A 42,543-nucleotide genomic window follows, 5' to 3' on the forward strand; every position below is an offset into this window, starting at 1 on the left:
CGGCAACGACTACTCCTATGACGAGGTGTTCGCCCGCCAGGTCCTCGCCGCCGGGCGCCCCGGCGACGTGGTGGTCGGCCTGACGACATCGGGCAACTCGCCCAACGTCGTTCGTGCGCTCGAGGTCGCCGGCCAGGCGGGGATGACGACCGTCACGCTCACCGGCGCGCACGGCGGCGAGGTGGCCGACGTCGCCAAGATCTGCATCCGGGTGCCCAGCCACGACACCGGGCGAATCCAGGAAGCATGCCTGCACCTGGGCCACTCCATCTGCGAAATGGTCGAGGCGGCATTGTTTCCCAGGCCCTCCTGACTCCGACGATGGCCGCACCCGATCTGAGCAACGTGCGCACCGTCTTTCTGGACCGGGACGGCACCATCAATGTCAAGGCCGCCGACGGCGAGTACATCCGATCGCCGGACGAGTTGGTGCTGCTGCCGGGCGCGGCCAAGGCGGTGGCCGCCCTGAACGCCGCCGGTCTGCGGACGGTGCTGGTGACCAACCAGCGGTGGCTCTCGGAAACGCCCGCCGAGCCAGGGTGTTTCACGACCATCCAGCAGCGGCTGCACCAACTGCTGGCGAACGACGGCGCCCGGCTCGATGCCGTCTACCACTGTCCGCACGCGGCGAACAGCTGTGAGTGCCGCAAGCCCCTCGCCGGGATGTTGGTGCGCGCGGCGCAAGAGCACGGCTTCGAGCTGGCCGAGTCGGTCATGATCGGCGACGGCGACACCGACATGATGGCGGGCCGGACGGCGGGAACGGCGACCATCCTGCTGCGCACGGGTGGCCACCGGACCGTCGATGCGGACTTCGTGGTCGACGACCTGGCCGGCGCGGTGCAACTGGTCTTGAGCGCCCGAGCGTCGCTTTAGGTCGGTTCAAGAACACGCCGCGCATCCTTGCCGCCGCCGCCACCGGCTCATAACCTGGGCAACATCCGACCGCAGCCGGGTTCCTCGGGCCGGCGCGGTAGACGACGGCAAGCAGGCGGGCAGGTCATGGCATCACCGCGACGCACCCAGTGGTGTCGCGGTGCTGCGGGCGGCGGTCCGTAGCGGTGGCCGGACTGACCGGCGCCCGGGTGGACGAGCTGGCGACGATGGACATCTTCCAGGGATGTTCCGCCGAAGACCTCGCCCCGCTGGCGGGCCGCCTGCAGCCCCTGCGCGCCGCGCCCGGCCAGGTGCTGATGCGCCAGGGCGAGCAGGCCGTCTCCTTTTTGCTGATCTCCTCGGGTACCGCCGAGATCAAACACGTCGGCGACGACGGTGTCGTGATCGTCGAGCACGCGTCCCCGGGCATGATCGTCGGCGAGATCGCCCTGCTGCGCGACATCCCCCGCACCGCGACGGTGATAACCGCCGAACCGCTGACCGGTTGGATCGGTGACACCAGAGCCTTCGCCAGCTTGGCGCACATCCCCGGCATCACGCCGCGGCTGCTGCGCACCGTGCGCCAGCGTCTCGCCGCGTTCATCACGCCGATCCCGATCCGCGTTCGGGACGGCACGCTGCTCCTGCTGCGCCCGGTGTTGCCCGGCGACAGCGAGCGCACCGTGCACGGCCACATCTACTTCTCCAGCGACACGCTGTATCGGCGCTTCATGACCCCGCGATTGCCGACCCCGGCTTTGATGCACTACCTGTCGGAGGTCGACTATGTCGATCACTTCGTGTGGGTGGTCACCGACGGCAGCGACCCGGTGGCCGATGCGCGCTTCGTGCGCGACGCCAACGACCCGACGGTCGCCGAGATCGCCTTCACCGTCGCCGACGCCTACCAGGGCCGCGGCATCGGCACCTATTTGATCAGCGCGCTAGCCATCGCCGCCGACGTGGACGGCATCGAAAGGTTCTCGGCGCGAATGCTTTCCGACAATGGGCCGATGCGCGCGATCATGGATCGCTACGGCGCCGTCTGGCAACGCGAGGACATCGGCGTCATCACCACCGTGATCGACGTTCCCCATCCGCGTCACCTGCCGTTCCGGCGTGACGAGGCCGAGCAGATCAAGCGCGTCGCCCGCCAGGTGATCGAGGCCGTCGGCTAAGACGGCGAAGTGCTTTGAACCGGGCGCCTGTCTCCGGACCACGAGGTGACTTCCAAATCCGCTGGCGCATGCGCTAGCACGTTTGGTGATTCCGACCGGACCCGGCGCTGGCGTGGGGCAGCCGGTATGGCGCTCTGCTGTGCTATCAACTCCTCATGCGGCCGTTCGGGATTGGCCCGGCGGTGACCACAGCGCTCGCGTTGGCCGTCGCCGGGTGCGCTCACCCACCCGCGCCCAAACCGCCGCCCGTTGCGGCGAAATCGCCGCCGAGCACCACCGCGGCCGTCAATCCCGCCAACATCAAACGGGTCGTTCGCGACCTGCCGCCCGGTTACGAGGTGACCACCGGTATCCCCAGCGCGGCCTCCCCGAGGGTGATCTGGAGCCTGGGGGACGATCTGCAGGCCAAGCCGGCCAGGTGCGGGGCGCTAGCCGACCCCGGGAACGGGCGCGACCAATCGGCGCAGGGCGTGTCGGGCTCAGGCAGTGGCGGCATTGTCAACGCGGTGGTGGTGGCTTTGCCGGGACCGGTCGATTTCCCCGACGAGCTGGTCACGGCGTGCGCCCAGTGGTCGGAGACCGCCGGGAACACCGTGGCGCATGTCCACCTCACCGACGCGCCGCACGTCGAAGGCGTCCAAACCATCGGCATGGTGGCCGACGTCAAGTCATCGGTCGAGTCCGGCACCGAAATAGATTCGCGCATTTATACTTTCACCGCCTACCTGGGCAGCTACTACGCGTTCACCACGCTGACCACCGATCCGGGCTCGGCGCTTCCGGTGCTGCCGCCGCAATTCGCCGCGGACCTGCTCGCCAAAACGGTGTCCACGTTGCGCAGCTGAGCTCTCCGCTTGGGTAGATTGGCCACGATGTCCAAGATGTTGCTCGCGGTTGCGGCCGTCTGCGTTTTGGCCGGCTGCTCATCGCCCACTCACCCGGCGAAGGTCGACATCAACAAGGTCGTCGACGTGAAGTCCAGCTTCGGAGCCGACTACCAGGTCAGCGACATCAGCGAACGGGGAATAGACCCCAAGCTGCTGGCCGGCCGCAAACTGCCCGACGGGTTGACGTTCGACCCGGCGAACTGCGCGAAAGTGGCGGCCGGGCCGGACATGCCGGCCGATCTGCAGGGCAACATGTCCGCGGTCACCGCCGAGGGCCGCGGCAACCGGTTCGTGGTGATCGCGCTGGAGACCTCAAAAGCGTTGCCCCTCAACGATCCCGGGAAGGACTGCGCCAAGGTGACCTTCGCCGGCCCGCAGCTGCGCGGCGGCGTTCAGGTGGTCGAGGCGCCGCAGATCGACAGCACCCGCACGCTGGGTGTGCATCGCGTGATGCAGGCGCTGACACCGGGCGGTCCGCGCACCGGTGAGCTGTACGACTATTCGGCCGCATTCGGCGACTACCAGGTGATCGTCATCGCCAACCCGCTGGTGATCCCGGATCAGCCCGTCGCCCCCGTCGACACCCAGCGCGCGCGCGACCTGCTGGTCAAAGCGGTGTCGGCGGTGCGCGCCTAAACCGCTCAGCTTGATGGCGGCGGCCCGCCGCGCCCGGCTCCGCCGCGCTTGCGGCCGCCGCTCAGCGCACGCCGCGCGGCCGGAACTGAATGCTGACCCGCGGACCCACGGCCGCCGTCGTCTTGGGCACGGAGTGCTCCCAGGTGCGCTGGCACGATCCACCCATCACCAGCAGATCGCCGTGCGCCTGCGGCAACCGCAGCGACGGGCCGCCGCCGCGGCGGCGCATCGCGAAGGCGCGGGTGGCGCCCAGGCTCACGATCGCCACCATCGTGTCCTCGGAGCTGCTGCGGCCGATGGTGTCGCCGTGCCAGGCGACGCTGTCCGAGCCGTCGCGATAGCAGCACAACCCCACCGTGGTGAAGGGCTCACCGAGTTCACCGGCGTAGATGTCGTTGAGCCGGCGGCGCAGCCGGGCCAGCTCAGGGTGCGGCGGCTCGTCGACCGCGAGGTCGTGAAAGCTCACCAGCCGCGGCACGTCGACCACCCGGTCGTACATCTGCCGGCGCTCCTCGCGCCACGGCACCGTCGACAGCAAGGCCTCCAGCAGGTCATCGGCGTCGGTGAGCCAGCCGGCACGGATCTCGATGAACGCGCCGTCACCGAGTTCTCGGCGCTCGGTGTGCTGGAACAGGGAGCCTTGGACCGCGATCTCCACGCCACCGAGTTTATCGCACATCCGTTCGATGGCACGGGGCGCGCGCTGCGCGTGTGGCGGGACGGTACGCCCCGGCGCCGCTACGGTTGAGCTGTGGGTGTTGTCGAGCTGGGCACCAATTCCGAGGTCGGCGCGCTGCGCGTGGTCATCCTGCACCGCCCCGGTGCCGAGCTGCTCCGGCTGAACCCGCGCAACGTCGACCAGCTGCTGTTCGATGGCCTGCCGTGGGTCGCTCGCGCGCAAGACGAGCACGACCAGTTCGCGGCGCTGTTGCGGTCCCGCGGCGTCGAGGTGCTGCTGATGTCGGATCTGCTCACCGAGGCGCTCACACACAGCGGAGCCGCGCGGATGCAGGGCGTCGCGGCTGCCGTTGACGCGCGACGGCTCGGACTGCCGTTGGCGCAAGAACTTTCGGCATATCTGCGGGGGCTCGAGCCGGCCCGGCTGGCCCAGGTACTGATGGCCGGGATGACGTTCAACGAGTTACCCGCCGACACCCGGACCGACGTCTCGCTGGTGCTGCGCATGCACCACGGCGGCGACTTCGTCATCGACCCGCTGCCCAATTTGGTGTTCACCCGCGACTCATCGATCTGGATCGGCCGGCGGGTGGTGATCCCGACGCTGGCGCTGCGCGTCCGCGGGCGCGAGGCGTCGCTGACCGATCTCATCTACGCCCACCACCCGCGGTTCACCGGCGTGCGCCGGGCCTACGAGTCGCGCACCGCCCCCGTCGAGGGTGGTGACGTGCTGCTGCTGGCGCCCGGCGTGGTCGCCGTCGGGGTGGGGGAGCGGACCACCCCCGCCGGCGCGGAAGCCCTGGCCCGCAGCCTGTTTGACGACGACCTGGCGAACACCGTGCTGGCGGTGCCGATCGCGCAGCGGCGTGCCCAGATGCACCTGGACACGGTGTGCACGATGGTCGACACCGACACGGTGGTGATGTACGCCAACATCGTGGACTCGTTGTCGGCGTTCACCATTGCGCGCACGCCCGACGGGGTGGCCATCAGCGACGAAGCCCCCTTCTTGGAGGCGGCGGCCAAGGCGATGGAGATCGACAAGCTGCGGGTCATCGACACGGGGCTGGATCCCGTTGTCGCCGAACGCGAACAGTGGGACGACGGCAACAACACGCTGGCGCTGGCGCCGGGTGTGGTGGTCGCCTACGAGCGCAACGCCCAGACCAATACCCGCTTGCAGGACGCCGGCATCGAGGTGCTGACCATCGCCGGATCGGAACTGGGCACCGGCCGCGGCGGCCCGCGGTGTATGTCCTGCCCGGTCGCCCGCGACCTGTTGTAAGTAGCGCGCTAGCGCCAGCTGGGCAACCAGATCTCCATGTTCCACGTCTGCTGCGAAATCGGCAGGCCGGTGAGCACCGGGAATAGCCACGCGAAATTCGTCACCACCAGCGCCACGTAACAGCACACGGCGATCAGCCCCAGCGTGCGTCGCTCCGAATTCGCCTGCAGCTGCAGCCGCAGCCGCCGGGGTGGCGCGCCGGGGGTGTAGAGCACGTCGCCGCAAATCAGCGCGATGGCCATCACCAAAAAGGGCGCCATCGTCGCCGCGTAGAAGAAGTACATCTGCCGGTCGATGTCGGCGAACCAGGGCAGCCAGCCCGCGCAGTAGCCGACCAGCACCGCGGCGTAGCGCCAGTCGCGGCGGACCAGCATGCGCCACAACGCGAAAACGAGCACCGGCACCGCTAGCCACCACATCGCCGGCGTGCCCACCAGCATCTCGGCCTTGACGCAGGACTGGGCGCCGCACCCGGGGACGTTCTGCTCGTCGATGGCGTAGAGCACCGGCCGCAACGACATCGGCCAGCTCCACGGTTTCGATTCCCAGGGGTGGTAGTTGCCCGCGGAATTCGTCAGGCCCGCATGGAATTGGAACGCCTTTGCGGTGTAGTGCCACAGCGACCGGATGGCATCCGGCAGCGGCACCAGCGAGCGGGGGCCGATCGTCTGGCCCACCTCGTGCCGGTCGATGGCGGTCTCGGAGGCGAACCACGGTGCGTAGCTGGCCAGATACACCAACACCGGAATGACGCCCAGCGCATAGGCGGTGGGGATGAGGTCGCGGCGCAAGGTTCCCAGCCAGGGCCGGGTGACCTGGTACTGGCGCCGCGCGGCCACGTCGAACGCCAGCGACATGGCCCCGAAGAACAGCACGAAATACAGGCCGGACCACTTTGTGCCACAAGCCAATCCGAGCAGGATCCCGGCGCCGAACCGCCACCACCGCACGCCCAGCCGCGGCCCCCACACCGTGTCGGCGTGGCGGCCGTCGGCCAGCGCGGCGTGCATCCGCTGCCGAACCTGGTCGCGGTCGACGATCAGCGCGCCGAACGCCGCGACCACGAAGAAGGTGAGTATGCCGTCGAGCAAGGCGGTCCGCGCGGCGACGAAGCTGACGCCGTCGCAGATCACCAGCACGCCGGCGATCGCGCCGATCAACGTCGAGCGGCTGATCCGCCGGACGATCCGCATCACCAGCGCCACCATCACCACGCCGAGCAACGCGCCGGTGAACCGCCAGCCGATGCCGCTGTAGCCGAAGACCGCCTCGCCGAGGGCGATCAGTTGCTTGCCGACCGGCGGATGCACGACCAGGCCGAACCCGGGGTTGTCCTCCACGCCGTGGTTGTGCAGCACCTGCCAGGCCTGCGGGGCGTAATGCTTTTCGTCGAAGACCGGGGTGCCGCCGTCGGTAGGTGAGCCGAGGTTCAGGAAGCGGGTGATCGCCGCCACCAGTGCGATGATCCCGGTCACCACCCAGCCGCGGACCTGATCGGTCGGGCCGAAGTCGGCCACCGGCACCAACGGTCCGGGGCTGACGACGGGCACCACACGTTGCGTCTCGGCACCCTCGATGGTCGGGGGGGATTCGCGGGGCGGGGCGGTCATCGGTGTCGATCGTAGGCTGTCGGTCATGACCACCGGCCGCCTGTTGCTGGGCGCGACCCCGCTGGGCCAGCCGTCGGATGCCTCACCGCGCCTGCTGGACGCCCTGGCCCGAGCCGAGGTGGTGGCCGCCGAGGACACCCGGCGGGTGCGCACTTTGGCCAAGGCCCTCGATGTACGCATCACCGGCCGGGTGATCAGCATGTTCGACCAGGTCGAGAGCTCCCGGGTGGATTCGCTGGTCGAGGCGATCCGCGCTGGCGCGACGGTGCTGGTGGTCAGCGACGCCGGTATGCCGCTGATCAGCGACCCCGGCTATCGGCTGGTGACGGCCTGCGTGGAGGCCGACCTGCCGGTGCGCTGCCTGCCGGGCCCGTCGGCGGTGACGACCGCGCTGGCCGTGTCCGGTCTGCCGGCCGAGAGGTTCTGCTTCGAGGGATTTGCGCCGCGCAAGAAGGGGGCGCGGCGGAGCTGGCTGGATTCGCTGGCCGACGAGCGGCGCACCTGCGTGTTCTTCGAATCCCCGCGGCGGTTGGCGGCGTGTCTGCAGGACGCCGTCGAGCGGCTCGGCGGTGCACGCCGCGCGGCGATCTGCCGGGAGCTGACCAAGGTGCACGAGGAAGTGGTGCGCGGCTCGCTCGACGAGCTGGCGGCCTGGGCGGCCGACGGGGTGCTCGGTGAAATCACCGTGGTGCTGGCCGGCGCCACCCCGCGCGCCGACCTGCCGGCGCTGGTCGCCGAGGTCGAGGAGCTGGTCGCCGGCGGCGCCCGCATCAAGGACGCCTGCGGCGAGGTGGCCGGCATGCATCCGGGGGTGCGTTCGCGCCAGCTCTACGACGCGGTGCTGCAGTCCCGCCGCGACTAGCCCGCCGCGCTGGCGGCGGCGATCGGCGGCAGCCCGACGACCGGGGACGCCTTGTGCAGGCATTCTTCCCATTCGGCGTCCGGGTCGGAGTCGGCGGTGATGCCGCCGCCGACGCCCAGCACCGCGCCACCCGCGGCGTCGAATTCGACGGTGCGGATCGCGACGTTCAACTCGCAGCCCGCCACGGGTGAGGCCAATCCGATTGTCCCGCAATATATTCCGCGGCGGTTGGGTTCCCACTGCGAGAGCAGTTGGCGGGCACGGTGTTTGGGGGTGCCGGTGACCGAGGCGGGAGGGAAGGTGGCGTCCAGCAGCGCCGAAGTCGGCAGTTCGGTGGGGACCTGCGCGGACACCGTCGAGACCAGGTGCCACACGCCCGGCGCCCGGCGCACCACCAACAACTCGGGCACGGTCACCGTGCCGACGATCGCCACCCGGCCAAGGTCGTTGCGGACCAGGTCCACGATCATGATGTTCTCGGCGACCTCTTTGGCCGACGCGCGCAGCGCCGACGGCCACGCAGCCAGCGGCAGCGTGCCCTTGATCGGGCTGGACGCCACCACCGTCCCGCGCCGCCGCAAGAACAGCTCCGGGGACAGCGACGCCACCGCACCCCAGGCGCCGGCGACGTAGGCCGCCCGGGCGGGGGAGGTGCGGGCGACGCCGTCGATGAAGAAGTCCAGCGGGGCGCCGGTGACGGCACCGGTGAACTGCGTGCACACGCAGGCCTGGTACACCTCGCCGGCGCGGATCGCCTCCAGGCAGGCCAGCACGCCGTCGCGATGCGCCGCCCGGTCGGCGATGCCCCACTCGATGTGGCACTCGCGCGCGGCGGCCCTCGGTCTGGTCAGCGCGGTGGTCAGCCAGTCCGGCATCGGCGCACCGGAGAGGCTCTCGTACCACCAGTGGCCGTCGCGGTCGCGGCGCAGCACGCAGTCGGTCCAGCCGCCGGCGGCCTCGGGAATCCGGTGGGGCTGTGCGTCGGCGCCGGCGTCCGGATACGACAGGTAACCGATCCAGCCGCCGCCCACCGCGCGCGGCTCCGGCGTCCGCGATACCGGGACCGCGAAGACGTCGTCGACGTGCACCGGGTGCACCGACAGGCTCGGCGCGATCACCGCCAGGGCGCCGAACCACTCACCGGTCAGCGCGGCGGGCGGGGGCAGGCCGAGCCGGCCGGTGGCGTCACCCACTGCGCGCAGCACCTGAGGTGCGGCGCCAAGATCGCCGAGCCGGTCGATGCGCACCGCTCTAGCTTGTCAGAGCGGCGGCGTTTCGCATCCCCCGCGGCACCGGGCGGATGGGCTCACCCGCGGCTGATGTCGCGGGCGGTGGCCAGCGCCGCCAGCTTCTGCGGGTTGCGCATCACGTAGAAGTTGGTGATCTTGTCGCCGGTGATCTCGAGCGTGATCACGCCTTCGAGCTGGTCGCCGAGGTATAGCAGCACCGCCGGGGCACCGTTGCAGGTCACCATTTCCACCCGCGTCGCGCCCATGGTGGCAGCCCGGCGCATTAGGCCGACGATGGCGCGGGCCACCTTCTGGGCGCCGACCACCGGTCGGCGGGCGGCGCTCACCACACCGCCGCTGTCGGCGGTCCAGGTGGCATCGGGGGCGAGCATGGACATCAGCGCCTCCACGTCGCCGCCGGCCGCGGTGGCCAGGAACTGCGCGGTGATCTCGGCGTTGCGTTCGGGGTCCACCGTGTCGAACCGCTTGCGCCGGGCGCGGACATGTTCGCGTGCCCGGTGGGCGACCTGCCGGACGGTGGGCGCCGGCCTGCCCACCGCCGCGGCGATCTCGCCGTAGTCGAAACCGAACACCTCGCGCAGCACGAACACGGCCCGCTCGTCGGGACTCAGCGTCTCCAGCACCACCAGCATCGCCATCGAAATCGACTCCGCCAGAACGACATCGGCGGCGGGATCCTGCTCCTCGAGCAGCAGCGGCTCGGGCAACCACGGCCCCACGTAGTCCTCACGCCGGCGCGCACCGGCCCGCAGCGAGTTCAGCGCCTGGCGGGTTACCAGCTGGGCCAGGTACGACTTGGTGTCGCGGACCGTCGCCAAGTCGACCGCCGCCCACCGCAGATAGCTGTCCTGCAAGACGTCGTCGGCCTCGGTCGCCGAACCCAGCATCTCGTAGGCGATGGTGAACAGCAGTGGCCGCAGCATGGTGAACCGTTCGGCGTGCTCGCTGCCGGTCGGTGCCTGCGTCATCGCGCGGCGACCCCCTCGGGTGACTGTGCGGGCCGCTTGCCGCCCTTGATCCAGCGATACGAACCGGGCTTGGCGGCCTCGCGTCGGATCGACCACAGCGTGCCCTTGCAGATCGCTTCCTTGAGCGACGCCGCCGCCCGGCCACCGAGGTACATGTTCACCGGGGTGTCATCGGTGCGCGCCATCTGGAACGTGGCGTGCGTGCGGCCCAGGCTGATGCACTGCCCGACGAACGCCTGGCTCAGCGCCGCGGGGACCTCGCCCGCGATGCGGCTGAGCACGGTGTTGGCGGCCTGGGCACCCAGCGGGCCGGCGGCCTGGCAGCTCATCCGCAACGGCTGACCCGACGGCGCGGCGGCGTCCCCGGCGGCGACGATGCGCTCGTCGTCGATGCTGGTGAGCGTCTCGTCGGTGAGCAACCGGCCGATCGGGTCGGTGTGCAGGCCGCTGCGCGTGGCCAGGTCCGGCACCGCGAACCCGGCCGTCCAGATGGTCGCAGCGCTGGGCAGCACCACGCCGTCGCTGAGCACCACGGCATCCCAGCGCACCTCCTCCACGGCCACCGATTCCAGCACATTGACCCCCAGGCGGCGCAGCCGCTTGGCCACCGAGCGCCGGCCCCGCTTGCTCAGCGACGGACCGAGGACGGGACCGCACACCAGGGTCACCGGGCGTCCGCCCTCGGCCAGCTCGGAGGCGGTCTCGATGCCGGTCAGCCCGCCACCGACCACCGTGATCGGCGCGGGCAGCGGCAGATCGGTGAGCGCGTAGTGCAGCCGCTGCGCGCTTTCCAGGTCGGCGACCGAATGCGCGTATTCCGTGTAGCCGGGCACCGTCGACCCTGGCGCGCCCGTGCTTCCCACGGCGTAAATCAGGTAGTCGTAGTCCAGCTCGGCGCCCGAGGTCAGCAGCACCCGGCGGTCGGCGGCCTGGATGACCTCGACGCTGTCGACGATCAACCGGATGCCCTCGCCGAGCAGCGTCGCGTAGTCGGCGGTCGCCGTGCCGGTGTCGGCAACCAGCTGGTGCAGCCGGATGCGCTCGACGAAGACCGGTCGGGGGTTGACCACGGTGATGTCGATGTCCGGGCGCTGGCGCAGATGGTTGGCGGCGAGGGTGCCGGCGTATCCGGCGCCGACAACGACGACATGGGTTCGTTCGGGGACCGACTCGGTCATGGCTGTCTCCTATTCGTGAGGACCTGTGCCCTTGAGACACCGCAGACCCGACGAGCGTGACAGGCTCGCCCGCAATTGTGACCCGTCTCACTGCCCGTCATCGGCGCCACCGGTCAACCGACCGCCCGAACCCCGCTGAGCTGCGACGACGCCACGCCGACAGGCGCGTGATACGCTGCGCTACGCCAATTCGTGGCCTGCCCCGGACCGGATGCACGCACCACTGGAAAGCGCGAAATTTGGGGCCACTTACCCGCGCACGGGTGTGTATTGGGGGAAGCAACCTTGACGACGACCTTCGCTGTGACTGGGCCCGGCGCCGCGCCGGCACCGGCTCAGTCGCGCAGCCCTCGCGGGCCGCTGTCGTCGGTCGCGATCTGACGCCGGTGGCCATCGTGTGCTCATTGAGGAAACGCGCGCTGGCCGCTGTCGCGTGCGCGGTGGTGGTGCTCGGCGGCTGCGGCGACAAGAGCGATCCCGGACCGCTGTCGGCGATGGTTAGTCCGGCCATCCCGCCCACCGCGCAGGAGATCCCCAACCCGCTGCGCGGCCAGTACGAGCAGATGCTGAATCCGCTTTTCCCGCAAGGCAACCCGGCTCAGCAGCGCTACTCGGCATGGCCCGCGTCGTACGACGCCAGCCTGCGCGTCTCCTGGCGGCAGTTGCAGCCCGTCGATCCGCGCACGTTGCCCCCCGATGCGCCCGACGACCGCAAGTTCGATTTCAGCTCGATCGACGACGCGCTGACCAAGCTCGGTAGCCGCAACATGCGCCTGACCCTGGGCGTGTACGTCTACAAGTCCTGCTGCAACGACTCGTATTCGGACAACACCAACATCGCGATTCCGGACTGGCTGCGCCCCTCGGCCGCCACTTATCCCGCGCCGCCGACGGGTTCGGCCCCGGGCGTCACCCATGTGGTGCCCAACTTCAACGACCCCGACTACCTCAACGGCGTCAGCCAGCTGCTGGCCGCGCTCGGTCGTCGTTACGACGGCGACGAGCGCCTGTCGGTGTTCGAGTTCTCCGGGTACGGCGACTTCGGTGAGAACCAACTGGGGTACCTGCGCGATTCGCTGAGCGCGCCGGGCCCCACTCCCGACGAAAGCGCCGCAAAGCTGGGCTATTACAGCCAGTTCCGCGATCAGAGCATCACCAAGGCCTCCATCGCGCAGTTGGTCACGGCCAACGTCAACGCCTTCCCGCACACCCAGCTGGTCGTCGCTCCGCAGAATCCGGAGATCGTCCGCGAACTGTTCGCCGACGACGTCACCAAGAAATTGTCCGCGCCGGTCGGGATCCGCGCGGATTGCCTCGGCGTGCAGGCGCCCCTGCCGGAATGGGCCGAGGCCAACGACTCGCACTACGTCCGCTCCAACGACGCGGTCGTCAACACCATCAAGCAGCGGCTGATGACGGCGCTGGTGATCAGCCAGTGGTGCCGACTGCCGAGCGGAGCCGACGCCCGGTCGTATTACGAGAAGGGCCTGCACGACGTCATCCGGTATCACGTGTCGATGACGTCGAGTGCGGATTTCCCGGACCGCGATGCGACGTCGGCGATGGATCCCAAGCTGTTCCAAATATGGGCCCAGGCCAATACCGCTGCCGGTTACCGGTATTCGGTCGAGGCGAAGCCGGGATCGCAATCGATCCAGGACAAGGTGGCGACCATCTCGGTGGTGTGGACCAACTATGGCTCGGCGGCGGCCACCGAACGCTGGGCGCCCGGCTACAAGCTGGTGGACTTCTCCGGCGCGGTGGTTCGCACACTGTCGGCCACGGTCAATCTCAAGACGCTGGTGCACGACGAGTCCAGCCAATCGCGTGAGGAACCGGTTGCGGAGTCGGCCAGCGAGTCGGTGCATGTCGACGTGACCGGCCTCGCGCCCGGGCATTACACGCTGCGCGCCTCCGTCGAATGGCAACAGCACACGCCGGGCGCCTCACACGTGGTGAACTATGCGCCCATGGCCCTGGCCCGCGACGGGCGAGACGGCTCCGGGCTGTATCCGATTGCCACACTTGACATCCCGAGCGACGCGGCCTCAGCAAACGGTCAGTGACCCGCCGCGGCGCACGCCGTGCACCGCCCACCGACATCTCGTCGTAAGACCTGATGGAGCCGGATCTGCGTGTTACCGTTTCCAGACGGATTTCGGCCGCGCCGCGGCGCGGTTCGAAATGCAACCAGCAAACAACCGAGCGAACTATCGGACCCCTTCGACGGGTACTCGAACGGGTCGCCGTGTGCCCCGTATCGGAGGACCCGTGCCGCGCAGCCTGAACCTGGTGGTCACCTCCGTCGCCACCCAGCTGATGGAGGCCACGGCGTCCACGGCGACCCGGGTCAGCGAAGGGGTCCTCGCGCAGCTCGTCGAGCAATTCGATGTGGACGCCAGCTTCCTGCGTCACCACCAGCCCGACGCCGCCGCCTCGGTGTTGGTGGCCGAGTGGCCGCGACGAGCCGGCGCCGCCGATCCGGATCCGATGGCCGATCTCGAGTTGGACGGCGCCGAGTCGGTGCTCGCTCGATGCGAACGCGACAGGAAGCCGGTGGTGACCCGCCCGAACCAGTCCGCCGGCGGGCTTCGCCGCTGGCTCAACCAGCGCACGGCACCGGTCACGCCCTCGCTGGCCGTCGCGCCGCTGGTGTCCGCCGACGCGACGACCGGTGTGCTCGGCTTCGTCAAGTTCGGCGCCCGCCGGTGGAAACAAGAGGAGATCAACACGCTCGAGGCGGTCGCCGCCCTGTTCGCTCAGTTGCAAGCGCGCATCGCCGCCGAAGAACGGCTCCGCTATCTCGCCGAACACGACGACCTGACCGGCGTCTACAACCGTCGGGCGCTGGTCGCGCACCTGACCGAACGGCTCGCGGCCGACAGCCCCGGGCCCGTCGCGGTCTTCTACCTCGACCTGGACCGGCTCAAGCCGATCAACGATTACCTCGGCCACACCGCGGGCGACTGGTTCATCCGCATGTTCGCCCAACGCATCGAGGAGTGCGCGGGCAGCGAGAGCATGATCGCCCGGCTGGGCGGCGACGAGTTCGTGGTCATCCCGGACCGGCCGATGTCGTCGGAGGATGCCGAGGCGTTCGCGCGTCGCCTGTCGGCGATGCTGTGCGACCGATTGACCATCGGCGGGCACGTGATCAGCCGCACCGTCAGCATCGGGCTGGCGATGGGCGCGCCGGGGACCGACAACTGCGCCGATCTGCTCCGGCGAGCCGACGAGGCCGTGCTGACGGCCAAGCGCGCCGGCGGTAACCAGACCGCGGTGTCCACCGACGACATGTCGCTGAAACGCGCCTTCCGCAACGACATCGAGCTGCACCTGCAGGGCGATATCGAAAGCGAAGGCCTGATCCTGCACTACCTGCCCGAGGTGGACCTGTGGACCGGGGCCGTCGTGGGCGCCGAGGCGCTGGTGCGCTGGCGCCATCCGGTCTGGGGGCTGCTGTTGCCCGACGCGTTCATCGGGGTGGCCGAATCGACCAACCTGGCCGCGGAGCTGGGCAGCTGGGTGATGCGCAGCGCCTGCGCCGAATTCAGCGGGTGGCGCGCCACCGGCGTCGGCCAAGGCGCCATGTTGCGCATCAACGTGTCACCCATTCAGCTGATCAGCCGCGGCTTCGTGGAAAGCGTCGCCGACACCATCGGCGAGTTCGGGATCGATGCCGAATCGGTGTGCCTGGAGATCACCGAGCGCGCGGTGGTGCACGACATCGACACCACGCGAAAGACCTTGGCGGAGCTCAAGGACGTGGGCGTGCAGATCGCCATCGACGACTTCGGCACCGGCTACGCCGTCCTGTCACACCTGAAGTCGCTGCCGGTCGACATGCTCAAGATCGATGCCGGCTTCGTGCGCGACGTCGGCACCAACGCCGGCGACCTGGCCATCGTGCGCGCGATCATCGGGCTGGCCGAGGCCTTCGGCCTCGAAGTGGTGGCCGAAGGGGTCGAGACGCCCGCTGCCGCACTGACTTTGATGCAACACGGGTGCCACCGGGCGCAGGGCTTTTTGCTCTCGCGTCCGCTGCCGGGTGACGCGATGGAAGCGCTGCTGTCCGCGCGGTGGATGCCGATGCCGTTTCTCGCCGATCGCGAGTCGTCGTCGATGGGGTCGCTGTAGCGGCCCCTCAGGCGCCCTCGGGCACGAAGACGAAGTTGTTGACATAGACGCCGCGACCCGCCCAACCGTCTTCCTGGCTGCCAACGTTGGCCGGATCCTGATGCTGGGCCGGGTCGAACTCCGCGATCGGCCGTCGAACGCCATCGAGATCGAAGTAACCCGCGTAGCCCAGTCCCTGCAGCAGTCCGGTGATCTCGGCGACCGAATTGGGATGATGGCGTTCCTCGGCCTCCACCACGATGACCGGGCGCTGCTGTGTGAGTGTCTTTGTGGCGCCGTGCAACACGGCGAGCTCGTGGCCTTCGACGTCGATCTTGATCAGGCCGATGTCGGTGAGGCCGAGATCATCGAGGCGTCGGACCGGCACCTTGATGCTGCGAATCGTGCCGTCGCTGACGTCGCCCAGTGCGTTGCCGGCCTCGATTGTGCTGCGGCCCGGCTCGGACGCGACCACCCGCATGGTCATCACGCCGGGCTCATCCGACAACGCCACCGCTTCGACTTGCACCGCGGCGCCGACCGCGTCGAACATCGATGCCAGATCGCGGGCCTGGGCCGGTCGCGGTTCGAACGCGATCACCGATCGCGACGAGGCCAGCATCGCGATGGTGAACTCGCCGAGGTCGGCCCCGATGTCCAAGGAGATCCGGCGCGGATCGCACAACGACGCCACCAGCTGGATGTCCGGGCGGGATTGCCCGAGGCTCTGCAGGATGCGGAATTTGCGCCGCCAGAACCGGCGCAGTGCGAGTTTCTGTGCCGCAGGTGCGAGCCAACGTTTGACCGAGCGTGCGACAGCCATCTTCGGTGATCTCCTGCCCGATTCGCGGAGCCATCAGCTTAGTCGACCCGCCGGCGGCCCCGGGTGCGGTGAAAGAACTGACCACCTGGATTTGCCGGTGCGCTCCGGGTGTGGGCTATAGCCTGTTGTAACCCTTGACATCCCACACCACCATGCGACGTCAGCCAACGGGTCAACGACGGTAGCGAAACGCGAACCACCAGAGAGGTAGCAGTCGATGCGTTTGATCCAGACGGTGCATGCCGGCCGGTGCATGCCGATGTCGTTGCTCGCCTACCGCGAGCCGTTGTCGCCCGACGCGGTTTAGCGAAAGACATCATGGTCCGGACAAATCGACACCGGAAGATCCTTGTCGTCGCCGTGTGCCTGGGGTTGGTGCTGAGCGGATGCGGACGCAGCGGTGACCCTTCGCCGCTGACCGCGATTGGCAGTCCCGCCATACCGTTGTCGGTACAGGACGTATCGAATCCGCTGCGCGGCCAGTATGAGGATCTCTTGCAACCGCTGTTCCCGCAAGGCAATCGCGCGCAGCATCGGTATCCGGCGTGGCCCGCATCGTTCGACGCCAGCTTGCGGGTGCCGTGGCGACAGTTGCAGCCCACCGACCCGAGCACGTTGCCGCCCGACGCTCCCGACGAGCGCAGGTTCGATTTCAGCGTGATCGATGACGCGCTGGCCAAGCTGGCCGGCCGCAACATGCGGTTGACCCTGCGGGTGGTCGCCTACAACTCGTGTTGCGACAACACCTATGCGAACAACACCAACATCGCCATGCCGGACTGGCTGCGCTCGGCGGCCACCAATTACACCGGTCCACAACGCTATTGGTGGACGCCCGGAGTCACGCATGTCGTTCCGAATTGGAACGACCCGAACTACCTCAACGCATTCGGTCAGTTGCTGGCCGCGCTGGGCCGCCGCTACGACGGGGACGAGCGGCTGTCCGTTTTCGAGTTCTCCGGCTACGGCGATTTCAGCGAGAACCACATCTCGTATCTGCGTGACACGTTGGGTGCGCCCGGCCCGGCGCCCGACGAGAGCGTCGCCAAGCTCGGCTATTACAGCCAGTTCCGCGACCAGAACATCACCGCCGGCTCCATTCAGCAGTTGGTCGCCGCCACCGTAAACGCCTTTCCGCACACACAATTGGTGACGACGGCGCTGAACCCGGAAATCGTGCGCCAACTGCTCGCCGACGATGTCACGAAGAAACTGTCCGCGCCGGTGGGTATCCGTGCTGATTGCCTCGGGGTCCAGCCACCGCTGCCCGCCTGGGCGGAAAAGGACGGCTCGCACTATGTGCAGTCGAAGGATCCGCTGGTTGGCGCACTGAGAAACCGGATGGCCTCGGCCCTGGTGATCACCGAATGGTGTCAACTGCCTGACGGGACCGATCCACGCACCTATTACGAAAAGGGCCTCGACGACGTCGTCAAGTACCACGTGTCGATGACATCCAGTTACAACTTCCCGGCCGTGGACGCCACCGCTCCGATGGACCCCGGGTTGTACCTGCTGTGGGCGCAAGCCAACGTCGTCGCCGGATACCGATATTCGGTGGAGGCGGGTCAGGGATCGCAATCGGTGAACGACGGCAAGGCGACACTGACCGTCACCTGGACGAATTACGGCGCCGCCGCGGCCACCGAGAACTGGGTGCCCGGCTACCGGCTGGTCGATTTCTCTGGGGCGGTGGTGCGTTCGATTCCCGCGACGGTGCCGCTCAAGACGCTGATCCAATCCCAACTCGGGGATGGCTCACGCAGGGAGCCCGTCCCGACGTCTGCCACCGAGTCCATGCACGTCGACCTTTCGGGCTTGGCGCCGGGGCACTACACGTTGTGCGCGGCGGTGGATTGGCAACAGCACAAGCCGGGAGCCACCCATGTGGTGAACTATCCGCCCATGCGGCTGGCTCGCGACGGGCGCGACGGTGCAGGTTGTTATGCGCTTGCGACGCTCGACCTGCCGCGGGATGCGCAGACTCGCGCGAGTTGATGCACCGGCAAGGCGCGGCTGGCCATTTCGGCAATGCGAACGTGACGATGCTGCATAATCTGCAGTGGGTAAGCGCGGCCGGTGCTAGAAATCGCGAGCGACGCAATTCGCGCCTGAGGTTTTAGAGAGGTTATCAGCCGATGGATTTCCGCACCTTTGTCCGGATTCTCGGCCTGCATTGGAAACTCGCACTCACCGCCTTATTGGCCTGTACCGTCGGCGCCGCATTCGTTACGGCGTTGCAGACGAAGCACTACCAGTCGTCGGCCACGGTCCTGATTTCGTTTTCGGGTGCGACCGACCTGAACGAGTTGTACAGCGGCACAGAGGCGGCACAAGAACGGTTGTCGTCGTATGCCCAGATCGCCGGCGGCCGCATTGTGGCCGAGCGCGCGATCCGCCAGCTTCAGCTTCCCCTGAGCACCGACGAGGTGCTGAGCCAAACGCAGGTGAAATACACTGCGAAATCGGTGCTCTTCACGATCAGCGTCAAAGACACCGATCCGGCCCGGGCCGCCGCGCTGGCGGGCGCGATGGCCAATCAGTTCGGCGTGATCGTCCCGACGCTCGGTCAGGCCCCGGTCCCCAACGGCGTCAGCGGTCCGGTGACCCCGGTGCAGCGCCCCGAGCCGGCTGAAACGACCGCGCCGCCGACCCCGTCGCCGGACGTGCCGGCAACGACGGGCCCCACCGGGAAACCATGGCCGGCGGCCCGAGCGACGGTGGTCGAGCCGCCCCGGGTGCCCACCGTTCCGGTCTCGCCAGTGCCGATGCGCAACATGGTGATCGGGTTCATCGCCGGTGTCCTTCTGGCCATCGCGGTCGCGCTGACCCGCGAGGCCAGCGACCGCACCATTCGCACCCGCGAGAAGCTGGAAGGCGTTTCAGGCCTGCCGATTTTGGCGGAGCTGCCCGGAAAGCGCGGCACCGTTCCGCGCTTCGGCACCGACGCGGCATCCGACGATGCCGTCCGTGGCCTGCGCACCCGGCTGCTCAGGGCGGTAGGACCGGAGGCCCGCCGGGTGCTGGTGACCGGACCGTTCGGCGGCGAAGGCACGACGACGACGGCGATGAACCTCGCGCTCGCGCTCGCCGAAATGGGCGAAGACACACTGCTTGTCGAGGGCGACAGTCGCCGGCATGTGCTGGCGGGCCTGCTGCGGGTCGAATCCGGCGAGGGACTGGGCAACGCGTTGGCCAACCCCGCCATCGCCGCGGAAGCCGTGAAGCCGACGCCGATTTCGCGGCTGTTCATCCTGGCGTCGCGGTCCGCGCGCCGCGAGAGTTTGCCCGCCAGTGCCTATTTGCCGGAAGTGCTCGACCGGGTCCTGCAGGAATTGTCGTCGCGCTTTGATCGAATCGTGGTCGACGGTCCCCCGGTCCTGGCGACGGCCGACGCCGGGCTGCTGGCCGGTGCCGTCAACGCGACGGTGTTGGTGGTGCGGGCGCGGCGCACCACCGCCGACGAGCTCAACGATGCGCTGACCGCTCTGCGTGCCGCCGGCGCGCACGTCGTCGGGACCGTGTTGGTCGATGCGCGCCAGTCCCTGCACATCAGGGCGGCGGACCGCGCCTACCGATCGAAGGCCAGCGGGTCGGCGTGAACCTCTACCTGCGGGCTCGTCATCGCCTGGCGGTGGAGGGAACGCTGCTGGCGATGTTCGTGTTCGGGTGTTTCGCGTTCGGCGTGTTCTCGGTCCGCCGAACCACCGAGGGAGTGCTGCTGACCGCCGCGTTGTTCTGCGTGGTCGTCTACTGGGTGAAACCCGAAGGAATGGTGGCGGTCACGCTCTTCGGTGCCTTCGCGGCGCTGCCCGAAGGCCTGCACGTCGGCAAAGTCATTGGCCCCGCGACCATCTACGCCTACCACGTGGCCGCGGTGCTCGCGATCTGCTACCTGATCCCGACCGTGCGTCCGCGGGCCCATGATTTCTTGTTGCCGGGGCTGTTGGTGCTCACCGTGGTCTGGTCCACCGTCACCGGGTTCGAAACCGGCCATGCCGACCTGGTGGTGATGCGCGAATCGACCACCATGATCGAAATGGCCATCGGATTCGTGTTGGCGTTGTTCGTCGTCTACGGCGGTCACGTCAAATTCTCGATCCGGGTGATGATCGTGATCCTGTGGTTTTCCGCGGGCATGGCGATTGTGAGTTCGCTGTTCGCCATCCGGCTGGCCGGCCGCGCGGAAAGCCTGGAGGGCGCCACGGGTGCCGGCCAGGCCGTGCGCATCATCCTCTCCACCCAAACGCCGGCCACCGCCATATTGTCCGCCCTGGTCGCTGCCCCGATCGTCGGACGAGTAAGGCCCGCAATGTATTTCGCACTCGGCCCGCCGGCGCTGAGCATCTCGCTGTTATCCTTCTCCCGCAACACGCTGATCTCCATGGGGGTGGCGGCCGGCGTGGCGTTGGTCGGCAGCCTGAGCTGGGCGGCGGTGCGGCGCACGATCACCACCGCCACGGTCGGATTGGCCATGATCGCGGTGACGGTGCCCGGGTCGCTGTTCTTGCTGCAACGCTCGAAGACCGGGGCGTGGCTCAGCGATCAATACGCCGCCTTCAATCAGCGGGTGCTCGGCGGGGTGACGTCCAGCGCACTGGCAGTGGACGATTCGGCGTTGGAACGATTACGGGAAATCAATCTGCTCAAGGAGACCATCGCCCAGGCCCCGGTGTTCGGCCATGGCCTGGGCTACGTCTATCAGCCACCAACCGGGGACGACGAGTTCCACCTGTACCTCTATCCCGCCTACTCCCACAACTTCTACCTGTGGTGGCTGGCCAAGGCAGGAGCGGTGGGCATGGCGGTGTTCGCGATATTCGCGCTCACACCCGTGATCCTGGCGCTGCGCTGCGCGCCGGCCGCGGCGAAAATCAGCGCGGCGGTCGCCGCCGGACTCCTTGCGATATCCGCCGTCTGGCCGCTGCCGGAGATGCCGATGGACGCGCTGGGCCTGGGTGTGGCCTTGGGCGCCGCAATGGGATACGCCGGCCTGCGGCGCAGGAGCGGTGACGCGGCCCCGACCGACGCCGACCCCGCGCCGACGTCCGGTCCGACCGATCATGCCAATGCCGGCATCGCCACGGCCCGCTGACCGCGCCCGCGCGGGCCGAACATGATCGCGGTGACGCACGTGGGGCCCGACATGTACAGCATCGGCGGGACGCAGTCGGTGATCCGGGTGATCCGCGACAACAGGATCGGCGCCGACGAGATCCGGGTCCTGTCCACGTGGGCGGGCCCGCACCACCACGTCAGGAGCCTATTGCTCACCGCCCGTGCGGGGTTGGTGCTGTCGCGAGCACCCCGCGCCACCATCGTGCACTTTCACATCTCCAACGGCGGCGCGTGGTTGCGGGAGGGATCCCTGATCCGCCTGGCCAGAGCGCGCGGCCTCCGGGTGATCGTCACGGTCCACGGCTCGGACTTTCCCGAGTTCGCCCAAGCGAATCCGCGGTTCGTGGGCGCCACGTTGCGCCAGGCGGACCATGTCATCACCCTGTCGCAGGACGCGGCCGCCGCGGTTGCCGGGGTGGCGCCCAGTACGGCAACCACCATCGTGGCGAACCCGATCGTCGTTGATCGGGACGCCCCCGGCGCCGGCTCCACGCCGCCCGTGGTGCTTTTCGCCGGCGCCGTCGGGCGGCGTAAAGGAGTCGACAAGCTCGTCGCGGCGTGGCGGCTGCTGCTCGCCGAGGGGATCGAAGGGCGTTGTCGCATAGTCGGTCCCATCGACGACTACACGCCGCCGCCGACGGAGCGGCTGACCGTCGAAGGCCCGGTGCATCCCGACGCCGTCCGTGAGCTGCTCCGCTCGGTTCGCGTGGTCGCGTTGCCGTCGTCCGCCGAGGGCATGCCGATGATCCTGACCGAGGCCCTCGCCGGGGCGCGACCGTTTGTGGCAACTCCCGTCGGCGGGACGGCGCAGATCGCCCCGGATCCGAGCATGATCGTCCCGCTCAACGACGTGCCCGCACTGGCCGCGGCGATCGGACGCTATTTGCGCGACCCGGATTTGGCCGAGCGCGACGGGCTGCGCGGACAGCAGCACATCGCGGCCACCCGGAGCCCCGCGGTCATCGACGCGCGGCTGCGCCAGATCTACGAGGGCTGTGGCGTTGCGGCGGGTTGAACTTCAGGGACCGCAATTGGCGGTCAGCGCAATCGGTTTCGGATGCGGCTCGTTGATGCAGTCGCCCTCGCGGAAGCAGCGGATGGCCGTGCTGGCCAGCGCGCTGGCCGCCGGCATCACCCATTTCGACACAGCGCGGATGTACGGCCTGGGCAGGGCGGAGGCCGAGCTGGGAGCGTTCCTGCGCACGGTCGACCGCGACACCGTGACCATCGCGACCAAGTTCGGCATCGACGTGGGCGGCACGGCGCGCCGCCTCGCCCGATTCCAAAGTCCCGCACGGGCTTTGCTCCGGAAGGCGCCCGCGCTGCGCCGCTCCGTCAAGCGGCGCCAGGCGCCATCGCAGACCGCCCGCGTGTACAACGCGGCCATCGCGGCGCGCAGCCTGGACCAGAGCCTCGCGGCGCTCGGCGTCGACTACGTCGACATCCTGTTCGTGCACGCCCCGCGGCCCGGCGACACGGTGGCCGGCGACGAACTCCGCGAATTCTTCGAACGCGCCCGCCGGCAGGGCAAGATCCGCGCCTGGGGCGTCTCGCAGGACGAGGGGCTCGACACGGACTTTGCCCGGACCTTCGCCCCCGACGGGGTGAGCCAGCTGCGCAGCGACCTGCTCAACCCGGCGCCGCGACCCGCCGACCTCGCCTTCGGCGTCCTGAGCGCGCCGTACCGACAACTCACGGCAGCGTTGCGGGCCGACCCGGATTTGGCGGGACGCTGGCGCGAAGCCCTGCAGACCGATCCGCTGGCTCCCGGCACGCTTTCGACGCTGATCCTCGGATCGGCCGCGGCCGCAACCGGGTGCCCGGCGATTCTCTACAGCAGCACCAGGCCCCGCCGCGTCGCCGAGGCGGCGACGGCCGTCTCGGCGCCGCCGGACGCGCAGACCGTGTCGCGATTCCTGGCTCTGGTCAAGGAGTTTCGTGCGGGGGCGGCCGCGTGATCCGCGGCGTGGCCCACTTCGCGCCCGGCATCGCCATCGAGACCGACGTGGCGATCGTTGGGGCCGGCCCGATCGGCATCGCGACCGCGCTCGAGCTGGCGGCGGCGGGCGTGCAGGTGACGCTCATCGAAAGTGGCCTCGAGCGCATGGACCGGGCGGCGCAGGATTTGTCGAGCTTCGATTCGCGCCAGGACGACTACTTCCATTCGCGCAGCGAACTCACGGTCCGCCGGCAGGTCGGAGGGACCTCGGCGCTGTGGGGCGGGCGCTGTGTCAAGTTCGACCCCATTGATTTCGCGGATCGGCCCCTCACCGCGCAGGCGCCCTGGCCGATCGGGCACGACGACGTCGAGCCGTATCTGCAACGCGCCTGCGATTGGGCGGCCTGCGGCCGGGCGGCTTTCAACGCGCGCGATATCCCCGAAATCGCGCACCGCGACATGATCGGTGGACTGCCCGACGGCCGGGTGCGCACGACGGACCTCGAACGCTGGGCCCTGCCAACGCGTTTCGGTCGCGAATACCGCACCGCACTGCGGGACGCTCCCGGTTTGACGTTGTGGACCGGTCTCACCTGCACCGAAATCGTGACGCCGCCGTCCGGTGACCGCGTCGATCATCTGGTGGTCAAGACGCTCGACGGCCGGCAGGGCACAGTGGTCGCGACGGACTACATCGTTGCGACCGGCGGCTTGGAGGCCACCCGTCTGCTGCTGGCGTCGGACCGCCATCATCCCGGCGGGCTGGGAAATGCGGGCGGGCACCTGGGTCGGTGGTACATGGCTCACGTCGAGAGCCGGGTGGCGCGTGTGCAGTTCAACACCGACCAGATCCTCTATGGGTACGAACGCGACAACGACGGTGTCTACGTTCGCCGGCGCTTCACCTTCGACCCGCACCTGCTGCGTGAATCCGGAATGCCCAATGCCGCAGTCTGGCTGGTCAATCCGCCGATCAGCGATCCGGGCCACGGAAGCGGCATTCTGTCGGGGGTTTATCTGACCCTCATCTCGCCGCTCGGCCGGTTCCTGCTCGCCGGCGCCATTCGTGAGGCACACACGAAGACGGACGGACCGCCGCGCATCGTCGCGCACCTGCGCAACATCGTGCGAGACCTGATCGGATCGATCCGCTTCGCGTTCGAGTTCTGTTACGCCCGGTTCCTGCGCAAGGGCAGGAAGGCACCGGGATTCTTCGTCAAGAGCGCCGACAACCGCTACCTGCTGCAATACCACGGCGAGCACCTTCCGCACTGGGAAAGTCGCGTCGAGCTGACCGACGAGCGAGATGCCCTGGGCATGAGGCGGATTCGCACCCATATGCACTTCTCCGAGGCCGACTACCAGAGCGTGCGCAAGGCGATCGTCGCGATCGACGAGCACCTACGTCGCCACGGCGCGGGCTACGTGGAGTGGCTGACCGACGACGTCGAGGCGTCGGTGCGTGCCTACATGGCGAAGCGGACCGGCTTCCACCAGGCGGGGACCACCAGGATGTCGGATTCGCCGCAGGACGGCGTCGTGGACCCGCAACTGCAGGTGCACGGCGTCCGCGGCCTACACGTGGCCAGCACGTCGGTGCTGCCGACGTCCAGTCAAGCCAATCCGACACTCGTCGGGATCGCGTTGGGCGTCCGCCTTGCCCGGCGCCTTGCGGACGCTCGCGGCGCGGTCACGTCGCCGTTGCCCACATGTCGTCGATGAGGGACTTCGTCTGCGCGATGTTGGCGCGGCTGGACGCGCCGAACACGATCGACCGGATCTGCGGCTGGTTGCAGACGTACTCGATCGCCTCGCGCGGCGGGATCGCGCCCGAGGCGAGGACGGACATCGCGATCAGCCGGCACCGGCGGTCGCGGACGGTCTTCTCGTAGAGCTCCACACCGCCGCACATCCGGAAGCCGATCTTGTTGAAATTGGCGCACACGATCGGGTTTTCGATGCCCTGCCTGTCGAGCGCATCGAGGAGCCTGGGCAGGTTCATCGTGATGAAGCCCGGCTCGGCGTCGTACTTGAGCCTGACGTGGTCGGAGAACAGCCGGAAGGCCTCGTCCATTCCGAGCCCGAGCAGCAGGTCGGTCACCACGTTCTGGATGAAGATGACGGGCGTCGACAGTCCGGCGAACATCTTCATCTCGGCATCGACCAGGAGTTGCATCAAGGGCTCGACGTCCTTGCTGGCGATCGCGACGCCGCCCTTGAACATCGATCTGACGGCGCCGTTGTCGGGCAAGAACTTCCGCAGCGCCTCAACGATGCCGAATTCGGTCACGGCGTTGGCGTATTTGTGCGCGTACGGCATGCACGGGTAGAAGACGTAGTCGGGGTATTCGGTACGGTTGGCGCGGAAGTGATCACAGATCTCACCGACCCGATCGTGGGTGGTGCAGACGAAGGTGCGGATGCCCTCCCGATAGGCGTCGTCCAGCGTCGCGAGCACGGCGGGCAGATGCTGGAAGCGTATCGCCTGTGCCCGTGCCTTGTCCTCGGACATGTGATTGACACCGAAGAACTGGTTGTCTCCGAAAAGCACGCGGTCCATGGTCACGATGCCTTCGAGGTGGCGAGTCTCTTGATGCGCGCGACGATCTCGCGCCGCAAGGCGCCGCGCGGGGATCCGTTCACCGCATCCTGCGGCGGCGCCACGGAGGCCGGATTGCCGGTGATCATGTCGACCACCCGATCGACGTCGAGCGCCGAGCGAAACGTGTTCTCGCCGTCCACCCGGTTCTGTTTGACGCTGTTGGCGAAGTAGTCGATCTGCGCCGAATACTCCTCGCCGCGAAGGTAATACCACACCTGTTCGGTGAGGTCGGTCGTGTACCGGATGGTCCAGCCCTTGCCGAACTCGGGGAGCCGGGGGTGTGCCTCACGCAGGTAGATCTGGCACTCCTGGCGGTCGGCGGTGATGCGGCCGTTGGTTCCCCACACCGAGACCTTCGTCGACATCTTGCGGAAGCTCTCGTCGCTCCAGTTCACGCACAGCTGCCCGGTCGCGCCGTCGGGATAGCGCATGGTGCAGTAGACCTCGTCGTCGACGTCGCGCGAGAACACGCTCTGGCGGACCACCCCGTCGACCGAATGCGGCACGCCGGCCACGAAGTTGATCAGATCGATGGCGTGACAGGCGTAGTCGTAGAGGGCGCCGCCACCCTCGGCCTTCACGCCCCGCCAGGTGCTGCCCTTTTCCCGGAGCACCACCGGACCGTACGCTTCGGCGCGGACATGGTGGATGCGCCCCAGCGCGCCGGAGGCGACGATCCGCGCCGCCTCCCGGAAGGAGCCGATGAAGCGGCAGTGATAACCCACCTGGGTGACGAGCCCCCGCGTCTCCGCCAGGGTCACCAGCCGCTCGCCATCCGTGACATCGAGCACGAACGGCTTCTCGCAGAAGACGTGTGCCCCAGCCGTTAGCGCCTTTTCGACGATCGGTGCGTGCAGCCTGGAGGGGACGGCGACCACGACCGCTTCGGCGTCGGTCGCCGCCAGCATCCGGTCGAAGTCGTCGTAACAGTTCAGGCCGGTGTATTTGGACAGGACGTCGCGCACATAGCCGGCCGAATCACAGATGCCCACCACGTCCAGGTCTGGATGCGTGCGCAGGACCGCGAGATGCGACAGCCCCATCTTTCCGAGACCGACCAGGGCCGTACGAATCATCGTGTGCGCCTTTCACTCTTCGTTCGAGTCCCGCGGCGACGTGTGCGGCGAAGGTGTCGAGCCGCAGGGGCGGGAGGGGTTCCACTTTGCTCGGATGATGGCGCCCGGTGCACGGATGCAGCACGGCCGCCGCGCAGTCGATCGCTGCGCCGACGCCTATCAAGACATACGGGCATCCCTGTCCTCGTACGCAGTGAGATCGCCTGCTCTAGGGGCGCTCAACGCAACGATGATGACGTTAGCATCGGTGGGTTGCCGATTTCGGCGATCTCGTCGATCTCGTCGCCCGCCGCCCGTCGGCGGCGTACATCCACCCGGTGCCGGCCGAGTTTCGTTGCTATATGCCAGAACGCGATTGAGGCGAGGCCGGGTTCATTACCATTGAGCTGCCACCGCGCCTCGTGCGGTGAGGGCGGGAGCGAAAGCTCTTGTCGTGCGGCCGAGTTTGGTCGCGAGCGCCTGAGATGAGGGAGGACATGGGCCGCCTGCTCCTCATCGCGTCCTCCGGCGGGCACATCTACGAAATGTTCTGCCTGCGGGAGTTCTGGCAGGACAAGGATCGGTTCTGGGTGAGTTTTCCCACCGCCGACGCCCGGTACCTGCTGCGCGACGAGACGGAGATCTACTGGGCGGCGCACCCCACCGTCCGCAATGTTCCCAACCTGCTGCGCAATCTGGTGTTGGCGCTGCGGCTGCTGATCCGCCACCGGCCCGCGATGATCCTGACCACCGGATCGGGCGTGGCCGCCCCGTTCCTCTGGCTGGCCTGGCTGCTGCGAATCCCCACCGTCTTCGTCGAGTCGATCACCCGCATTACCGAGCTGTCCCTGACCGCCCGGATGGTAAAGCCTTTCGCCTCCCGGTTTCTGGTGCAGTGGCCCGAGTTGGTCGACCGCATTCCCCGCACCGAATATCACGGGAGGATCGTGTGATCTTCGTGATCATGGGGATGGAGGTGCACCCGTTCGACCGGCTGGCCCGCGCGGTCGACGAGCTGGCCCGGGCGGGCACGGCCGGGGAGGACTTTTTCGTGCAGCTCGGCACCTGCCGCTACGAACCGCGCCACGCGAAGTTCGAACGCTTCCTGTCCTTCGGGGACGTTTGTGACCAGATCCGGTCCGCATCGGTGGCCATCAGCCACGCCGGCGCCGGATCGGCCTTGCTGTGCATCGAGCAGGGCAAGCATCCGGTGGTGGTGCCCCGTCGCTCGCGGCTCGGTGAACACGTCGACGAGCACCAGCTGCCGTTCGCCGAGAAGCTGGAGGCGGGCGGCCTGGCCACCGTGGTCCGGCAGATGGAGGAGCTTCCAGCGGCGATCGCGGCGACCCGGTCTCGGGTGGCACCCGCCGATGCGCTGGGCCGGGCCCGCGAGCTGACCGGATGGCTCGAGACGTTCTGGCGTGGACTGGCCTGAGCGTTTCCGGTCAGCGCCGCCGGGCCGTCGTCACCGCGGCGATGACCTCCAGCAAGCGGTCCGCGACCAGGTCGACCGAGCACCGCTGTGCGTAATGGCGTGCGGCCTCGGCCCCTTGCGCCGCGGCGACGTCGGGGTCGGCCAGGGCGTCGAATGCGGCGGCGAGCCCGGCCACGTCGTCGATGCCGACCGGGGGACAACCCGGTGGCTGGTACTCGGGCAGGGCACCGGCGGTGGACACGATCGGCATCACGCCCAATTGCATCGAGAGCACTTGCACGCCGCTTTGCGAAGCACGCCGGTAATGGGCGATCGAACCCTTCGCGGCGGCCAGCGCCGGGATGACGTCGGCGTAACGGAAGCTGCCGTTGCGCCAGCGCGCGTGTTTGGGCAGGGCGGTCGCCTCGAGTGACCCGCCGCCGATGAGCACCAGATCGTCTCCGCGCCAGGCGCCCCCGAGCACATGTCGCTGCCAGGCCTGCAGCACGACGTCGACGTTCTTGTACGGGTTGAGGCGGCCGAACATCACGAAATTGCGGCGCCCTTGCGGCCCGACGAACGCCGGCAGCCGGTCCAGGTCGAGGTCGCTGGCCAGCGGCACGACATGCACGGGCGTGCCGGCGATGTCGCGGCGCGCGGCGACGGCGGTCGCGACGTAATCGCTGTAGGTGACGGTGGCCGCCGAACGGGCGCCCCAGCGGTCGAAGACCGCACGTTCGTAGGCCGGCGTCAGTTCGTCGGGATCGTGTGGCCGATCGTCGTGCACCACCTGGATGCGTGGGACCCGTCCGGCCAGCGCGATCCAGCGGGGATCTCTGACCAGTTCGGCGATCACCACGTCCGGCCGGTACTCGCGGATGCGGCGCCAGGCCCGCAGCGTCGGGAGCCACGTTGCGCCGCTGCGGAATCGCGGGTCGAGCACCAACTCGTAATCGCGCGCGGCGTCGGACTCCGGGTGCTGGTCGGAGGTCACCAATAACACGTCGGCGCCGTGGCGCAGCAGCGCTTCGGCCTGCACGCGCACCGCCGGCCGTGTCCACGGCGAAAGCCAAAGCACCCGGGGCGAATTCACAGCACGGCCTCGATCGCATCGAGGTAGGCATCGGCCATCGCCTCGACCGTGTAGTGCTTGCGCATGCGCTCGTAGCCACGTTGCCCCACCGACGGCAACGCGCCCGGGTCGGCCAAGATCCGGGACAGCTGTTCTCGCCAGCCCGAGACCGACACGGGCTCGACGAGGAATCCGGCCCGGCCGAAGTCCAGTATCTCCGGGACAGCGCAAACCGCCGACGCCGCAACCGGTATGGCGCGCGACATCGCCTCGAGGATCACCACCGGGAAGGCCTCGGAGCGGCTCGGCACGCACAGCAGATCCGCGTCGGCCAGGGCCGGGCCGGGCCCCGCCGACCAGCCGCGCCACTGCACCCGCTCGCCCAGGCCGGCAGGGGTGGCCGCCTGCAGCCTCTCCCGGTCGGGTCCGTCGCCGAAAATGGATAACCGCCAGGGCATCCCGTCGAGCCCGCTCAGCGCCTCGATCAGCAGGTGGGGGTTCTTGTGTTCGACGATGCGGGACAGCATCACCAAATGCAGCGGCTCGCCGCCAGGTCGCTGCCGGGGGCTCAGCTCGCCGATGTCCGCGACACCGTTGGGTGCGATGAATCGCCGTCCCCGCAGCCGATGCTGGGCGACCAGCATGTCCCAATGCCGTTGCGCCAACACGATGAATCCGTCGGCACGCCGCATCGCCGCCGTCAACGGCCGCGAATAGATGGGCCGGTCCTCCGCGGGGGGGACGTGCGGCGCAACCAGCCAGCGTCGCTTTCGGCCGGCCGCGCGCCACAAACTACCGAAGCCCACCTCGGTGTTGGTGTCGCCGGTGACGACCACCGCCGGACCCTCGGCGACGTCGACCATCGGCGCCCACCAGGGTTGGCGCACGACGCGCACGGCGTCCGGAATCTCCGAGATCAGGGGGCCGAGCCGCTGAACGCAGACGATGGTGACCGGGAAGCCGCGACGGACCAATTCCGTTGCCAGCAGCGCCTTTTGCCGCTCGGCCCCGCCGTAGACCAGGCGGTTGGTGGTGATCACGATCGTCGGCAGCGGCGTGCGGCGGCCTCGGGCGGCCCCCCGCGCGACCCGCGGTGGCCGCCGCAACCGGTCCAGCAGGGCGGCGCCGGCCAGATACGCGTCGGCGAGGTGCACATTCTTTTGGTGCTCGAGCAGCAGCGCGGCGTTGGCCCGGCGCAGGTCCTGATCGCGGCCCGCATCGCCGTCAGCGGGTGGCGCGGTGGCGCGTTCGGCGCCGAGCTCGTCAACCGACAGAACGCGCCATCCCGCAGCGCGGGCTCGGGCCTGCCAGTCGGCGGCCTCGCCGGAGCCGAAGAATTCCTCGTCGAAGCCGCCGATGGCGTTCCAGGCAGCGCGGTTGATCGCCAGCACGGTCGCGCCCGCAACGGGTCTCGGCCGTATCGTTGCGAGGCCCCGTGGTGCCCAACCGGTTTCGGCGGCCCGCACAATCGGTGAAACCGCCGCCACCCGAGGCTCGCGAAGTAACTCCCGGGTGCGGGTGAGCGGGCCCAGCAGCCGGGCGTCGGGATCGAGCACCAACAGGTCGGCGTCGGCGGGTGCGTGGTCCACCAGCGCGTTGCACGCCGCGGCGAAGCCGACATTGCCCGGTTTCGACACCCATTGCACCGCAGGGTATTCCGCGGCCAGCTCGGCTCGTCCGGGAAGTTCCTCGTCGCTGCTGTGGTAGACGTAGACCGCCACCGCGGTCAGCTGCTCGGCGACACTGGCCAGGCAGCGCTGTAGCGACTCGTGGCTGCGACGGTGCGCGATGAGCACCGCCAGCGAGCGGACGGTGGACAGGTCGGTCGGCTCGCCGACCGGGCGCTTCAGATACGCCCGATCCGTTGTGCGTTTCATGCCGCCAGCTGATTGCGGCGCAGGGAGGTCAGGCTCGACCAGCCGAGCGGGCCGGCGACGGCGCTGGTGGCCAGGTAGGCCGCGGCGGCGGCGAGCAGGACCACGACGACGTGATGCCCCGAAAGTAGAAGCGCCACAGCCACACTCGCTGCCGTCGGGATCAGCAACCGCAGCACGAACAGCACCGGCGTGCGGTAGCCGCAGTGACGGCGCAACCACCAGGTGCTGACCATCATGTTGAAGAACTCCGTGCACACCAGCGCGACGCCCGGCCCGACCGCACCGTACCGCCCCGCAAGGCTGAGGTTGAGTGCGACGTTGACCACCAGGGTGGCCATCGTCAACCAGAACAGGATCCGCTGATGATGACTGGCGACCAATCCCTGGCCAAGGGTGCCGCCGACGAAACGCAGGGCCGCCGCGACGAACAGCAGCGCCAGCGTCGGCGTGCCGCGCTCGACGAACGCTTTGTCGCCGAAGAACGCGATCAGCGGTCCGGACAGCAGCGCCCCGACGGTGGCCACGGGTACCGCCACAAAACACATCAGCTCCACGCTGCGGCGCAGAAATCCCGCGAAGGCGGCGACGTCACGCGAAAACAGCTCGGTGGCCGTCGACAGCGTCGACTTGTGAAAGATCAGCGAGACCACGATGGTGTTGAACGCGACCGTGAAGGCCAGCCCGTACACCCCGACTTCGGAATGCGTGCTCAGCAAGGACAGGATCACGCCGTCGGCGCGGCAGTACAGCAGGCCGACCACCAGGAAACCGATCAGCGGCAGGCTTTCCCGTAACAGGTCGGCCGCCTCCCGCGGTGCGAAGATCGGGCGTACCGAGATGTGCCGCGTCGCCGCGGCGCCCTGGATCAGCAGCTGCACGGCGGGCGGGATCAGCTGCGCGACGGCGAACCAGATGACGTCCGACCGCATCGCAACCAGGCAGGCGACCATGGCCAGCGTGCCCGTTCGGGCGGCGACGTCGGAGATGGCCACCGCCGAGAATCGGACGGTGGCAAGAAATACCGGCTCGAAACGGGTCACCATGGTCTGCATCAGCAACGCTCCCGAGAGCACGACGAGCATCACTCGCACCTCGGGGTCGTGATAGATGAGCAATCCGGAGACGGCGGCCAGCACCGCCAGTGGCACGCAATAGATCAGGGCCAGGCCGCTGTTGATGCGCACCAGGCGCTCCAGATCGCCGCGGCCGGAGGTCACCCGGCGCACGATCACCGTTGCAATGCCGAGATCGGCCAGGCTGGTCCACATGGCGATGAAAAGCACCGCGATGGAGAGTTGGCCGTAACGCCCGGGCCCCAGATAGCGAGCGGTCATGGCCACCGAGACCACCGAGGCCAGCATGCCCAGAGCGCGGCAGATCAACTGGATCGAGAACGCGTGCGCCATCCGGGTGAGCGGCACCGACGGCACCAGCGCATCGGCTGCCGTCGGCTCGGTCATGGCTCGCGAGCCTAGTAGGCTCCGTGGCTTGTGAGTACCGCTTTCACCGTCTTGGCGATAATCACCAGATCGCCTGACATCGACCAGTTGTCGACGTAGGACTGATCCAGCCGCACCGACTCTTCCCAGGAAAGGTCCGAACGGCCGCTCACTTGCCACAGTCCGCTGACTCCGGGCTTGACCAGCAACCGGCGCTTCACGTCGTTTTCGTAGTTGTCGACCTCGCGCCGCAACGGAGGCCGCGGCCCGACGACGCTCATGTCGCCTTTGAGGACGTTGATGAACTGGGGCAGCTCGTCGATGCTGTAGCGGCGAAGGATCTTGCCGATGGGAGTGACCCGGGGGTCGTCGCGCATCTTGAACAGCATGCCGCCGGCGCCCTCGTTGAGTGACAGCAGTTGCTCGAGCTGGGTGTCCGCCCCGTCGGTCATGGTGCGGAACTTCAGCATCGTGAAGGGCTTTCCGTCGACGCCGATGCGTTCCGACGGGTAGAAGACGGGCCCCCTGCTGGTCAGCTTGATGGCGATGGCAGCAGCGATGAGAATGGGCGCGGTGGCGACCAGCGCCGCCAGCGAGAACAGGAAGTCGAAGGCCTGCTTCTGAAAGCGGTGTGCCCCTTCGTATTGCGGCTTGTCGACGTGCAGCAGGGGCAGGCCCGCGGTGAGGCGCAGCGTCAGGCGCGCCGCGGTCACGTCCATCACACCGGGGGACACCACCAGGTCGACGTCCATCGTCTCGAGCTGCCACATCAGCTCTCGGATCCCGTGCATCCCAAAGTGATCCGTCTGTGTCAGCGCCACTGTGTCCGCGCCGCAGCTGGCGATAGCGGTGGCCGCATGGGTCTGGTCGCCCAGGATCGGGATTTCCCGGCCGCCGATGGTCAGCGTGTTGCCGCGGCCCGGACCATAACCGGGGATGCAGACACCGACCACGATGCAGCCGGCCAGCGGATTGCGGGCCAGTTCGTGCGCGAGGTGGGTCACCGCCTGGCGGTCGCCGATCGCCAAAACCCGGGTCTGGCAATGGCCGTCGGCCCGCTTGCGGTTGACGTGCTTGCGCCACCCGCTGCGGCTTCCCAACAACGCCAGCGTCCCGACGGGCAGCGCGATGGCCAGATAGCCGCGGGCCAGATCGACCTTGGCAAGCAGCGTGACCATCGCGATGATCCCGAATGTCCAGAAGGATGCCGTGCCGATCCGCCGGTACTCCTCGATGCCCGCCCCGATGATCCGGCTCGAGCGCGTCTGGAACACCGCGAGGGCCGACAGCCACAGTGCCGCGAAGAGGAAGGAGAACAGCGTCATCGTCGGGTCCGAGTAACCCGAGGTGTTCGCGATCTCCCCGAACCGGACATACTGAGCCAACAGCACCGACGCGCAGACGATCACCGAGTCGCTGATCCGCAGGTACTGCGAGTACTGATCCTGCCAGCGCCGCAACGCGTTGCCGCCGGCCGAGGACGCCGGAGCGGCGGTTGCCGGGGAGCCGTTGGTGTCGCCGCGGCGCACCGCGGTCGTGTCCGCGGGCCAGGGCTTAACCGGTCGGCGGCTGGGCATGATGTCCACGGTGTTGCGAATCATTACCGACTGATGCATGTCGCCACCTGTTCCACTGGAACCAATCTGGGTTTGCGTGCGGGCCAGCTCGCGTCCTGCTCCGAGATGACCGTGACCGGAATGGGCCACGAGATGCCGAATTCGGGGTCATCCCAACGGATCCCCTGCTCGTCGGTCATCGCGTAGTCCCCGCTGACCTGGTAGCTGACCTCGGTGTCGTCGACCTGAGTCTGGAAGCCGTGCGCAACATAGGGCGGCAGGTACAGCGTCCGGTGGTCGTCGGCGCTCAAGTCGACCATCACGTGGTCGCCATAGGTCAGCGAGTCGGGACGGACGTCGACCGCGACGGCGGCAACGGCGCCGCGCGTGCAGCGGACGAGCTTGGCCTCGGCGTGTGGCGGCACCTGACGGTACAGCCCACGCACGGTGCCCCGGGTGTAGTTGAAGACGATATTCGTCTGCGAGACATCGAAATTCAGCCCGTGATTGGTGAAGTCCCTGGCGCAGAACGTCCGTGAGGAGAACCCGCGATGGTCACGGTGGATTTCTAAATCGATGATTGTCACCCCGGCGACCTTGGTGGGCGTGTATTTCACTTACCGCTCCTTCTTGACTACCGGGCCTGGAAAACCGTTGCGCTCATGCGTGGGTTTACGCGTATCCGGCGGCCGGCGGGCGGGTCATCACGGTCGGGATAACGCCGTATCGGGGTCCGAGCGATTTGCCCGTCGCGGCCGCCAGGCGCGGCAACGACCCCATGACGCTGGGGGGCACGTTCGCGCCGGCGAGGTTGATGGCGGGCAGCGCGGAGACGGCGCTGTTGGCGGCCGGGATCACGCTCGTCCAGCTCGCCGGCACGGCCAGCGGGCCCAGCGACGCGGCGCTGCCGAGGCTGCCGAAGACACCCGAGCCGATCGAGCCGAGCGATCCGAGCGCGCCCGCGCCGGAGCTCGCCGCGCTGGCTGCCCCCGACGCCGCGGCCGCGGCCCCGCTGCTGGCGGCATTCGCCAAGCCCTGTGCGGTTTGGGCCATGCCGAGGATGGAGGACATCCCATACAGCGGGGTGGCCGCCGCCGAGAACGCGCTGGGAATGGCGCCGGGTATGCCCGACGCGAGGCCCGTCATGATCGACGAGTCGGTCGCCGTGCTCCCGGTGGTTCCGAGGGTGGTGCCGACGTCGCTGCCGGTGTCGGTCAGCATGGAGACGCTGGACTTCATCGGCGAGGAAAGCTGGTGCAGCGTGGTGGGCACCTTCGACACCACCTGGGCGAGGTTTGCCTGCTCGGTTTGCGCGGTGACCCGCCCGACCGTCGCGGACTGCTCGGCCACCCCGCTCTCGTTGGTCATCTTGGGCGCCGGGTTGAACTGGGTCACCGAGCACGCGGCCGCGGAGCCCGCGGCGTACTCGTACATCGCCGCGGCGTCCTGCGCCCACATTTCGCCGTACTCGGCCTCGGTGGCCGCGATCGCCGCCGCGTTCTGGCCGAAGAAGTTGGTCGCGACCAGCATCGCGAGCTGCGCCCGGTTGGCCGCGACCGCCGGCGGGGGGACCGTCGCCACGAAGGCGGCTTCGTAGACCTCCACGGCGAGCCGGGCCTGACCGGCCGATTCCGCTGCCCGGGCGGCGGCCCCGGCCGTCCACGCCATGTACGGCGCGAACGCGGAGGCCATCGCCAGCGACGACGGGCCCATCCAGCGCTGGGTGGTCAGGCCCGCGATAACCGTGCGGTAGCAACTCGATGCGGCATGCAATTCGGCGGCCAGGCCGTCCCAGGCCACCGCGGCGGCGATCAGCGAAAGCGGGCCGGGTCCGGTGTACATCCGGATGGAGTTGATCTCCGGCGGAAGCGCTCCGAAATCGATCATTTCAGACCGTGACGGGCTGCCGGGCCGACGCGGCGCCGGCGGCGGGAGAGGTGGAGGCGATCGTCGGTGCGTCGACAATCCGCTGGTCAGCCGTGGTCCGTGGGCCGGTTGAGGCCTGTGACCAGCGGTTCGCCGTGACGAACGACATGTGCTTCCCCTTATGCGGTGCAGACGGTCGAGACGATGTTTAGGCCGTTACCAAACTGACGATCTGACAATAGCGTACAAAACATACCAATGGTTTGACAATAGCGTGTGATCTAGACCTCAGGTATTTACGCACGCGTCAAACGGGACAGCCGTATGACTGCTAACCTCTGGAGTGGGCTACATGTCTTGAGCGACACGGGTGCGTGTTCGCTCCCACCCCTGAAGAACCGAGGTAGTTGTGCCCTGCATGAGCAAGGCGTTCGACGACGTAACGGCGGGCGAAACGGCCCGCGGCGTCGGCCTCGGGCGAAACGGCGGCGCCCAACCCGCGCCGCGGGGTACCTGAGCTCGCGAGTGTTATGACGACCCATTCGACTGACGGACGAGCGGACGCGACCCGGCAACAGATCCTGCGGGCCGCATCCCACCAGTTCGCCCGGCGCCCCTACCACGACGTCGGTCTCGACGACATCCTCGCCGAGGCCGAGCTGACCAAGGGCGCCATGTACTTCCACTTCAAGTCGAAGCACGCGCTGGCCGTCGCGATCATCGACAGCCAGACAGAAGCCGGCGCCGTCGCCGTGCAAGAACTGATGACGCGCGGCCTCTCGGGCCTCGAGACCCTGATCGACTTCTCGTATCTGATCGCCATCAAGGACATCAAGACCGATGCCGTCAGGTCGGGACTGAATCTGATGGAGTCGGTCGGCCTCTCGGACGGGCTGCAGGCGAAGTTGTTCGATCAGTGGATCAAAGCCCTGGGCAGGGTCGCCGAGCAGGCCAAGGCCGAGGGCGATATCAACGACGAGTGTGACCCGCAGGACATCGGCCGCCTGATGGTTTCGCTGCACATGGGGCTGCGCAAAACCAGCGACCTGGACGACCCCGAGCGGTTCCTGCGCGACCTGGAGAAGTGCTGGTCTTTGCTGTTGACCGGGATTCTGCAAGCGGACCGCACCGAATACTTCCGCCAATTCCTCAGGCGGCGTGCGGCGCTCGCCATCACCACCAGTTCAGCGGATGCCGACGACCAGTAACGGCGCGGGCAGTTTGCACGGTCGGATCGTTGTAACGACTGATACTGTGAGCCGTCTTGCGGGCAATGTGAAACCAGATGAGCGCTCTGCGCATCCGATGAGATCCCGGAGGTGCGTGCACCATGGCGCGCCAAGTTCGCTCTGAAGCCACCCGCCGGAAGATCCTCGACTCCGCCATCGAAGTGTTCAGTGACGTCGGGTATGCCGCCGCCGGTTGGAGCACCATCATCGAGCGGACCGGAATGACCAAGGGCGCCCTCTATCACCATTTCGATTCGAAAGAATCGTTGGCGTCGAACATCATCGAGGAAGGCTCCGACACCCTTCTCAGCGCTTTCCGCAATGTCTGCGGATCGTCGTCGCCCGGGCTGGAGAACCTGCTGCACGGCACGTTCACGATCGTGGAGGTGCTGAGCTCGGACAAAATGGCCCGCGCGGCCGCGCAATTGGCCACGGCGTTAAGCGGATTCAACGCCGCGGCCTCGCGGTTCTACGCCAACTTGATGCTGGAGACGGCGCAAGAGGCTCGGCGGGCGATCAAAGAGGGAGACCTCCGCAACGAAATCGACCCCGACGTGCTCAGCGCGTCGGTCATCGGCACCATCTTCGGGGCGCGGTTGGTAGCCAACGCGATATCCAGCCACGGCAGGATCGGCAACATCGTCGGCGACCCCACCGAGCGCCTGCATCAGATCTGGAACCTGCTGCTTCCCGGTGTCGTCTCCGAGGCATCGCTGCCCTACTTCCGGCAATTCCTCCGGCGCGAAGAAATGCGTCATGCCGCGGCCAGGGCGTCCCGCGACGACGCCACCGCGGAATCGCAAACCGATTAGATTTCGCCCATAGCCGGTGCCGAGGCGCCGCGGGATCTCGAAGAGGCGTTGCGAGATACCTTTTCGCGGTCGCCACGACGGCGATTCCGTTATTGGGGTTGAAGCGCTTTCAACAATGCATACTGTTCCGGTGATATACCGGAAATCTCTCGGTCGAGTAATTGCGCTGGCCGGTGTCGTCGGATTCTTGCTGATGAGCGCTCCGGCATCATGGGCTGCGCCGGCCGACCCGGCCCCGTCGACGGACTCGACGACGACCCTGTCGCTGCTCGACGTCGGGTCCGCCTCCACCCTGGAATTCTGGGGGCTGACGAGCAGCCAGCAGCTGACCGTGCCGGTGCTGCACGGCCTGACGCCGGCCGCTTTGAATACGACGGTCGAGCTGCCGATCAATCTGCGGTCGGGGATGATCACCGTGACGCAGGGGGAGCGCACCCTTGCCAGGCTGAACCTGCCCACCGCCGACCAGACACCGATCGCGATCCCGTTGGCGGGCGCGGAAGTCAACGACAATTGGCTGACGGTCACCGTGCACGCATACCTGGTTCCGGTGGACGGATACTGCCTGTATCAGGAAAGCCCCCTGCGGCTGACCAACGGAACCGTCACCTACACCGGGGCCGAATTGCCGCCGACCACCGTGGCCCATTTCCTGCCGCCGGTGCTGCGGAAGCTGAGCATCTATCTGCCGCAGTCGCCCTCGACGGCGGAGTCCGACACGGCAATTCAGCTCGCCGCCTCCGCCGCCGCGCACTACGGCAAGCAGGTTCCCGACATCGTGGTGATCCCCCTGCAGGAAGGCCAGGCCGCGCCCCCGGCCCCGCCGCAATCGCTGGAGCGCCAGATCGTCGTCAAAGAGGGTCCGGATAACGGGCTTTCGCTGCAAGGCTCCTCCGGTGTGCCGTGGCTGTTGATGTCGGGGCCGTTGAACCGAGCCGACGACTCGGACACGGCCGCGTTGTTCAGCGACGTGTCGGAGCTGGCCCTGTCCGCCAAGGCCACGGTGGATTCGCCGAAGCCCAAGGTGCAACTGCCCGGCAATACCGCCTCGCTGCGCGAGCTCGGACAGCCCTTCGCCAACTCGACCTCACTGCAACCGCGGGTGTCGATCGGAGTGGACCAGACCAGGTTTGGCCGATCCATCCACTCGGTGCGGGTGCATCTGCAGGGGTCCTACACCCCGACGTCGAACAACGGCGTCGGCCAGATCGCGGTGACGATCGGCCCGGAAACCATCGACCACTGGCCCACCGACGGCCACGGCACCATCGACCGCTGGATCGACGTGCCCGACCGGCTGCTGCAGCGCTACACCAACCTCGAGTTGGTACTCGACGTGGCGAGCAATGTCGGACACTGCGGCGACTTCTACACCGCCGGACCGGGAAATCAGCTGCTCACGCTGAACATCAACGGCGACAGCACGGTTGAGAGCAGCCCCGCCGCGCCGCCGGTGCCCGACGGTTTTCAGTCGATGCCCCAAACCCTGATGCCCCGCGTCCAGGTCGGCATCGCCGAGCACTCGTTCGTCGACACCGTGCGCGCGCTCGACATCGTGGTGGGCCTGCAGCGAATCAGCTCGATACCGATCGACACCACTGTCACCGGTATCAAACAGGCGATCGACTCCTCCGATCCCGCACTGCTGATTTCCGCCGACGGGTGGAACCAGTCCGAGGTGGCGCTGCCGGTGGCCGCGGGGCCCAGCGGCCCGATCACCGTCAGCGCCGTCGGCCCCGGTGACAAGCCGGCCAAGCTCACACTGGACCCGGTGCTGCGGTTCGCTTCTCTGCAAACGGTTTTCAACCACGGGCGGTCGCTGCTGATCGCGACGTCCAACGGCGCGCCCGGGCAGCTCGACGAGCTGATCAGGTGGCTCAAGAGCGACAACAACAAGCACTGGCAGCGGCTCAAGGGTGTCGCGGTGGTGTCGGTGCCCGGGCAAGACCCGGTGACCGTCGATCACCCGCCGCTGGCCGCCGGCGCCTCGGCCGGGGGATCGGCGAGTCATTCCAACCTCGACTGGCTGTACTGGTTCGGTGCGGGCTGGGTGGCGGTGGCCATCGTCGGCGCCGGGGTGATCCTGTGGCGGGTCAGGCGCGAATCATGGCGGCGCCGATAGCGTTTGGCCCTTGATGGCGCGAATCAGGGACATCGAGATCCGCCCCGCCGTCAGGAACATCGCGGCCGCAGCGCTGTGCGCCGCCGGTGTCCCGGCACTCACCCGGCGACGACATCGCGACGCGCTCGCCATCGTGATGTTCCACGGCGTGGAAGACGCGCCGCTGTCGCCGCCCTGCTGGCATGTCGGCGGGGTGGCGATGTACCGCCGCCAATTGGAGTACCTGCGCAAGCACTTCAACGTCCTCGCGCTCGAGGAGGCCCTGGCGGCCCTTGCCGACGGGACGCTGCCGCCACTCGCGGTGGCGATCACGTTCGACGACGGCACCGGCAACCTCGCGACCCACGCTCTGCCGGTGCTGCGCGAGTTGAACCTGCCCGCGTCGGTGTTCCTGGCGACGGGTCCGATCGGCACCGGCGAAACATTGTGGCCCGACCGGCTGTGGCTGGCGATCGCCCGCACCGCGGTGGCCGAAGTCGACTTGGCCGCACTGAAATTGGGGACGCGTTCGCTCGACGGCGACGCCAGGCGCGGCCGGGTCTACGCGGCCGCGGTGGAGGCGCTGAAGAACCTCGGCGACACCGAACGCGTCGCCGTGCTGGATGAGGTCCTGGCCGCGCTCGGGTACCGCGACGACGGGGACGCCGGCCCGTTCCGGATGCTCACCTGGGAGCAGGTGCGGGACATGGCCGGTGACCCGCTGGTGAGGCTGTATCCGCACACGGTGACCCACCCCATCCTTGCCCGGTGTGGCGACGACAAGGTCGAACGGGAGATCACCGATTCCTGTGTGGCGATCGAACGTGAGACCGGCTCAACGCCAAGGGTTTTCGCCTACCCTAATGGCCGGCCGCAGGATTTCGATGACCGGGCCAAGGATGTCTTGCGCCGCCGCGGGGTGCGCTGGGCGCTGTCCACCACACCGGGATTCGCCGATCGCGGCTGCGACCCGCTGGCTTTGCCGCGGCTGGCGGTCGGCGGCAACGCCACGTTCGACCATTTCCGGCTCACGGTCTGCGGCGGCCTGCCGCGGCGGCGGCACAAGCCCGGCGCGGCCGGCCGCCGCTAAGGGTCAGCGGCGCTAGCGCGCCTCTTCCCAGAGCTGTTCGGTCAGATCCTGGAACGCCGCGAGGGCGAACTGATCGTCCACCCGTCGTACGGCGGACTTGCTCATCATCGCGCGCACCACCGAGCCGTCCTTGTGCGCCAGTTCGACGACCATGTTCGCCAGCGCGTGCACCGTCGCCAACAGCGAATCCGAGGCGGGGGCCTGATGGAAGATCTGTTCGAATCGCAGCGACAGGGTCTCTTCCGGCTCGTAACCCATCATGTCGGCAAATGCGGTGTTGGCGAACAAGATACTGCCGTCGTCTCCGATCGCCAGCACCGGAACCGGGATCCGCTCCAGCACAACCAGTGCGGGCAGCTCCTTCAAGGTCGTCATCGGCGATTGGCTCTGTTGCCTGTTCTGGCGTCGTTCCACACCGAAGATTATGGTCTATGCCAGAAGTTATGTTGGACACATTTGTCCAAAGCGTTCCCGATGAATTGGCCGTGGCGCCGAACTCGCTTGCTCTTCAACCGAATTGTCCGGGTCTTCGACCGCTGGTCACGCGGCGTTGAGCGGTCCGCTCACTCGACCTGGTAGCGGGGGAACACCCCGGTCGGAGCGGGCAGCGCCGTGCCGGGCGCCAGGCGCGTGCCGATCGCGGCGAACGCTCGTTGGTCTTGCGCCTGCCCGAGCAGATCCAGCAGCTTGCCGGCCGAGTCGGGCATGACGGGCTGCACCAGCAGCGCGGCGATGCGCACCGCCTCGCAGGTGACGTACAAGACGGTGCGGAACCGCGCCTGATCGGCCTCGGACTCGCTCTTGCGCAACACCCAGGGTTGCTGCGCCGAGAAGTACCTGTTGGCCTCGCCGAGCATCAGCCAGATCGCTTCCAGGGCCAGGTGCATCGCCTGCGCGTCGAAATTGGCCCGGACGCGTTCCAACAAACCGTCGGCCGTCGCGAGCAAGTCGGTGGGCAACGTGGTCGACCCGATCAACCTGATCGACACGCTCGGCGTCGACCAGGTGCGCTATTTCCTGCTGCGC

General features: G+C 68.2%; 36 protein-coding genes and 2 pseudogenes. 22 read left to right on the plus strand and 16 right to left on the minus strand.

What is annotated here, in order from left to right; genetic code table 11:
- The 5 genes from A5622_RS26930 to A5622_RS26950 all read left to right on the plus strand — a co-directional run.
- The coding region (locus A5622_RS26930; RefSeq protein WP_156753110.1) for an SIS domain-containing protein at positions 1 to 313 on the plus strand (313 nt) is incomplete at its 5' end.
- A gap of 8 nt (positions 314 to 321) precedes the next feature.
- Complete coding sequence (locus A5622_RS26935; RefSeq protein ID WP_066882345.1) at positions 322 to 876, plus strand: HAD-IIIA family hydrolase; 555 nt, start codon at positions 322 to 324, stop codon at positions 874 to 876.
- Between the two features lie 227 nt (positions 877 to 1,103).
- Positions 1,104 to 2,054, plus strand: a complete 951-nt coding sequence (locus tag A5622_RS26940; RefSeq protein WP_156753112.1) for a GNAT family N-acetyltransferase — start codon at positions 1,104 to 1,106, stop codon at positions 2,052 to 2,054.
- Between the two features lie 155 nt (positions 2,055 to 2,209).
- On the plus strand, positions 2,210 to 2,899 hold the full coding sequence (locus A5622_RS26945) for a DUF5642 family protein (protein ID WP_066882349.1): 690 nt from the start codon (positions 2,210 to 2,212) through the stop codon (positions 2,897 to 2,899).
- 27 nt (positions 2,900 to 2,926) lie between these two features.
- Positions 2,927 to 3,577, plus strand: coding sequence for a DUF5642 family protein (locus A5622_RS26950; RefSeq protein WP_066882351.1), 651 nt, complete (start codon positions 2,927 to 2,929; stop codon positions 3,575 to 3,577).
- A gap of 61 nt (positions 3,578 to 3,638) precedes the next feature.
- Here A5622_RS26950 and A5622_RS26955 read toward each other — a convergent pair whose 3' ends face one another.
- Entirely contained in the window at positions 3,639 to 4,235 is a 597-nt protein-coding gene (locus A5622_RS26955; RefSeq protein ID WP_197498220.1) for an alpha-ketoglutarate-dependent dioxygenase AlkB, read from the minus strand.
- Positions 4,236 to 4,328: 93 nt separating this feature from the next.
- Here A5622_RS26955 and arcA point away from each other — a divergent pair, with 93 nt between their 5' ends.
- Entirely contained in the window at positions 4,329 to 5,540 is a 1,212-nt protein-coding gene (gene arcA / locus A5622_RS26960) for an arginine deiminase (protein WP_066882353.1), read from the plus strand.
- Positions 5,541 to 5,548: 8 nt separating this feature from the next.
- On the opposite strand, the gene A5622_RS26965 is transcribed toward arcA, so the two are convergent.
- The gene (locus A5622_RS26965) at positions 5,549 to 7,093 is read right to left on the minus strand and encodes a dolichyl-phosphate-mannose--protein mannosyltransferase (protein ID WP_197499557.1); all 1,545 of its coding nucleotides are present in this window, start codon (positions 7,091 to 7,093) and stop codon (positions 5,549 to 5,551) included.
- Between the two features lie 82 nt (positions 7,094 to 7,175).
- On the opposite strand from A5622_RS26965, the gene rsmI reads away from it, so the two are divergent.
- The gene (gene rsmI / locus A5622_RS26970) at positions 7,176 to 8,012 is read left to right on the plus strand and encodes a 16S rRNA (cytidine(1402)-2'-O)-methyltransferase (RefSeq protein ID WP_066872014.1); all 837 of its coding nucleotides are present in this window, start codon (positions 7,176 to 7,178) and stop codon (positions 8,010 to 8,012) included.
- Here the strand turns inward: rsmI and A5622_RS26975 are convergent.
- The 3 genes from A5622_RS26975 to A5622_RS26985 are packed head-to-tail and all read right to left on the minus strand — an operon-like array spanning position 8,009 to position 11,408.
- A complete protein-coding gene (locus A5622_RS26975) occupies positions 8,009 to 9,259 on the minus strand; it encodes an aminodeoxychorismate synthase component I (RefSeq protein WP_066882355.1) in 1,251 nt (416 codons plus the stop codon). The genes rsmI and A5622_RS26975 overlap by 4 nt on opposite strands.
- A gap of 59 nt (positions 9,260 to 9,318) precedes the next feature.
- Positions 9,319 to 10,230 carry an RNA polymerase sigma-70 factor gene (locus A5622_RS26980; RefSeq protein ID WP_066882357.1) on the minus strand — a complete coding sequence of 304 codons (912 nt, stop codon included), beginning with the start codon at positions 10,228 to 10,230 and terminating at the stop codon, positions 9,319 to 9,321.
- On the minus strand, positions 10,227 to 11,408 hold the full coding sequence (locus tag A5622_RS26985) for an NAD(P)/FAD-dependent oxidoreductase (protein WP_066882359.1): 1,182 nt from the start codon (positions 11,406 to 11,408) through the stop codon (positions 10,227 to 10,229). The genes A5622_RS26980 and A5622_RS26985 overlap by 4 nt, the downstream gene beginning before the upstream one ends.
- A gap of 392 nt (positions 11,409 to 11,800) precedes the next feature.
- On the opposite strand from A5622_RS26985, the gene A5622_RS26990 reads away from it, so the two are divergent.
- Together A5622_RS26990 and A5622_RS26995 are read left to right on the plus strand one after the other, a co-directional pair.
- The gene (locus tag A5622_RS26990; RefSeq protein ID WP_066882395.1) at positions 11,801 to 13,474 is read left to right on the plus strand and encodes a hypothetical protein; all 1,674 of its coding nucleotides are present in this window, start codon (positions 11,801 to 11,803) and stop codon (positions 13,472 to 13,474) included.
- Positions 13,475 to 13,679: 205 nt separating this feature from the next.
- Complete coding sequence (locus tag A5622_RS26995; protein WP_066882361.1) at positions 13,680 to 15,545, plus strand: bifunctional diguanylate cyclase/phosphodiesterase; 1,866 nt, start codon at positions 13,680 to 13,682, stop codon at positions 15,543 to 15,545.
- A gap of 7 nt (positions 15,546 to 15,552) precedes the next feature.
- Here A5622_RS26995 and A5622_RS27000 read toward each other — a convergent pair whose 3' ends face one another.
- The gene (locus tag A5622_RS27000) at positions 15,553 to 16,347 is read right to left on the minus strand and encodes an FkbM family methyltransferase (RefSeq protein ID WP_066882363.1); all 795 of its coding nucleotides are present in this window, start codon (positions 16,345 to 16,347) and stop codon (positions 15,553 to 15,555) included.
- Between the two features lie 318 nt (positions 16,348 to 16,665).
- On the opposite strand from A5622_RS27000, the gene A5622_RS27005 reads away from it, so the two are divergent.
- The 6 genes from A5622_RS27005 (at position 16,666) to A5622_RS27030 (ending at position 25,126) form a co-directional block, all read left to right on the plus strand.
- Complete coding sequence (locus A5622_RS27005; protein ID WP_232003051.1) at positions 16,666 to 18,345, plus strand: hypothetical protein; 1,680 nt, start codon at positions 16,666 to 16,668, stop codon at positions 18,343 to 18,345.
- Positions 18,346 to 18,485: 140 nt separating this feature from the next.
- Positions 18,486 to 19,949: a polysaccharide biosynthesis tyrosine autokinase gene (locus tag A5622_RS27010; protein ID WP_066882366.1), complete on the plus strand. Its 1,464-nt coding sequence runs from the start codon at positions 18,486 to 18,488 to the stop codon at positions 19,947 to 19,949.
- A gap of 53 nt (positions 19,950 to 20,002) precedes the next feature.
- Positions 20,003 to 21,442: an O-antigen ligase gene (locus tag A5622_RS27015; protein ID WP_232003053.1), complete on the plus strand. Its 1,440-nt coding sequence runs from the start codon at positions 20,003 to 20,005 to the stop codon at positions 21,440 to 21,442.
- Between the two features lie 21 nt (positions 21,443 to 21,463).
- Positions 21,464 to 22,480 carry a glycosyltransferase family 4 protein gene (locus A5622_RS27020; protein WP_066882369.1) on the plus strand — a complete coding sequence of 339 codons (1,017 nt, stop codon included), beginning with the start codon at positions 21,464 to 21,466 and terminating at the stop codon, positions 22,478 to 22,480.
- 16 nt (positions 22,481 to 22,496) lie between these two features.
- Positions 22,497 to 23,423: an aldo/keto reductase gene (locus A5622_RS27025; protein ID WP_066882397.1), complete on the plus strand. Its 927-nt coding sequence runs from the start codon at positions 22,497 to 22,499 to the stop codon at positions 23,421 to 23,423.
- Complete coding sequence (locus tag A5622_RS27030) at positions 23,420 to 25,126, plus strand: GMC oxidoreductase (RefSeq protein WP_066882371.1); 1,707 nt, start codon at positions 23,420 to 23,422, stop codon at positions 25,124 to 25,126. Before A5622_RS27025 ends, A5622_RS27030 begins: the two co-directional genes overlap by 4 nt.
- Here A5622_RS27030 and A5622_RS27035 read toward each other — a convergent pair.
- Both A5622_RS27035 and A5622_RS27040 read right to left on the minus strand, forming a co-directional pair.
- Complete coding sequence (locus A5622_RS27035) at positions 25,095 to 25,970, minus strand: hypothetical protein (protein ID WP_066882373.1); 876 nt, start codon at positions 25,968 to 25,970, stop codon at positions 25,095 to 25,097. The two genes, A5622_RS27030 and A5622_RS27035, sit on opposite strands and share 32 nt — an antisense overlap.
- On the minus strand, positions 25,967 to 27,082 hold the full coding sequence (locus tag A5622_RS27040; RefSeq protein WP_066882375.1) for a Gfo/Idh/MocA family protein: 1,116 nt from the start codon (positions 27,080 to 27,082) through the stop codon (positions 25,967 to 25,969). The genes A5622_RS27035 and A5622_RS27040 overlap by 4 nt, the downstream gene beginning before the upstream one ends.
- A 476-nt stretch (positions 27,083 to 27,558) precedes the next feature.
- Here A5622_RS27040 and A5622_RS27045 point away from each other — a divergent pair, with 476 nt between their 5' ends.
- On the plus strand, positions 27,559 to 28,014 hold the full coding sequence (locus tag A5622_RS27045; RefSeq protein WP_066882376.1) for a polysaccharide biosynthesis protein: 456 nt from the start codon (positions 27,559 to 27,561) through the stop codon (positions 28,012 to 28,014).
- Positions 28,011 to 28,496: a glycosyltransferase gene (locus A5622_RS27050; RefSeq protein WP_066882378.1), complete on the plus strand. Its 486-nt coding sequence runs from the start codon at positions 28,011 to 28,013 to the stop codon at positions 28,494 to 28,496. Before A5622_RS27045 ends, A5622_RS27050 begins: the two co-directional genes overlap by 4 nt.
- A 10-nt stretch (positions 28,497 to 28,506) precedes the next feature.
- Here A5622_RS27050 and A5622_RS27055 read toward each other — a convergent pair whose 3' ends face one another.
- Genes A5622_RS27055 through A5622_RS27080 form a run of 6 tightly spaced genes read right to left on the minus strand, consistent with a single transcriptional unit; the run spans position 28,507 to position 36,306 of the window.
- Positions 28,507 to 29,553: a glycosyltransferase gene (locus A5622_RS27055; protein WP_066882399.1), complete on the minus strand. Its 1,047-nt coding sequence runs from the start codon at positions 29,551 to 29,553 to the stop codon at positions 28,507 to 28,509.
- A gap of 11 nt (positions 29,554 to 29,564) precedes the next feature.
- Positions 29,565 to 31,424: a glycosyltransferase gene (locus tag A5622_RS27060; RefSeq protein ID WP_066882380.1), complete on the minus strand. Its 1,860-nt coding sequence runs from the start codon at positions 31,422 to 31,424 to the stop codon at positions 29,565 to 29,567.
- A complete protein-coding gene (locus A5622_RS27065; RefSeq protein ID WP_066882382.1) occupies positions 31,421 to 32,884 on the minus strand; it encodes a flippase in 1,464 nt (487 codons plus the stop codon). The genes A5622_RS27060 and A5622_RS27065 overlap by 4 nt, the downstream gene beginning before the upstream one ends.
- Positions 32,885 to 32,895: 11 nt before the next feature.
- Positions 32,896 to 34,479, minus strand: a complete 1,584-nt coding sequence (locus A5622_RS27070; protein WP_066871838.1) for a sugar transferase — start codon at positions 34,477 to 34,479, stop codon at positions 32,896 to 32,898.
- The gene (locus A5622_RS27075) at positions 34,464 to 35,036 is read right to left on the minus strand and encodes a dTDP-4-dehydrorhamnose 3,5-epimerase family protein (RefSeq protein WP_066882385.1); all 573 of its coding nucleotides are present in this window, start codon (positions 35,034 to 35,036) and stop codon (positions 34,464 to 34,466) included. The genes A5622_RS27070 and A5622_RS27075 overlap by 16 nt, the downstream gene beginning before the upstream one ends.
- A 55-nt stretch (positions 35,037 to 35,091) precedes the next feature.
- Positions 35,092 to 36,306, minus strand: coding sequence for a PPE family protein (locus tag A5622_RS27080; protein WP_066882387.1), 1,215 nt, complete (start codon positions 36,304 to 36,306; stop codon positions 35,092 to 35,094).
- Positions 36,307 to 36,815: 509 nt separating this feature from the next.
- Here A5622_RS27080 and A5622_RS27085 point away from each other — a divergent pair.
- From A5622_RS27085 to A5622_RS27100, 4 genes are all read left to right on the plus strand, one after another.
- The gene (locus A5622_RS27085) at positions 36,816 to 37,493 is read left to right on the plus strand and encodes a TetR/AcrR family transcriptional regulator (protein WP_066871829.1); all 678 of its coding nucleotides are present in this window, start codon (positions 36,816 to 36,818) and stop codon (positions 37,491 to 37,493) included.
- 122 nt (positions 37,494 to 37,615) lie between these two features.
- Positions 37,616 to 38,326, plus strand: coding sequence for a TetR/AcrR family transcriptional regulator (locus A5622_RS27090; RefSeq protein WP_066882389.1), 711 nt, complete (start codon positions 37,616 to 37,618; stop codon positions 38,324 to 38,326).
- 115 nt (positions 38,327 to 38,441) lie between these two features.
- Positions 38,442 to 40,448 carry a hypothetical protein gene (locus A5622_RS27095; protein WP_066882391.1) on the plus strand — a complete coding sequence of 669 codons (2,007 nt, stop codon included), beginning with the start codon at positions 38,442 to 38,444 and terminating at the stop codon, positions 40,446 to 40,448.
- Between the two features lie 22 nt (positions 40,449 to 40,470).
- Positions 40,471 to 41,517, plus strand: a complete 1,047-nt coding sequence (locus A5622_RS27100; protein WP_066882401.1) for a polysaccharide deacetylase family protein — start codon at positions 40,471 to 40,473, stop codon at positions 41,515 to 41,517.
- Positions 41,518 to 41,529: 12 nt separating this feature from the next.
- Here the strand turns inward: A5622_RS27100 and A5622_RS27105 are convergent, their stop codons facing one another.
- The gene (locus tag A5622_RS27105; RefSeq protein ID WP_051445841.1) at positions 41,530 to 41,892 is read right to left on the minus strand and encodes a PAS domain S-box protein; all 363 of its coding nucleotides are present in this window, start codon (positions 41,890 to 41,892) and stop codon (positions 41,530 to 41,532) included.
- A gap of 188 nt (positions 41,893 to 42,080) precedes the next feature.
- Positions 42,081 to 42,464: pseudogene (locus A5622_RS27110) on the minus strand (methionine--tRNA ligase); the annotation flags it as partial.
- Here A5622_RS27110 and A5622_RS29430 point away from each other — a divergent pair.
- A pseudogene (locus A5622_RS29430) lies at positions 42,460 to 42,543 on the plus strand (class I tRNA ligase family protein); the annotation flags it as partial. The pseudogenes A5622_RS27110 and A5622_RS29430 sit on opposite strands and share 5 nt — an antisense overlap.

The sequence above is a fragment of the Mycobacterium sp. 1245801.1 genome, assembly GCF_001673055.1.
Classification (GTDB): domain Bacteria; phylum Actinomycetota; class Actinomycetes; order Mycobacteriales; family Mycobacteriaceae; genus Mycobacterium; species Mycobacterium europaeum_A.

Coding starts and splice junctions, on each gene's coding strand:
- A5622_RS26935 (WP_066882345.1), top strand. CDS start 322: ATGGCCGCACCCGATCTGAGCAACGTGCGCACCGTCTTTCTGGACCGG.
- A5622_RS26940 (WP_156753112.1), top strand. CDS start 1,104: ATGGACATCTTCCAGGGATGTTCCGCCGAAGACCTCGCCCCGCTGGCG.
- A5622_RS26945 (WP_066882349.1), top strand. CDS start 2,210: ATGCGGCCGTTCGGGATTGGCCCGGCGGTGACCACAGCGCTCGCGTTG.
- A5622_RS26950 (WP_066882351.1), top strand. CDS start 2,927: ATGTCCAAGATGTTGCTCGCGGTTGCGGCCGTCTGCGTTTTGGCCGGC.
- rsmI (WP_066872014.1), top strand. CDS start 7,176: ATGACCACCGGCCGCCTGTTGCTGGGCGCGACCCCGCTGGGCCAGCCG.
- A5622_RS26980 (WP_066882357.1), bottom strand. CDS start 10,230: ATGACGCAGGCACCGACCGGCAGCGAGCACGCCGAACGGTTCACCATG.
- A5622_RS26985 (WP_066882359.1), bottom strand. CDS start 11,408: ATGACCGAGTCGGTCCCCGAACGAACCCATGTCGTCGTTGTCGGCGCC.
- A5622_RS27000 (WP_066882363.1), bottom strand. CDS start 16,347: ATGGCTGTCGCACGCTCGGTCAAACGTTGGCTCGCACCTGCGGCACAG.
- A5622_RS27005 (WP_232003051.1), top strand. CDS start 16,666: ATGGTCCGGACAAATCGACACCGGAAGATCCTTGTCGTCGCCGTGTGC.
- A5622_RS27010 (WP_066882366.1), top strand. CDS start 18,486: ATGGATTTCCGCACCTTTGTCCGGATTCTCGGCCTGCATTGGAAACTC.
- A5622_RS27015 (WP_232003053.1), top strand. CDS start 20,003: ATGTTCGTGTTCGGGTGTTTCGCGTTCGGCGTGTTCTCGGTCCGCCGA.
- A5622_RS27020 (WP_066882369.1), top strand. CDS start 21,464: ATGATCGCGGTGACGCACGTGGGGCCCGACATGTACAGCATCGGCGGG.
- A5622_RS27040 (WP_066882375.1), bottom strand. CDS start 27,082: ATGATTCGTACGGCCCTGGTCGGTCTCGGAAAGATGGGGCTGTCGCAT.
- A5622_RS27045 (WP_066882376.1), top strand. CDS start 27,559: ATGGGCCGCCTGCTCCTCATCGCGTCCTCCGGCGGGCACATCTACGAA.
- A5622_RS27060 (WP_066882380.1), bottom strand. CDS start 31,424: ATGAAACGCACAACGGATCGGGCGTATCTGAAGCGCCCGGTCGGCGAG.
- A5622_RS27065 (WP_066882382.1), bottom strand. CDS start 32,884: ATGACCGAGCCGACGGCAGCCGATGCGCTGGTGCCGTCGGTGCCGCTC.
- A5622_RS27070 (WP_066871838.1), bottom strand. CDS start 34,479: ATGCATCAGTCGGTAATGATTCGCAACACCGTGGACATCATGCCCAGC.
- A5622_RS27080 (WP_066882387.1), bottom strand. CDS start 36,306: ATGATCGATTTCGGAGCGCTTCCGCCGGAGATCAACTCCATCCGGATG.
- A5622_RS27085 (WP_066871829.1), top strand. CDS start 36,816: ATGACGACCCATTCGACTGACGGACGAGCGGACGCGACCCGGCAACAG.
- A5622_RS27090 (WP_066882389.1), top strand. CDS start 37,616: ATGGCGCGCCAAGTTCGCTCTGAAGCCACCCGCCGGAAGATCCTCGAC.
- A5622_RS27095 (WP_066882391.1), top strand. CDS start 38,442: ATGCATACTGTTCCGGTGATATACCGGAAATCTCTCGGTCGAGTAATT.
- A5622_RS27105 (WP_051445841.1), bottom strand. CDS start 41,892: ATGACGACCTTGAAGGAGCTGCCCGCACTGGTTGTGCTGGAGCGGATC.